Consider the following 53,345-nt stretch of genomic DNA (forward strand, 5'->3'; position numbering starts at 1 on the left):
CGAGTGACCGGCCAGCGAAACGGCTCCGGGTCAGCCCAGTCTCCGCCGTAGGGCCGTTCGTCGTAGCTTCCCTCGAAGGTCGTTTCGACCCACTCGACGACATCCCGGGTCACGTCGTCGGGTTCGAACTGCGGGGGGGCCGTCGGGGTCCACTCGTCGGGCGGCGTCTCACGGTTCTGGTCGTCGTAGTTCCACTCGCCGCCGACGGGGTCACCGTTCGCCATCAGGTAGCCCGTCTCACGGCGCATGAACCGATAGAAGTCCTCGTGACGGTAGCGACCGTCACTGCACCAGCCGTCGAACTGCGACGGTGAGCAGAGGAAGCGTTCGTCGGCGACAAACTCGACGGTTCCGCCGGCATCGGCCACCAGCGATTCGAGACGCGACTGTGCAGCCCCAGTCTGTGGTCGGTGGGTGACGAGCGTGTCGTCAGGGGTGGCTTCGAAATGTGCTGCCAGTCCGTCCTCGAAGGTCTCTGCTTGCTGGTAGCGGACCGGTCGGCCGTCGGCCCGCAGTTCGTCGCGGAAGTGCCGCATCGCGCTGAACAGCAGAATCAGCTTGTGTGGGTGGTACGGTAGCTTGCGAGCGAACGCCTCCGATTCTATCAGAAGCACTGGTTCGTCAGGCCGTCGAGCGACGGGACCGGACCGCCGGACGAGGTGGTCACCGCGAAGCCAGACAGTCATCGACAAACAGACACTCCCATTGGTTCCAATACGGGCCTGTAGCAGCATCAATCCCCGTCCGAACTGTGTTGGTATTCCGGGACAGCGGAGCGGTCAAAACCTCAATTATTGTTTCTTGATAAGCGACAGAAACGACTCGCTTATACGTACACAGTCATAACTTTAAATGCATGACAGACGACCTCGACAGACGGACGTTCATCCGCACGACGGCAGCCGTATCAGGCGCTGGACTCCTCGCTGGCTGTGGCGGGTCCGGCGGCGATGGCAGCAGTGGCGGTGATGGTGGCAGCGGCGAGACTGAGGCCGCCGAAACCGAGGAGACCACTGAAGCCGAGGCAATGGACACCGAGAGCAGCGGTGGGATGGAGACCGCCGAAGCGCCGGACGAGGTCGCGGACTACGTCGGTGACTCATCGAACTTCGATGGCTCCATGGTCGTGATGACCGACCAGGACGAGGTCACAGTCGCCGTCGGGGCTGAGGGCAACGGCGGCGCATTCGCCTTCGACCCGCCAGCGGTCAACGTCTCGACCGGAACGACGGTCGTCTGGGAGTGGACCGGTGAAGGTGCGGGCCACAACGTCAAATCCGAGGGCGACGGCCCGCTCGACTCGGGCTCGGCTGTCGCAGAGGAAGGGACCACCTACGAGTACACGTTCGAAGAAACCGGTACCTACCTCTACAACTGCGTCCCGCACAAGGCGCTCGGGATGGTCGGCGCAGTCGTCGTCGAATAACGGATCGCTCTCTGGCAGATTTTTTATCGTGTTACCAGCGCGGAGCGGCTGGTGACGTACAGCGAGTACGCGATGATCGCGAAGCCGACCGCGGTGAGCGCGTTCTCGACTATCAGCGCGACATCGGTCGGTAAGCCGAACAACTGGTCTGCGACGCCGGCGAGCAACGAGCCGACAGTAATCGTCGCGAATCCGACGGCGAGATACGTGAGGCCAGTGGCCCTCGTTTTCACTGCTGCGCGAACAGCGAAGTAGGTGATGAGCCCACCGAGTAACACTGTCACAGTCTTGAATCCGATGACGATGAGTGGGATATCTGCGTTCATAGTTCCTCGCTAACACGAGACCACAGGAGGGCGAGCCGATCACTCGGCCGCTCCTCGGCCGGCAGAACGTCGACCTCGAACGCGCCGTCGGCGTCGATGCCGACAAACACCCCGTCACAGTCCCGGACGTACGCCGTCGCGTGATGGCCGTCGGCACGCACCTCTGTTTCCTCGGCGACCAGCTCGGCCTCGCTCAACTGTTCGAGCTTCCGATAGGTGCTTGTCTGGGGAAGATCACAGACCGAGGCGACGTCCTTCGCTGGCAACGGCTCGTCGAGTACCCTGAGTATGTCGCGACAGTCAGGGTCGGCGAGGGCGTCGAACAGCGCCTGTGTCTCGCTCGCGTCGTTGTGTGCCACGGAGGGACCCTCTCAGAGGACGGGTGGAGGCGGTTCTGCGGCGGTTCGATTTCGATATGACGGGGCAGCGACGTGAATCCTGTGGGATACTTCGACGCCGGTGTCCTGCAGTACCCCGGTAGCAGTTGTCTGCCAGTGTCGAAAATATAAAACACCCTCAGATAAAGGGTGACCGTTTGTTTCCAGAATCTGGAAAGGGCACACTCCCTTTTCTATCATCGGATGACAACAGCTAGCTTGCTATGCAACGGCCCTCCACTCGCAGACAGTTTCTCGCAGGCACAGGGTTGACAGCGCTCGCCGTTACCGCCGGGTGCGTGTCATCGGGAAGTAGTTCGAAACCAGCAGCCGAAACCGGAACCGAGACCACTACCGAAACCGAAACTGCGACGCCTGAACAGACACCCGAGTCTCTTGATGACTGGCTTGATGATGCCAACGGCTACGACGGCGAACCCCACAGGTACGGCCCCGAGTCCCGGCCGACAATCATGGTTGGGCAGGAGACGGATGACGGACTGGCATTCAGCCCACCGGCGATAGAGGTTCCGCCAGGGACCATAGTCCAATGGGACTGGACCGGGCACGGCGGTCAGCAGAACGTCGTCGCCGTAGACGGTACCTTTGACAGTGGCCGGACAAACGCCCAGCCCGGGACGGGGTATCACTACTTCTTCGAGGAGACCGGCGAGTACCGCTACGTCTCCGAACCGCATCGCGATGATGGCATGAAGGGTGCAATTATTGTGAAAGAGCCGCCGTCTTCAGGCAACACAAAAGTCGACGAGTGGCTCGTAGAGTCCAGTAACTTCGACGGCACCATTGTCGACCGGACCGGCACTGACACAGCAACTGTCACAACCGGCGCGAAAGGCAACGGTGGGGAGTTCGCGTTCGACCCCCCAGCGCTGAAGGTGTCGACTGAGACGACCGTCCGCTGGGAGTGGACCGGCGAGGGGGGGCCTCACAACATCGTCTCGAAAGGCGATGGCCCGCTCGATTCGGAACTCGTCGCCGAAAGCGGAAGCGATTACCAGCACACCTTCGAGGAGCCCGGGACCTACCTGTACTCGTGTAAACCGCACAAGGGCCTGGGGATGAGAGGCGCAATCGTCGTCGAATAACACTCGTCGTTGGACCGCGTCGGAACTGACGTGCTGGCCGCCTACGGAATCTTGACGCTGTGTTTGAGCGTCCCGATACCTTCGATTTCGACTTCGACCTCGTCACCGTCTTCCATCGGTCCGACGCCCTCGGGTGTCCCCGTGGCGATGACATCACCGGGTTCCAGCGTCATGTATGACGTTATTTCGGCGATCAGTTCGGGGACGGAGAAGATGAGATGCTCGCGCGAGGAGGACTGCTTCGTCTCGCCGTTGAGTCGGAGTTCGATGCTGGCGTCTTCGGGGACGTGTTCCGGTGTGGCGACGAGCGGGCCGATGGGACAGGCGTTGTCGAAGGCCTTCCCGCGGACCCAGTTCTGTTCCTGCCGCTGGTCGTCGCGGTTGGAGATGTCGTTGACGCAGGTGTACCCCGCGACGACGTCCATCGCGCCCGATTCGCTGACGTTCCGGCACTGCTCGCCGATGACGACGCCGAGTTCCGCCTCGTAGTCGATGCGCTCTTTCCCTGAGGGCATCGTGAGGTGCTTGCCGTGGGACGCAACAGCGTTCGGAGCCTTGAGAAACAGCATCGGCCGGTCCGGGAGGTCCGAGTCCATCTCCTCGGCGTGGTCGGCGTAGTTGCGCCCGATACAGACGACTTTCGTCGGCTCGCAGGGCGGGAGGATATCCACCTCGTCGGGGTCGTAGGACTCGTCGCCGAAGGCGATGCGGCCGTACGGGCCGGCGGCGGCGGTGACGACGGGCTCGCCGTCCTCGACGGTCCAGCGACCCCCCCGGACGTTCCCCGCGGTATCACGGAATCGAACGCGCTTCATGTCACCGTTCTCTCAGGGCCGACAGATAAGCGTTTAGGAGGGGGAAACCGGACCACAGCGGGCTGTTCGACGCCTGTCTACCTATCCATCGTCACCTGCGGTGTCGCGGCGAGCAGAAGCGTGACCGAACGGCTTTTGAGACGGGACGGGCTACGCTGGGCCGATGAACGTCCTCGTCGTTGGTGCCGGCGCGATGGGGCGGTGGTTCGCACGCACGGTCCGAACCCACGCCGACGCGACCGTCGCCTTCACCGACCTCGACCAGTCGGCCGCTGAAGCCGCGGCAACCGCGGTCGGCGGGCGCGCTGTCGCCAGCGACGCCAGGGAGACTTTCGACGTGGTCTGTGTCGCGGTGCCGATGCCCGTCGCCGGGACGGCCATCGACGAATTCGCGCCGTGCGCCACGGATGCACTCGTCGACGTGACAGGGAGCATGGCCGGTCCCGTCGCGGCGATGCAAGACGCGATGCCCGATGGCCAGCGACTCAGCCTGCACCCGCTGTTCGCCCCCGAGAACGCACCCGGAAACGTTGCCGTCGTCGCCGACGCACCGGGACCCGAGACCGGGGCTGTCGTCGACGCCCTCGCCGCGGCCGGGAACAACTGCTTCGAGACGACGGCGGCGGAACACGACGAGGCCATGGAGACGGTCCAGGCCAGCGCTCACGCGGCCGTGCTCGCGTTCGCGATGGTCGCCGACGACGTACCAGACCGGTTCCAGACGCCGATTTCGGCCGGCCTGTTCGACCTCGTCGAGCAGGTCACCGGCGGCGACCCGCGGGTGTACGCCGATATTCAGCGAACATTCGACGGCGCAGACGCGGTCGCCGACGCAGCTAAGGAACTCGCCGATGCCGACGCAGATACTTTCGAACGGCTCTACGAGCAACTCTCATGAATCAGGACACACGCCAGCAGATACGCGACAACGCCCAGTACCTCCGCAACGTTCGACCGCTGGATCCCGAGGAGCTACACGAGTACGTCGAGGGCCAGCCCCACCCCGCCGTCGTGAGACGGGTACTCCGCGAGGAGGCGTTCGATCTGGGCATCATCGAACAGGACGACGGGACCTTCGTTCCGGCACCGGAGGGCCGGCTTTCGGTAACTTTCGACGGCGTCGACCGGTTCCCCGACCGCTACGAACAGGAGGTCATGGACTTGCTGACGGAGTGGGGCGGGCTGGAGTGGTACGACGGCGAGAGCGGCGACGAACTCCGCGAGCGCATCCGCGACATCAAGGAGCGGTACCTCCAGGGTCAGGCCGTCGAGTACGACGAACTGACGGCGCTTGGCTACGCGGTCTACCACCTCCCCGACTACTACGCCGTGGCGAAGTACGTCCTTGCGGACCTCGCCGCGGACGGTCTGCTCCCGACACAGCTTCGGGTCTTGGACGTGGGGGCCGGCGTCGGCGGCCCGGCGCTCGCCCTGCGTGACCTGCTCCCCGACGACGCTCTGCTTGACTACCACGCGGTCGAACCGAGCGCCGCCGCGGATGTCCTCGAACACCTTCTACAGGATAGCGGCCAGAACGTCCGCTGGGAGATTCACCGGACACTCGCCGAGGAGTTCGAGCCGACGGGAGCGGATGCAGCGGAGTACGACCTCATTGTCTTCGGCAACGTCCTCAGCGAACTCGACGACGCGGCGGCGACCCTCTATCGGTACGTCGAGGCGCTTGCCGACGACGGAACGTTGCTGGCGCTGGCTCCGGCCGACCGGAACACGGCGATACAGCTCCGGACGGTCGAACGGGAGGTGGCCGACGGCGGCCCCGCGACGGTGTACGGGCCGACGGTGCGGCTCTGGCCCCACCAGTCGCCCGACAGTGAGTCGTGGTCGTTCGACCGGAAACCGGACATCGAGGTGCCGACGATGCAGCGGCGGCTCGATGACGCCGGCGGCGGCACAGGCGAGTTCGTCAACACGGACGTGCAGTTCGCATACAGCGTGTTGCGGACGGACGGTCGGCGAACGCACGACGTGACGCCGGACCGGGGCATCCACGCGCCGATGGCCGACGCCGAGAACTACGTCACCGACCGGGTGAACTTCCTCGGGGTCAAACTCAGCCACGACCTCGCCGAGCGGGAGGGGGCGAACCCGCTGTACCTGCTTGGCGACGGCAGCCAGCAGGTCGACCACTTCGCCGTCCTCACCGAGGCGTCGATCCTGAACGAAGACCTCCGGAAAGCCGACTACGGCGACCTGCTGTCCTTCGAGAACGCCCTGGTGCTGTGGAACGACGACGAGGAGGCATACAACGTCGTCGTCGACGGTGAGACGGTCGTCGACCGGGCCCGCTAGCGGTGGGCTTTTCTCGCAGACGGCCCCACGGAACGTATGGACGAGCCGACGATTCTGCTGACAAACGACGACGGCATCGAGAGCGCCGGCCTCCGGGCGGTGTACGACGGTCTCTCGACAGTCGGCGACGTAACCGCTGTCGCCCCGGCGGAAGACCAGAGCGCGGTCGGTCGGGCTATTTCACACGAAGTGACCGTCCACGAGCACGAACTCGGCTACGCCGTCGAGGGGACGCCCTCGGACTGCGTCGTGGCGGGACTGGAAGCGCTCGTCACCGACACTGACCTCGTCGTCGCGGGCTGTAACCGCGGGGCAAACCTCGGCGCGTACGTTCTCGGCCGCTCGGGGACCGTCAGCGCCGCCGTCGAGGCCACCTTCTTCGACGTGCCGGCGATGGCCGTCTCGATGTACATCCCGGTCCGCGAGGACGCTGCGTTTGCCGATATCGAAGCCAACGGCGACAGCTACCGCGAGGCAGCGAAGGCGACGACCTACCTTGCCGACCACGCCGTCGATGCCGGCGTGTTCGAACAGTGTGACTACCTGAACATCAACGCCCCCGTCGCGGAGTGGGGCGACGCACAGATGACGGTCACGCGACCGTCTCACCTCTACGAGATGGACGCTGTGCAGGACGGCGACGCCGTGACGCTCCACGACCGCATCTGGGAACACATGGCCGAGGGCGACATCCCCGACCCCGAGGGGACCGACCGCCGCGCCGTCGTCGACGGCAAGGTCAGCGTCTCACCGCTGACTGCGCCACACACGACGGAACATCACGAGGCGCTCGACGCTATCGCGGAGACGTACGAGCCGGGCGACGACGAGGCGGCCGACTGAGCTGACGATGCGGTTCCGTAATGCTATCCTCTTCGTCGCGCTCGCGGTCGCCTGGGGCAGCGCTTTTACCGCCATCAAAGCCGGGCTGGAGTACTTCCCGCCAATCCTGTTTGCCGCGTTCCGGTACGACCTCGCCGGGGTGTTGATGCTTGGCTACGCGGTGTACGCTACCGACCAGTGGGTTCCAAAGGGTCGGACCGACTGGATCGTTGTGGGGATCGGCGGCACACTCATGATCGCCGCGTACCATATCTTTCTGTTCGTCGGCGAGCAGGGGACCACGAGCGCCGCCGCCGCTATCGTCGTCAGTCTCTCGCCGATTCTCACGACCGGGTTCGCGCGTGCGTTTCTCCCGGAGGAACGGCTCACGACGCTGGGCATCGTCGGTCTCCTCGTCGGATTCGTCGGCGTCGGCGTCCTCAGCAACCCCGACCCGGGGAACCTCCTCAACCCCCGAACCGTCTCGCTGGTTCTGGTGTTCCTCGCGGCCACGGCCTTCGCTCTCGGGAGCGTGCTGACACGTCGGTTCGACGACGAGCTAGAGATCGAGACGATGGAAGCGTGGTCGATGCTGCTCGGTGCGGTGCTCATGCACGGTGTCAGCATCGGGGCCTCCGAGTCGATAGCCGACGTTCAGTGGACTGCTGAAGCCGTGCTGGCCCTGCTGTATCTGGTCGTCGTCGCCAGCGCGCTGGGATTTCTCATCTACTTCGACCTGCTGGAGCGGCTGGGACCCATCGAGATCAATCTCGTCTCCTACGCTGCGCCGGTCGTCGCCGCCGCCACCGGACTGCTGTTCCTCGGCGAGACGCCGACGGTCTACACTGGTGTCGGGTTCGTCTGTATTCTCATCGGGTTCGGGCTGTTGAAACGGGACGCACTGCGAAACGAGGTTGCACGCTTTAACGGGACGCCGAGACGGGGGGACTGAGGTCAGTCGCCGCCGTCGGCCGTCGTGTCACGAATGAACGCGACGACGTCGTCCCCATTGGCGTCGAGCCCGCCGCCCTGTGCGACTGTCGGTCGCCCGCCGCCGCCGCCACCGAACTCCGTCGTCACCCGGTCGACTACGTCGCCGGCATCGACGCCGCCGGTCGTCGCGACGCCGAGATACTGGCCATCAGTATCCACCAGCGCAGCCACGTCGATTTCGTCATTGACCGCAGACTCCGCCCGGTCAGCGAGCGCGTTCGCGTCAAGTCCTGCCACTGTGCCGACGAGCCACCGCTGCCCGTCCACTTCGATGGCGTCGTCACGCAGATCCGCAAGACGGGAATCGACGAGGCGTTCTCGGAGGGCCGACACCGTGTCCCGGAGGTCGTCGCGCTCCGCCCGGAGTCCGTCGACAGCATCCGGGAGTTCGGCAACGTTTGTATCCAGCGACTGCGCGGCAGCCATCGCCCGCTCGTGCTCGGTCGCGCGCTGCCGGATCGCTCGCGGGCCGACAGCGAACTCGACACGAGTCAAGCCCTCGCCGGGGTTGGACCGACCGAGTACTGTCACCGGCCCGATTTCACGCGTGTTTCCGACGTGTGTCCCACCGCAGGCTGCCACGTCCCAGTCCTCGATGGTGACGACACGAACCGTCTCGCCCTCGATTCCTTCTTCGGTCTTCGTGTTGAACGCGATGTCGTCGCGGCCCAGCGCCTCGTCACGCGGGATCTCTTCCCAGGTCACGTCGTATGATTCCCAGACAGCACGGTTGGTCAGCCGCTCAAGTTCGGTGAGTATCTCGTCGTCGATTTCGGTTGTCGTTTCGAAGTCCACCCGAACCTTCCCGCTGACAGCCGGCCCAAAGTCGTCGTCACCGACATCGTCCGGGACCGTCGCGCTGATGTCGAACCCGCCGTAGCCGAGGTCCGACAGCAGCCGGCGACCAGCGCCATAGAGGACGTGACTGGCCGTGTGGGCACGCATGCAGTACGTCCGAAACGCCGTGTCAATCCGGCCCTCGACTGTCTCGCCCGGGTCGAAAGACGGCGGTTCGGCCAGTTCGTGGACGATATCGCCGTTCCGGTGCTGGACGTCGACGACCTCGACACCGCTGAGAGTACCCCGGTCCGCCGGCTGGCCACCGCCTTCGGCGTAGAAGTACGTCTCCGTTAGCACGACGGCGGTCGAATCGATACGGTCGACGGTCGAGGTAAACGTCGTCACAGTGGGCTCGGCTGCGGCTGTTCCCGTCATCGGACGTGGCTACGTTGGCGTGTACAAAAACGTCTGGGCGTACCCTTGACGGGCGGGCGTCTGGGACCGCCCAGTCGACAGGAGCCAGTGCGTATCGCACCGAGTCGGTTAGGCTGTAGAGCGACCGACACCAGTTTCACCGTTATCGACGGCATAATCCGCTGTGTGGCACTGTCTCCGTTCGCGATACAGAGCTCCTAATTAAGTACCGACAGTGACGCGTACCGTTCATGCTCTGGACTGGGGTCCAGTCGATAGTACTCTTGCTGGTGGTGGTCTGGCTATTTGCAGTCGGACTGGTTCTGGCGCTTCTGTATGCGTCCGGCAAGCGGAACCGACATGAGCAGGTCCGCGCGTAACAGAGGTGGCTGTACAGGCTGGCCGGTCTGACAGCGGCGTCTGACGCTTGGCTGACGACTAGCAGAATCGACGCTATGTCTTGCGGTTTTCACTTTCGCCGTGGATTGACTGATTATATCAGTCTTGGTGTCCTGCCTGGCAATATGATGGAGCGATTACGCCGGGTCGTAGGGACTCGACAGCAGTCACATCTGGAGTGTCGACGCTGTGGAACGACCCTCGAAACGGACGCGACGACCTGCCCGGTCTGTGGCTCCGGCGATATCGCGCGGTACGATCTGTAGCCGTCGGCTCCCGGTTAGTCCGTCGTCACTTCCGCACTCACAGTCCCTGACCGGGCCTGTTGTTCCTGAACGTCAACTTGGGCGATGAGGGGGAGGAGTCGGTCCGCACTGTCCGACAGCGAGTCAGTGCCGGCTGCTGGTCGTTCCATCGCCTGACCGTCGGATGTGGCGGTTGATTCCAGATCCGCCGTCAACTGCTCAGGCTCCGTCTCGCGCTGTGCAATTTCTGCGCGCGCCTCCTCAGATTCACTATCCGAAGCGATCTGAAACCATTCCAGTAAGCGGGGAGTGGCAATGCCGGGTTAGAAAGAAGGAGGTGTTCTGTGATTACTGTTCGACATCCATCCACATATCAGATGTTATTTTCGCGTCCGAATTGTCCGGGTGCGTCATCGTAAGCCGGTCTCCGCCCTCAACTGCGATGAGGTCGACAGTGTTGCGCTCCGCGTGATTCCGCGTCGGGTATGTAAACGGTCGTGACCGCGTCGGCAAGTCGCTGATCGACGGACACTCCGGCGGGGCAACGACATCGTCAGCGAACCCATCGGTGTGAATCTTTGATTGTGGTTTATCTCGACCACGTCTATCAAGCCACGCAGAGCATCGCTCCCCAACCGAAATGGTCTCAATGGCTGAGCGCACGCGGTACCTGACCCGGTCCAGAAGCGAGGGCGACGGCACGTCGCCGCCATCCGTCTTGCCCCGGGCACCCCGTGGCTCATCCATGGGTGTGAGACTCATGCGCATAGCTAGGGAACCACGGTACAAAACCGTTGTGTCGATCCGGGCTAGAGTTCGATTCGCTCGACGATCTGATTGCCGTCTTCTCGGGTGTTGAGCGCTACGATGCGGACGTGTTCCTCCAGACCAGAGTCTTTCAGTTTGGCTTTTAGCAGATTATCGACCTGATAGACGCCGGCCGCGTTGTTCATCGTGATTTCGACGAGGACGGGATAGTCGTCGCCCGTGGTCAGCGTCACCGTCTCGATAGCCTGGCTGGAAACGGTGTCGATGCCACGGCCGCCGCGCTTGTACGGAATCCGTGACCGGCCACGCTCCATGTCCAGCGCGTCGGCGACGCGAACGACGCCGGCTTCCAGCGTCAGCGGGTTTTCCTCGGTGTGGTGGCAGAGAATCGCGTGGAGTACCTCACCCTTTATCTGTACCGCCTGACGGATATCGTAGAACTCCGGGAGGATGTCATCGAGGATGTCGGCCGCAAGCGGGATCGAATAATACGGGTGTGAGTCGCGGTGGACGACGTGGCCGATGTCGTGCAGCGTCGTCGCCAGTGCGATGATGACGGCCTCGTCCGCCTCGTCGAGGCCGTGGTCGGCCGCGCCGTTGAACTCGACGCCGCCCTGCTTGAGGAGGTCGTACAGGCACAGCGCTCGGTTTCGGACGATGCCGATGTGTTTCGCGCCGTGGTCGTTGTACCGCTTGCGCGCGACGGGGTTGATGTTCTGGGCTTCGAGATACGCCTGAATCTCCTCGTCAGTCGTGATCGTGTCGAGAACCGCGTTCAGCCGCCCGTCCGGGAACGCATGGTCCGCCTCGGGGTCGTAGATACGGCCGCCGGTATCGTCTCTGTCGACGCTCATACGACAACCCAGACGGCCCACCGCGAAAAATCCCCCTCCGCTCAGGTGGCGGCGTCGATAACTTCGTCGTAGTCCGGTTCAACGCCAGGGTCGTCGCTGACCCAGGCGTACGTGACTTCCTGGTTCTCGTCGATAACGAAGACGGCTCGCTTGGCGACGTTCGGAACGCCGAGCGCCTCGAAGTCCATCGAAATGTCGTAGGCATCGACGATCTCCCGCCCGGAGTCACTTACGAGGTCGAATTCGAGTCCCAGTTCGTCCCGGAACGCGTTCTGTGAGAACGGCGTGTCGATGCTGACGCCGTACAGCGTCGCCCCCGCCTCGGTGAGTTCGTCCAGTCGGTCCTGGAACGTGTTCATCTCGTGGCTGCAGACGCTGGTGAACGCCCCCGGGAAGAACGCGAGGACGACGGGGCCGTCCGCGACCGCCTCGGACAGCGTTACCTCGTCGATGTCGCCGTTTGCTATCGGTGCCGTGAAATCGGGCGCAGCGTCGCCGACTGATACCATAGTGGCGACCTGGGTCGTGGCAGGTAAAACCCTTTCCGACCCGGACGAGTGCGGCGGCTGTCAGAACTGTGCGAACTTCGCAGTGACCTCGTCGATCCACGCCGGGAGCTCGCGGTCCGCGAGTGTCCCGTCTGCGTCCCGGGTCGTGACGACATCCGCGATCTCGCCCTCGCGCGTGATGTCGAGTCGCCACACCCCATCGGCCTCGATGTCGACCCGAACGACATCCTCCCCGACGGGTTTGATCGGTCGAATCGTTACCTCCTGTCCGCTCCTTACTTCCATCGTGTGGCTATCGGCCGGCATCTGGTATCTCTGAGCGCCCGACAGTAGTTATATCCCCGGGCGGCGGAGTCATCTGACTGGACTGTGTCCGGTGGGCGTAAATTAACAGGCAGATAATGAATTGCCAGGATAGCATAGTCAGTGATGCGGGTGCGAACTCGCAGACGGATAGCCCACGAACGCAGAAGACGGCCACACAGTGTGTGTCATCTAGACACCCCAGCGATCGATCTGGTCCGCTGCTCATGGTGTCGACTTCCCAGCCCAGCGAGATGGAACAGTCGGAAACCTGGTGCCTCGTGGTGCTCCGTCCGACTCACGACCCCCGGCGTCGAGCCTCGTCGGCAGTCCCCGGCGAGGCTACTGCCACAGGCTGACCAAGTCTGTCTCAGTCGTGGTCTCATTTTGTTGCTGGGATACCAATACAGCGCCCCAGCACAGTCCCGACGGCAGTAGATCGCCCAGCAGGCCATCCTGAGCAAAAAGGTTATAATAGCAACCACGTAACCTTCGGATACAATGTTAGGGACATCCGGAGTACTGTTCCCGGGGATGCCCGGGACGACGGAGATGATGGTCATCCTCCTCATCGCCGTCCTGCTGTTCGGGGCGAACAAGATTCCAAAACTGGCGCGGTCGACCGGCGAAGCTATGGGCGAGTTCCAGAAGGGGCGAGAGGAAGTCGAACAGGAACTCGAAGAAATGCGTGAGGGCGGCGCTGCAGAAGGGACCGACGCGTCCACCGTGGACTCGACCGAGTCGACCGAGACGGCGACGGAAACCGAGACGTAATCTCGACCACTTCTCCGTTTTCAACGCGCTCTAGTGATAACGAAAGGATTTTTCACCGCTCAATCGACCATCCGATGGGGCGTGTGGCCTAGTGGACCAGGGCGAGGGGTTCCTAACCCCTAGAACGCGGGTTCGAATCCCGTCACGCCCGTTCTGCGAGGAGTGGACGCGACGAGCGAACGGGCACGGAGTTCGAACCCTGCAAGTCGCAGCGGCGAACGAAGTGAGGCGACCGTCTTGCTCCGGTTCGAATCCCGCCACGCCCGTGCAGGGAACCGACGAGCGAAGCGAGTCTGTGACCGAACTGGCATGGCGGGATTCTAATCAGGGAGGTCGCGCGCAGTGGAGCGAGCACGTCCGACCGTGGTTCGAATCCCGCCACGCTCGCTTCGTGGTTACTCGCATTCGCTCGAAACACACTCGCGGTCGTGGCGACCCTCGCGAAACCTGCGGTTTCGCTCAGTCCCGCCACGCCCGCCTCTTTTCTCCGGCCGCTCGAACCACATTCGCGACCGAAGGGAGGACACAACCCACACGACGCCTGAGATGCCAACGTATAAGTTTAGGCTTGCCTAACTCCTGCTGAAATGGACCGGGAGCCGTCCGAGCGGGCGGATGTCTGTGTCGTCGGAGCCGGGCCGGCAGGGGCACTCATCGCAAGCCAGCTCGCTAGCGAGGGCCAGAAAGTCGTGGTGCTAGAGGCCGGGCCGCGGTTCGACAGGTCGAAGCGAGAGCAGCAGATGGAAGAGACGATTCGGCCCGGTGACCACGGCTCCGTCTGGGAGATGGGTGGCGACCGCGACGCGTTCAGTGCGAGCGGCGATCGGTACTACCCGCTGAACATCTCACGGGTCAAAGGCGTCGGCGGGTCGACGCTGCACTGGCAGGGGATGGTGATGCGGCTGCACCCCTCGGATTTCGACGGGAGCCACGACACCGACGATCCGGCGTGGCCGATCAGCTACGACGACCTGCGGCCGTACTACGCCGACGCCGAGCGGGCGCTTGGGGTCGCCGGTGACGCAGACAACCCGTTCGCGCCGCCGCGCGAGGAGCCGACCTATCCGCTGCCCGGATTCCCGCCGTCGTACAGCGACTCGCTGTTCGCGGAGGCCTGCGAGCAGTTGGGCATAACGATGCACTCCGTGCCCAACGCCCGGAACTCGGAACCGTACGACGGCCGCGGGCCGTGTGTGGGGTACGGGACCTGCCAGCCGGTCTGTCCCTCCGGAGCGAAATACGACGCCAGCGTCCACATCGAAGACGCCGAAGCCGAAGGGACCAAAGTTATCGACCGCGCGCCGGTCCAGCGCCTCGTCACCGACGCCGACGGACGCATCGAGGCGGCCGTCTACGCGACGCCGGACGGGACTGAGCACCGACAGTCGGCCCGCGAATTCGTCATTGCGGCGGGCGGCGTCGAGACGCCGCGGCTCCTGCTTCTATCAGCGAATGATGACCACCCTGACGGGCTGGCAAACAGTTCGGGACTGGTCGGGCACTACTTCATGGATCACCTGTTTGCCGGTGCCGGCGGCACGCTCGACCGTGAAACGCGCCAGAACCACGTCGGCTTTCTCACAAGCGAGTGCCACCAGTTCTACGACGACCCCGGGCAGGCAGTTGCGCGGGTCGCGGACGGCGAGACGGTCGTTGAATCCTCCGACGAGGCGCTGTCGCCGCTGAAACTGGAGTTCCTGAACTACGCCGGCCCGTCGCCGGTCGAGCTCGCACTCTCCGGCGAAGAGTGGGGCGATACGTTGCTGTCGAGCCTCCGCGATAGTTACGGCAACAGCATCGCGATGGGTGGACTGGTCGGCCAACCGCCGCGGAAGGAAAACCGCGTCACGCTGGACACAGCAACGACAGATGACCACGGCAATCCAGTTCCAGATATTCAGTGGTCGTGGGGCGACCGGCTGGAACGGTCGCTCTCGCGGGCGAACGAGATACAACACGCCGTGTTGTCGGAACTGGGCGTCGACATCTCGTGGACGGTCGGCCCGGCTGACACCGGGCCGGCGTACCACCACATGGGAACGACGCGAATGGGAACCGACCCACAGAAGAGCGTCGTCAACCCACAGTTGCAGACCCACGACGTGCCGAACCTCTCGATTGCGTCCTCGTCGGTGTTCGTCACCGCCGGGTCAATGAACCCGACGCTGACCATCGCCGCGCTGGCGTTGAAATGTGCCGACCATATCTCCGAGCGGCTTTAATCGGCGAAATCAGTGAACACAGCCTTGCTTCGGCGAGTGACTGACCGAAGCCCGGGCGCGCCATGGACGAGCCACACGGCGACGGCAAGGCCGAACAGCCCGAACTGAAACAGGACGTACGGCTCGAACGAGAGCGACGCGAACTGCTCGACGAATGAGGTGTCGTTGGCGTACGGCGGCGGTGGCCGGAGCGGCCAGACCAGAAAGCGCAGCCACTGGAGCTGTGTCAGGTCACCGCCGAGTAGCCCGGCCACCGCCGTCGGGCTCATGTCAGTCAGCGTGTGGACGAACGCACCGAGCGTGAACGCTGTCGAAAGCTCTGTTCTGCGATACAGCGCGGCGAGTCGGTGCAAGACTACGGCAATGAGGAGAAGTGTGAGCAGTGAATGAGCCAGTGACCGACCGGACGGCAAGACGCCGAACGTCCAGGCGAAGGGCTTGTCGATCAGGTCCGGGAACTGCGACCCCACCGCCAGCGCGGTCAGCGTGGCCGCTGTCTGGCGGCGGGTCGGGTCGAACCGAGTGTACATAGCATAGACGAGGTAGGCGGCGGCGAGATGTCCCCACGGCCACATTGTGTCCTGATATGCCGGATTGTGATTTGTATCTGCTGATACAGGTTTGCGTGAGTTGTAACCGGAAACCGAGACGGCGGCTATTCAGTACAGTCCGAGAATAGCACCGGCGTCAAGCAGGAGTAAAATCGACACAAGAGACGCCCCCAGCAGGAACGGGCGAGCGTTCCGGGCCGGTTCGCGTACCTTCTGCTGGTCGAAGCCGTCGCTGAGCTTCGATGCGCCGACCTCCACAAGACCGGCCAGAATGAACCACAGGACGATCATCGTGAGAACGAGGTGGCCGCGACCGGTTCCTGTCAGCGACTCGGCGGTGTAGCGGGTCGCTGCCAGATGTCCGCCTGTCAGAAACAGGAGCGTCGCACTCGCACGCGACACCGTCCGGAGCTTCCCGGTAATCGCCGACAGCGGTCCCGGCGACGAGTCGCCGTTCAGCGCCGTCGGAAGGACGGCGTAGGTCATGAACAACACGGTTCCAGCCCACAGCGCGGCGAATATCAGGTGCACCCCGAAGATGGCCGCGTTTACGACACTCATATCCGGCGGTTGGACGCGATCCTCTTCAACGTCGTGGGTTTGGTCCGCTACTCCGAGGAATCGAAAGCATCGAGGGCGTCCGCATCACCCGACATATCGAGTTCTTTGACCGCGTCAGTGTCGGCGGAGATGTGGGTCTCGCGGTCGGTGTCGTAGTCCAGTTGGTCGATGAGATGGACGAACGAGCCGGGGTCGGGGATGAGGAAGATGCGAAGCGAGAACGCGACGTCGCTCTCCTTGATGTCGACGAGCGAGTCGAGCACGATAGTCAGCGAGTCCCGGCGGACGTGCGAGAGGGCCTTGTCTGCGATCTCGGTCGCGTCGTCCTGTACGACTGTCGGCGTCCCCATGTTGATAGTCGCGTTCAGCGTGTTCGCGATGCCGTCGATGAAGCCCGAAGTGAGGATGTTACACATCTCCTGGAGCGCGGACTCGTGGAGCTGTGTGAATCCATCATCGACACTAGAGCCGGTCATTAACTCCGCGATCTCAGCGGCTGTCTCCGTCTCGAACGTCATCAGGAAGACGCCGTAGGGCGGCTCTGTCAACCGGACGCGAGCGCTGTAAATATTCCCGCCGCCCATCTCGGTGGCGATGTCCTCCGGCTGGACGAACGAGAGGCTCTTGATCTCGACGGCGGCGTCGACGCCGGCCAGCGTCGCCAGCGAATCAGCGACCTGCTCGGCCCCATCCTGAATGAGTCTGGTGATGAGCGTGAGTTTCCGAATATCGATGAGAAGCGGCATTGCAGGCTAACAGGACCTATGGTGTGTTACCGTTTTCGGTGGGGACAGCTGTCAGCGACTGAACGGTGGTTCACCGTAACGCTCATTACCACTGACTGACAGGGACTCGGTGGGGAGCGTGCTATTCCGTGCCGTGCCCGTCATCGACGGGCTTCTCACGGGAAGCCGCCGTCGAATTTCTGTGCGACACTCGCTGGGGAGCCACGGCCACGCCCGATGTGAGCACGCTTAAGCCGCCCCGTCCGTTTTGCACAGCCATGGAACCACGGGACCTCTCCGCTCACACTGTCTATCGGGCAGGTCGCGGTATCGAGGAAGTCGCCCGGGAACTCGGTCTCGACCCGGACGACATGGTGAAGCTGGCGTCAAACGAGAACATGTTCGGACCGAGTCCGGACGCCGTCGAGGCGATTCGCGGGTCCGCTGAGCGAATGCACTCCTATCCGAAGGCCTCCCACGCCGACCTCGTCGAGGAACTGGCGGAGCTGTGGGATGTAACGCCAGCACAGGTGTGGCTGAGCAACGGCGGCGACGGCGCGCTCGATTGCCTCGCTCGGGCGATGCTCGACCCCGGGCAGGAGGTGCTCGTCCCGTCGCCGGGCTTCGCGTATTATGCGATGAGCGCCCGCTATCACCACGGCGAGGTCAACGAGTACACGCTCTCGAAGGCTGACGACTTCGCTCAGACCGCCGACACCGTCCTGAAAGATTACGATGGTGAACGCATCGTCTACCTCACCAGCCCGCACAACCCGACCGGCGCGGAGTTTTCGACCGACGCGGTCCGAACAATCGCCGAGGAGACCGACGAACAGACGCTGGTCGTCGTCGACGAGGCCTACGGTGAGTTCTCCGAAGAGCCGAGCAAGCGGCCGTTGCTGGACGACCGCGACGACGTTGCGCTCCTGCGAACGTTCTCGAAGGCCTACGGCCTCGCGGGGATTCGCCTCGGCTACGCGGTGGTCCCCGAGGACTGGGCAGACGCCTACGCCCGTATCAACACGCCGTTCTCGGCCAGCGAACTCGCCTGCCGGGCCGGGCTGGCGGCGCTCGATGACGACGAACACGTCGAGCGCTCCGTCGAAACCGCTACGTGGGCACGGCAGTACCTCTCCGAGGAACTCAACGCGCCGACCTGGGACAGCGCGGGGAACTTCGTCCTCGCGGAGGTCGGCGACGCGTCGGCCGTCGCGGACGCCGCCCAGGAGCGCGGCGTCATCATCCGAGACTGCTCCTCGTTCGGCCTGCCCGAGTGTATCCGCATCACCTGTGGCACGCGCGAGGACACGGAACGCGCCGTCTCGGTGTTGAACGAGGTCATCGAGGTGGTCGAGCCGTGAGGGTCGCCGTTACTGGGACGCCGGGAACGGGCAAGACCACGGCAACGGAACACCTCGACACAGACTTCGATGTCCTCCATCTCAACGACATCATCAAAGACGAGGGATTCTCGACGGGCATCGACGAAGACCGCGGGAGCCTCGTCGCCGACCTCGACAGACTGTCCGAGTGGCTCGACGGCCGCGACGACGTGCTGTTCGAATCCCACCTCGCGCATCACTTCGACGCAGATCGCGTGATCGTGCTCCGAGCGCACCCCGAAACCATCGTCGAACGGCTTCGAGAGCGCGGTGACGATGATTCGAAGGCCTACGAGAACGCGGAGTCGGAAGCGCTCGATGTCATCCTCGGGGAAGCCGTCGAGGAGCGTGGCATGGACTCCGTCTACGAAATCGAGACGACGGACCGGGACCCCGACGAGGTGGCACAGGAGATTCAGGCCGTCGTGGCCGGCGAGCGCGAGCCCAGCGCGGGGACTGTCTCCTACATCGACTGGCTATGACGCTCGACAAGTTCCGCCCGCTGGCCGACCGCGCGCTCGGGCCGTTTGTCAGCGCCGCCAAGGTGGCCGGCCTCTCACCCAACGGCGTCAGCGTCATCGCGTTTCTGCTGGCCCTCGGTGCGGGCGGGGTGTACGCCGTCGCTATGCGGGAACCCCTGCTGTATCTCGGCGGTGCCGTCCTCGTCTTTCTGAACGGCTGGCTCGACCTCGTCGACGGCGCGCTCGCGCGGGAACTGAACGTCGCGTCCTCGGGCGGTGACTTACTGGACCATGTGCTGGACCGCTACGCCGACATCGGCATCATCGTCGGCCTCGCTGCCGGCGTCGGTCAGTGGGCGCTCGGCATCGCCGCCGTCACCGGCGTCCTGATGACCTCCTACCTCGGGACGCAGGCCCAGGCGGTCGGCCTCGACCGCGTCTACGGCGGCCTGCTCGGGCGGGCCGACCGGCTCGCGCTGGTCGGCGTCGTCACGGGCGTCGCGGCGTTCGTCCCAACCGCGCTTGGCGGCCTGACGCTGGTCGGCTGGCTGCTGGTCGTGTTCGCCGTCGTCGGCCACGTCACCGCTGCACAGCGGTTCTATCACGCGATGGCCGCGCTGGAGTAGCCAGCGCACCATTTATACCGCGCCCCGTCCAAGCCGTCGGTATGGTTCAGTGCGAGATGTGCGGGACGGAGGTTTCGTCTCCGAACCGCGTCAAAATCGAGGGGGCCGAACTCGACGTCTGCGACGAGTGTACCGACTTCGGCACGGAGGTCAAGACGGAGGAGACGTCGTCCACGTCGACGAAGTACTCGACGTCGTCCTCATCGTCATCGTCGTCGAGTTCGTCCTCATCGTCGAGTTCCTCGGGTGGTGGCGGGTCCGGTGGCCGCCGCCGGGATATGTTCGACGAGATGGACGAGATCGCACAGGATTACGACGACCGGATCCGTAAAGGCCGAGAGTCACAGGGCCTCAGCCAAGAAGAACTCGCCAAGCAGCTCAACGAGAAGGCGAGCCTCATCCGGAAGCTCGAACAGGGCAACTCGCTGCCAAGCGACGATGTCCAGAAGAAACTCGAAAACGCGCTCGAAATTTCCCTGAGTGCCGGCGGTAGCGCTGACGAAACAGAGTGGTCCGGCGGCAGCAGCGACGGCGAGTACACGCTCGGCGACGTCGTGAAGCGAAAGGACTAGATCACAGCCGGAGGTCGTCTTTTTCGACATCGAGTTCGTTCGCGAGGGACTCGACGTTCGACGAGATCCGCTCGATCTCGTCCTGGAGTGCCTGATACCGTTCGCTGTCCTGTAGTTCACGGTCGGTCTTCTCGACGCGGAGAACGTTGCGTTTGAGCTTTTTCGACGTGAGTGTCCGGAGTCGGTTGTTGTACTCCCGGATTTTGTACAGTCGGTCGACGACTTCCTGCAGGTCGTCCCGGGTGACGGGCTTGACGAGGTAGTCGTCGACGCGCATCTCGATGATGTCGAAGTCGGGGTCGATGGCAGTCACCATCGCGACGCGGCATCGAAGTCCCTTCTCCTCGATCTGTGCAAGCACTTCGTTGCCGGAGACGACCGGCATCCGGCGGTCGAGCAGCACGACGTCGATCTCGGACGAGAGAAGTTCCAGGCCTTCTTCGCCGCTGTAGGCCGTCTGCACGTGATACTGGTCGGACAGATAGTCGGTGTACAGGTCAGCCAGATGTTGTTCGTCCTCGACTATCAGAACGGTCGGTGTGTCGTCATCCCCTGCTGTCACGGCTTGTCTCGTTTCTTGTCTCGGCTGAACCGTAATAACTGTCATCCCCGAGCGGTGGTTCGGGAGAACCGAAGGCGCAGTGGTAGGGACGCCAAACGGCGGCTTCGCAACCTATTTCCCCACAGCAACCGGTGCGTTTCGTATGTTCGTCCTTGTCAATCTGAAGGCGTACCCGTGTGATCCAGTCGAAGTAGCGACCGCCGCTGCTGACGTCAGCGACGATTCCGGCGTTCGTGTCGCCGTCGCGCCACAGGCCGCACAGATCAGCGCTGTCGCGGAAACCGGTGTCGAGACGTGGGCCCAGCACGTCAGCGCCGTCGAACACGGCAGCCACACCGGCAGCACCCTCGCCGAGGCTGCCGCGGACGCCGGTGCTGTCGGGACGCTGCTGAACCACTCCGAAAACCGCCTCAAGCTCGCGGACATCGACGGTGCGCTCGACGCCGCCGACCGCGCGGACCTCGAAACCATCGTCTGTGCGAACAACCCCGCACAGATCGGCGCGGCCGCCGCGCTCGACCCCGACGGCGTCGCCGTCGAGCCGCCGGAACTTATCGGGACCGGCACGCCCGTCAGCAAGGCCGACCCGGACATCGTGACCGGCGCAGTCGACGCCGCCGCCCGCGTCAACGGTGACGTGGACGTGCTCTGTGGCGCTGGCATATCGACCGGTGAGGACCTCGTCTCGGCGAGCGATCTCGGCGCAAGCGGCGTCCTGCTGGCAAGCGGCGTTGCGAAAGCTGACGACCCGCGCGCGGCGCTCGAAGACCTCGTCGAACCGTTGCTGTAAAATCGCCGGTATCGCGGTACTGACTTTTCAGTCGCTGTCGCCGTCTAAAAACGCCGATTCGAGTCGGGACACAACTGACTCGACTTCTTCGTCGTCGAGCCCGCGGTCGCTCTCCTCACGTACCAGTGCGGCCAGCCGGGCGTCGTACTTCCCGCGGCCGACGTGTTCGACCAGCCCGCGAAGCCGGAGTTCCCTGTTTCGCGCGTAGGCGGCCGTCCGGTCGCCGGAGCCGCCGGCCGAGAAGTGGGCGTTCAGCGGCGTCCCGGGTCCCTGCTCCCGGTAGTACGCGAGCATCCGGCAGGTCTTTCGGTCCAATTCCTCGATATCGGCTCGAAGGTCGGCGTAGACGGCAGGACCGTCGACATCTGACGGCGTCTCGTCTTCGACGGCCTCAGTTGCCTCCGCCGACTGCTCAGCTTCGACGGCCTCGGCGATAGCCGCTCTCAGCGCATCGTCGTCAGCCTCAGCAGTGTCCGTCTCAGTCCGGCCGTTGACTGGCACGGCCGCCGCACTGCTGTCTGGGCTGTCCCCGTTCGTCGCCACAGCAGCGTTCTCAGCGTGGCCATTTGACGCCGGTTCTGCGTCCGCGCTGCTGCCATTCGTCGCTGCTCCCTCGTCTGTGCTGCCGCCGTTCATCGCAGCCCCGTCCTCGGCGAAGGCGCTGAACGCGTCGCCGAACCCGCCGCCCGACGTTGCGTCGGCCGTCTCGTCCGGTTCGGGGGGCTGCTCGTCGCGGGGACCGTCGGCGTCCGCTTCGTCGTCGGTGTCTGCGTCGCCGTCCGCCTCGTCGCTGGTGTCTGCGTCGCCATCCGACGTGGATTGCTCGGCGAACCGCTCGCGCTGGCGGCGCATCTTCTCTTGTTCCGTCCGGCCGGGGTTGTAGTCCTCGGCCTGCTCAACCATCGCCTCGGTGAACTGCTCGGCCATCCGCGAGAGGTCCCGGGCGTCTTGCAGCTCGGCCTCCAGTTCAGCGATGCGGGAGTTCTTCTTGTCCAGTTCCTCGCGGAGTTCCTTGATGCGGTCCTCCGTCTCCTGCTGTTCGTCGCTGATGGTTTGCAGTTCGGAAACGAGGTCGTCGCTGACGGACTTGAGTTCCGGGCGCTCGAAATCGTCGAGGCCCGGCGTCGCGCCGGCGTCGAAGGTCTGCTTGCGGTGGAACTGGACCCGGCTGACCTGCTCGGCCCAGTCGTTCATCATGAACGCCTCACCGTCGTCCAAGTCCTCGACGGCGTCGGCGTACTTGTTGTCGAGGATGCGCCCGACCACCTTCGTGTCGTTGTTCCAGGTCAGGCGATGCCAGACGAGCCAGTCGCACTGGGTGATGTAGTCTTTTTTCACGTCGGCGGGGCGCTGGCTGATGCCGACGATGCCGAGCCCGTGTTTCCGGCCGCGCTTCCCGATTTTGATGAGCATCTTCCCGACCTCGCCCATCGACCCCTTCTCGGGCATCCACTCGTGGCACTCCTCGACGAGCATCAGGAACGGCTGTTTCTGCTTTTTGGCCTTCGCGAACAGTTGCTTGGCGACCTCCGTCAGCAGCGTCTCGGCCTCCTCCTCGTCGAGAAACGATGAGATATCGAGGATGATGGGGACGTTCTGCTCCAGCGCCAGCGATGCGATCTTGCCGGCGTGGTCCTCCGTGACCTGAATGTCACACTCCTCGTCGCCGCCGACGTGGAGGATCTCGTACTCCTCTTTCAGACCGTAGTACTCGCCGTCGATATCGACGATAAGCAGTCCAAACCCGTTGTCCAGCAGTTTCTCAGCGATGACGCTCGCCGTGTTCGATTTGCCGGACCCGCTCTTGCCGGTAATAAACCCCCGGCCGGTCAGCAGTTCCACCACCGGGAGATTGACAGTTTCCCCCGGTTCTCCGGTCCCACCCGGCCCCGCGCTCGTCGTCGCGACAGTTATCTGTTCGGTCTCTGCCATGCGTTTCTGTCAGGACAGAGACGCGCAGGCCCCATAACTCTCCGTCAGACGACCGTCAACTGTGGCACAGGTCTGGAACGGGGGTGAAACCGCTCGGCATTACGTAGCGATTTCGCCTGTTCGGCTTCGAGATTTCGTGTCCTATCAGCGAGAATTCACTCACCAAATCCGTTATGACTGCGTTTCAGGTGTCCGACTGGGGTCCCACTCACCGTGGTGGACCAGTTCCGATCTGTCGATGCGACTACGCCAGCCTTCCTGTTGCAGTACCGGTTCGGAAGGGAAGCCGTCCTCTGGATATCCGACACAGAGGTAGGCCACGGGTTGAATGTGGTGTGGAATGTTCAACACATCACGGAGTTCGTGGGGATACAGAAACGAGACCCAGCCGACACCGATACCCTCGGCACGGGCAGCCAGCCAGAGGTTCTGCACGGCAAGGCACGTCGAATAAACGTCCATTCGCTGCATCGTGTTCCGGCCGAGAACGTGTGGCGCATCGCGTGTGGGGTCACAGGTAACACAGATATTCACCGGCGCGTCGGTTATCCCCTCCAGTTTCAACTGGCCGAACTCTGATTTGCGCGGTTCGTTGTAGCCTTCGCGTGCGGCGGCTATCGCCCGTTCGGCAATCGCTGCGACCGCTGATTTCGTCTGTTTGTCCTCTATCACGATGAAATCCCACGGTTGCGAGAACCCGACGCTTGGCGCGTTGTGGGCGGCGTCTAAAATCCGTCCGAGAACTTCCTCGGGAACTGGGTCGCCGGCAAATCGTCTGATGTCTCGTCGCGAATAAATCGACTTGTAGACTGCCTCGCGCTCTCGGGGGCCGAACTCAGCCATATGTTCCGTGACAGACGGCAGTTGTATACCGATTATGCTGGCCAGTGAATGTCCCGGATACAGCGATATCCGAATGCAAGGCAGACCGTGTTGGTACCGGTCAGTTCAGGACGGGGTAACGGCTATTGCGATGGGACGCTTTGACACAGCCGTTCAGTGGGCTGTCCATGGACAGATACGAGACGTTCGTCGAGGACGGAACCGTGTACGTTGGGAGTGACAACGGACCCCTGAAAGTGGCCCCGCTCGACGATATCGTCGCAGCCGCAGGTGGCCCGGCGTGGACAATCACCTACACAGAGGCGGAGAAAGAGCGGTACACCGGCATGGACACTAGCGACGAGGGGCTGGTGGTCGACGTGGTCGATATGTTGCACGCGATGACTCACAGCCAGCGGTTCGTCGACACGCTGGCCGCACATCCGACAGCTGTTCCGGCTGATGACACTATCTCCCCACGGGCCGGCCTGTTCGTCGGGAAACTGCTTGAGAATCTGGAACACGGTGTCGCCTGAGAGTCCCTAGAAATCCGCGAGCGTCGTCTGACCGGGCGGGAGCGAAACATGAGTATCGCTGGCGGCTGTTCCATCGTCTACCGTGTCATCGGCAGCCTCGCTGCCGCCGTCGTTCCCGACGAACGTCCCGAGTCCAGCCTGTCCGTCCTCGGTCTGTTCTTTGGCCCTCGCTGAGCTGTTGTCGGCGACAGAGCTATCGCTCGTCGCCTCGGGTTCAGCGTCACCGCCGAATCCGTCCAGATTGGCCTGCTCGCCGGCAGAGAAATCCAGGTTCGAAACGCGAACACCGACCTTCCGAACCGGGTCGTCGTCGAACTCGCCCAGCAACTCCAGCGCGACACGACGGACCAGGTCGGGTTCCTCGACCGGGCCGGGGAGCGACCGGGCGCGCGTGTTCACGTCGAACGGCGGCGTCACGACCTTGATGCCGATAGTCTGGTATCGCGCGCCCTTTCGCTGTGCGCGGTCAGCGACAGCGTCGGCGAGCGTGCGAACCTGGCGACACTTGGCCTCCGAATCGGTCGTAGCCTCGGTGAACGCGGACTCCCGTGAGAGGCTCTTGGGGTCGCCTTTCGGGGTCACCGACCGCTCGTCCTCGCCACGGGCGTAACGACGTATCTCACGACCGCGCTCGCCGAAGCGTCCGGCCAATAGTTCTGGATCGGCGGCCGCAAGGTCCCCCGCAGTTTCGATATCGAGTGTAGCGAGTTCTCTAGCGGTGACCGGACCGACGCCGTGGACATCCTCGACCGGGAGGTCGGCGAAGAACTCTCGGACAGTTCCCGGTTCGACGACGACTAGGCCGTCCGGCTTGTCGCGGTCGCTGGCCACCTTCGCGGCGCTCATCGTCGGCGCGATGCCGACACTCGCCACCACGCCGACCGCTGACTCGATTGTATCTTTCAGGTCCTGTGCCCACGACTCGACAGTCTCCCATGCGACCTGCTCGGTCACGTCCAGATACGCTTCGTCGATGCTCACCTCGCGGACGACTTCCGCCTCCGCGTGGAGGATTTCTCGGACATCTGCGGCGACGGACTCGTAGAAGTCCATATCGACCGGACGGTAGAAGCCGGCGTCTTCGACATCGAGGTCCGGGTCCGCAACAGCCTCGACCTTCCGCGGGAGCCGTTCCAGTGCCTCGGAGATGGCCATCGCCGATTCGACACCGTACTCTCGGGCCTCGTAGCTCGCTGTCGCGACGGCCCCGTGTGTCGTGCCGTTCTCGTAGCCCATCCCCACGACGAGCGGTTCCCCGCGGAGCGCCGGCTCCCGACGCTGTTCGCAGGCGGCGTAGAAACAGTCCATGTCGACGTGCGCGACGATCTGCTCGGGTCCGCTGGTCCCGGGGAGCCGCGCAGCGTCCATACTCGACGCTACGTGTACTGGCAGAAAACCCCACCGGCCCTCGCCGAACCCATCTGGTCAGGGCAATGTCAGATGTATCGAAAACACCTCGAAAGGCGGGAGCAGGAAAAGTGGTGAGGGTGGGGTGGGGGTTGGGTGTCAGGTGCTCCGTACGCCGTTGGTTTCAAAGCGATACGTAGCCGGTGGAGTGGCCATCGCTCCACCGGTGAGTGGTCGTCCGCCGATGCCAATCCCGGATGGTACGACGGTCGTTCCCGCCGGGAGCGTCGGAAGCTCCATGTTAACAAAACGCACGGAAACACTTCAATGTTGGCTGAAGTACTATCTAGCACATACTTTGCGTTCGTTCCGCTCGAAACGTTTTCAGCCCTCTCCACATGACTACGACGTAATGACGGAACTGACGAAGTCGCTGCCGGACAGGCCGCTCTCGACGAGCGAAATCTCCGCCCTCGAAGCCCAGTACGACGACTACGGATTTGCCCCGGTCGGGTTCTTCCCTGACCTCGACGTGGTGGCCGCATTCGTCGTCATCATCGACGGCGACCGGGGCTATAGCCTCGGCTACGACCGCGATGGCGACGGCTGGGTCGTCGTTGAGTCCTTCGAGGACGGCGAGGACTTCGCGGGCGTTACTGATCGCCTGCAAGAGTGGATGGGCGACGACTGGGAGGAGTTCGACCAGACCGCCGTCGAACCCGAGTGAGGTGTCGATTGGTCACGGCGGCTAAAAGACCCTCTCGAAGGCAAGAACGCCTGCTACGCTTCAGTTGTCGCTGTGTCACGACAGAATGAGGCACCCGGGATGTGAACTCGACTGCAAGTCCCTGCTGTCGCTCGGATGTCTGTCGTTCAGATCCTCAATGATGCATTTGCTGCTCGTAGATGGATGCACAGCAAAATGCGGCGGCCGGGATTTGAACCCGGGCCATGAGCTTGGAAGGCTCAGGTCCTACCACTAGACCACCGCCGCACGCTCACTTCGTTCGCGCGCGGCGTGCCTCGCAAATCCGTCGGATTTGCTCACCACCGCCGCTCGTTCCGCGGCATCAACCAACGGAGCGCGAACGTACACGTCCATAGATGGAAGGCAATTAAGTGCGTTTCCCTTCTGGCTCGACAACCCCGTAACAGTTGCCGCTTGAGAGTTCCATCGAGACGAGCCGGAGGTCGCTGTCGGCGACATCGCGCTCGAATTCGGCCGGCGTGTAGATGTGATAGAACCGCGGCACTGTCTCGCCGCCGGGGAGCGTCCAGTCGACGGTCGTGTCAAAGCCCGCGTCCGCGTCGGGGTCGGCGTCGAAGCGGTCGTGGGCCGTACTCCACGCGCTGACGAGCGCGCGAGCGCCCGGCGCGAGAACGCGAGCCAGTTCGTCTAGGCTGGCGCGGCGGGCGGCCTGCGACGGCAGGTGATGCAGCGTCGCCACGTACACCGCGAGACCGACAGACTCGGAAGCAAGCGGAAGCCGCGTCGCGTCGCCCTGCAAGAGCGTGACGCTGTCGCCGACCCGGTCGGTCGCGGCTTGCAGGAGCGCGCGGCTGGCGTCGAGACCGACGACGCGGTCAGCGACCTCAGCGAGCAGTTCTGCGTGACGGCCGTTGCCACAGCCGACATCGAGCGCCGTTCCGGCACTGCTGGACTCGTCGACGAACGCCTCGACCTCCGGCCAGGCGTACTCGCGGGTCTTCGAGAAGTGATCGCCGATGTCCTCGTACGTCCGGCGGACGGCGGCCCGCGATGGCTCGCCGTCAGTGTCACTGCCGGCGTTCGGGTCGGAGGCTGGCATCGGTCGACCGCGTCACTCCGCGCCGTACGTTTCGGGGTAGGCCTCGGCGAGTAGCTCGTCCTCGTCGGCCAGTCGCTCTCGAACCGGGTCGATAACGTCCGAGATAGCGCTGGCGGCGGACGGCTTCAGGTCGGCCGGGTGGAGTTCGCCGCTGACGAAGTCCGCCTCGACCTCGTCGTAGCTGTCGTAGGTGAGGTCGCCGCCGTACTCCTCGGGTCGCTCGACGACGAACGACTCGCCGCGGACGTCAAGCACCGGGAAGACGAGGTGTTCGAGGTACTCCAGCACGCCGTTCTCCTCGACCTCGCCGGCCGGACAGTACGCCTGTCCGATCTTCTCGTCGACCTCGTCGGGGCTGTCGGTGAGGTTGACCTTCGAGGCCTCGTCGGAGGCGCTCATCTTGCCACCGGAGAGGCCCGACAGGAGCGGCGCGAACAGGCAGATCGGCGACTCGCCGCCGTGGTCCGGCAGAATCTCGCGCGAGAGCATGTAGATGCCGCGCTGGTCGACGCCGCCGTAGGCGATGTCGGCGTCCAGCGCCTTCACGTCAAGCGTCTGCATCAGCGGATAGATGAGTCCGCCGAGGTTCGGGCTCTCTGACTCGCGGACGACCTCGCTGGCCGCGCGCTGCGTGCGAGAGATGGTCGTCTCGGCGGCCATCCGGTACATCTCCAGCGTGTACTCCTCGTCGAGCTGGAAGTCGGTCCCGCGGACGAACTCCACGTCCTCGGGGTCCGCGCCGGCCGCCTCGATCATGCCCTCGATGGCCGTTTCGTAGTAGGCCGAGCGGGCATCCAGCAGGTCGAAGGGCGATTTGTTGTCGTCGAGGTGGGCGTGCAGGTCCGCGATGAGGACCGTCACGTCGACGCCGGCCCGCAGGAAGTCCGCGAGCTTTCGCATCGTCGTGAAGTGACCGATGTGCATCTCGCCGGTCGGCGCGTAGCCGATGTACGCCGACGGGTCGCTCTCTTCGAACAGCGTCCGCAGTTCGTCCTCGGTGACGACTTCTGTGGTGTGTCGTGTCACCAGATCGAGTCGCTCGGCGGTATCCATACCGCAGTGTGGCCGGTCCGGCGATTAAAACGTTCCTGTCCGGTGTGACGCGCTGTCGAGGTGGGGCGTACTGTTTTACCACAGCGGGGCACAATCGGCGATAGATGTCCCTCCTGTTCGACCACGTCATCGGGTCGTTCGACCTCGACGACGCGTCGTTGTGTGCCGTCACCGACGCCACTCTCGACGACAGCGGCGATGTCGTCCCCGCGCGGCCCGTCGCCGAGTTTGCGGCCCACCACGACAAACTCGCCCATCCCGCGGAAGACTGGGTCTGTATCCCATTGCACGAACCAGACTCGGCGCGACCAACGGGAGAGTACGTCGCCGTCACTGACCATTCGCTACACGGAGAGATTTTCATCTTCGAGCGCGACGGCGAGCGGGATTTCATCGACGCGGACGCATTCGGAGCCACGGGACTGGCCGACCGGATCCGCTTCTGGCACTCCGACTACGTCCCGGAAACGTACCCACCCTCCTACGACTCACCGATAGACGACAGCGAACCGCCCCGAAATCCGATCCCGTCGGCAGAACTGATTGACGGCTTGCGGTCTCACGTCGAGCGCGAACGTGAGGCGACTCGCCAGCAAAACCGAGAGCGCGCACAGCGGCGCTCACCTGACGAGGTGTACAGGGTCGGTGGCGATGCAGTGCCCGAACTGCATGCGCGCGGTCGAGATGACGGAGCGTATCGGTTTCGCGTCGACCCACCCGCTGACATCGCCGCCGAGCGGGACGGTGACTGGGCGTTTGTCGTCGAATCCGTGTTCGGCATCCACGAGGGGAACGAGGTGCTGATACACGCCGATAGGGAGGGCGGACGCGGCGACGGCCCGTTCCCGGCCCCGGCGACAGTCGAGCGCATCCGCGGGCGTTCGGTGTGGCTCGCGGTGGACTGGGGCGAGGTCGACGGGGCGACAACACTCGAAAGCGCACTCACCGACGGTGACGCCACCTACGGGCTCACGGCGCTGCTCAATCCCGTTCCGTTCGACCGCGAACGGGAGGCGATTGCGGCGCTGGCCGACCACCGCTTCCGAGACGTACTCGCCGGCGACCGGCCGATAACCTTCTCGAACGGGGCGGCCGCCCGGAGCGACCAGTTCGACGGGGAACTGAATCAGGAGCAGCAACTGGCCGTCGAGCATGCGCTGTTGGCCGACGACCTGTTCTGTATTCACGGCCCACCGGGGACAGGGAAGACGCGAACGCTCGTCGAAATCGTCCGACGGGCCGCACAGGCCGGTGAGGATGTGCTGGTGTGTGCGGACTCGAATCAGGCCGTCGACAACCTCGTGGCGGGGTCGTCGACGGGGGACGCGGCAGACCCGCAGTCACTGCACGCCTACGGCCAGCACGGCGACGGTGACTACACGCTCAACCGCGTGAACGCGAGCCAGTCGGCAAACGAGGTCGTACGGCGGGCCTACGGGGATGTGGCCGAGCGGGCCGATGTGGTGGCGGTGACGAACAACAGCGCCGCCACGCTCGCCCGGGAGTTCGACCTGGTGGTCCTCGACGAAGCGACGCAGTCCACCTGCGCAGCGTCGTGTATCCCGCTGGTCAGGGCCGACCGCGCCGTCCTCGCCGGCGACCACCGACAGCTCCCGCCCTACAGCGCCAGCGACGAACCGCCGGCGTCGAGTTACGGCCACTCGCTGTTCGAGCATCTCTACGCCGACGGCGGCGTCTACGAGGGTGTCGGCCTCCAGCTCCAGACCCAGTACCGGATGCACCGGGACATCGCGTACTTCCCGAACCGTCGGTTCTACGACCGGACGCTACGGAACGGGCGCGCCGTCGACCCACTTCCCGACCGCCCAGCGATAGAGGGGTACAACGTCGGCGGGCGCGTCGAGACGGTCGGTCATTCCAAGGCGAACCCCACCGAAGCCCGCCTCGTCGCGCATCTCGTTCAGGACCTGCTGTCGGACGTGCCCGCCGAGGAAATCGGTGTCATCACGCCGTACAGCGCGCAGGTGTCACGCGTCCGGGAGATGCTCGCAGAGCGAACCGACGCCGGAGACAGGGTGACTGTCGACACCATCGACTCGTTTCAGGGCGGCGAACGGACGGCCATCGTCCTCTCGCTCGTCCGGAGTAACGCCGACGGAACCGTCGGGTTCCTCGGGCGGCCGGTCGATGGCCCCCGACGCCTGAACGTCGCGCTCACGCGAGCGAAGCGGTACTGCGCTGTCGTCGCCGACTGGCACACACTCCGGTACGACGCCGACGGGAAGTGTGGGGACCTCTACAGCGACTTCTACCAGTTCGTCTCGAACACCGACCGCCTGAACGACGTGGACCCCGAGTTCATTCCAGTGTAGCCGGCCAGCGACCGCCCGACTGCGATGGGTCCAAATACGTCCGACACAACTGTCTCATATGTACACGGGGAAGACGGAGAAGGCCTGCTGTCTGTGCGGGAATCCCGACACTGAGACCCGTCTCGATCTGCCGCCGCGGGCGGTCCCGTTGCTCAAGCACGCCGACCCAATCGCCTGGCAGGACATCGTCGGCGAGGTGTCTATCTACTTCTGTGGCTCCGACTGGGAAACGGTGCGGGACCTCGTGTTAGAGACCGGAATGAGCCCGCTGTCCCGGTGTAACGCCGCCCGCGCTTCCTTCGACCTCCGTGAGGATTTCGAGGCACTGCTGAATGACATCCGAGACGAACCGGACCACACGGAGATCGAAGCCGAAATGCGCGCTGAGGCCGCGGAGACGCTGGCGAACCGCGACGACCCGTACGTCGAGGAGCGGGATCTCGTGGAGGCCCGTGTTATCGAATGGGTGTTCGAAGACACCGAGCGCGAGTAACCCGGCGAAGGCAGCGGCATGGCCCCGTATCCAAACTGTTTTGACCACCCGTAGCCGTGTGTCAACCGATGACTGTACGCGTAGGTGTGCTCGGTGCGACTGGCGCGGTCGGGCAGCGACTTATCCAACTGCTTGACCCCCACCCCGAGTTCGAGATTGCAGCACTGACCGCCAGCGACGCGAGCGCTGGCGAGACATACAAAGACGCCGCCAAGTGGCGCGTCAACTCCCCGATTCCAGAGGACGTGGCCGGGTTAGAAGTCCGCGCTACCGATCCGGATTCGGTGCCCGACGACGTTGATCTCATCTTCTCCTCGCTCCCGTCGAGCGTCGGCGCGGAGGTCGAACCGGAGTTCTGTGAGGCCGGCTACACAGTCTCGTCGAACTCTTCGAACGCCCGAATGGACGAGGATGTGCCGCTCATCATCCCCGAGGTTAACGCCGACCACGTCGACCTGCTTGAAGTCCAGCGCGACGAGCGCGGCTGGGACGGCGCACTCCTGAAGAACCCGAACTGCTCGACAATTACGATGGTGCCGCCGCTCGCTGGCCTCGACCGCGAGTTCGACCTGACCGACGTGCGCGTCTCGACCCTGCAGGCCGTCTCCGGGGCGGGCTACTCTGGCGTCACATCGATGGAGATTATCGACAACGCCATCCCGCACATCGGCGGCGAAGAGCAGAAGATGGAGACCGAATCGCGCAAGCTGCTTGGCTCGTTCGACGGCGCGGAGGTCCACCTCAACGAGATGGACGTGGCCGCCTCCTGCAACCGCATCCCGACGCTCGACGGCCACCTCGAAAACGTCTGGGCCGACACCGCTGAAGACATCTCCGCGGCCGACGCCGAGGCCGCGATGGAGGCAGTGACTGGTATCGACCTCCCGTCTTCGCCAGAAAAGCTCATCACAGTGTTCGAAGAACCAGACCGCCCACAGCCCCGCCTCGACCGCAACGTCGAGGACGGCATGGGCGTCGCAGTCGGCGGGTTCCGCGAGACGACCGACGGCGTCCAGTTCAACTGCCTCGCGCACAACACCATGCGCGGTGCTGCCGGCGCAAGTGTGCTGAACGGCGAGTTGCTGAACAAACGCGGGTATCTGTAAGGCTGCGGCGTTTCGGCTCCGGATAGCGCTCAGAGCGCGATCTGGTTTCTGAGCCCGTCCCACTCGCCGGTCCGCTCGGCCTGCCGAACGTTTTCCGCCACGATATCGGCCAGTCGCTCGTAGTAGCTCGGCGTGTGGCCGGCGTTGTGTGGCGTGATAAGGACGTTCTCGAAGTCCCATAGCGGGTGGTCGCTGGGCAGCGGTTCGGGGTCGGTCACGTCCAGTGCCGCGCCGCCGATGTGGTTGCGCTGGAGCGCACTGACCAGTGCGTCGGTATCGACAACGGGGCCGCGGGCCACGTTAGTGAGTACCGCATCGGGGTGCATCGTCCGGAGTACCTCCTCGTCGATGAGGTGGCGGGTCGCGTCGGTGAGCGGGCAGGCGAGCCCGACGTACTTTGTGTCGGCGACCGCCTCGTGGATCTCGTCGAAGCCGTACACCTCGTCGGTCGGGCCGCCTTTCTCCGGCGAGTAGCGGACGCCGACGGTCTCCACGTCAAACCCGGCGAGCCGGTCGACGATGGCCTGCCCGATTTCACCGAGGCCGACAACGCAGACGCGGCTGCCAGCGAAGTCGTCGGTGTGGAACGACTGCCAGACGCCCTCGCGCTGGTGGCGACGAGCGGTGAAGAAGCCGCGGGCGAAGGCGAGCCACGAGCCGACAACGTTCTCGGCGACGTTCGGGCCGTGGACCCCGGACGCCGTCGTCAGGGCGATGTCGCGGTCTGCCAGTTCCGACAGCGGAAGGTGGTCGTATCCAGCGTATGTCCCTGCAAACAGTTCCAGGGCGTCGGCCGCATCGACCAGTTCCGGCGAGACATCATTGCCGGTCAGGACTGTCGCCTCCGTAATCAGACCGCGCTCGGCTGCTGGTGTCTCCGCGACGGCGATGTCCCACTCGGGCAGTCGGTCGCGGAGCGCTGTCGCGTACTGGTCGACCGGCATCCCGTGAACGTCGTACTGCATCACGACGATGTCTGCCATCGAACCCCTCCTGTGACGTACGGACCCATACCGTCTGTTCCACCCGCGCCCCTCAAAACGATGCCGGCAGACCGCTGGTCGCACGCCGAAACTAGTGTTGGTATTTCTATATCTAGAGAATAGGAGAAATACCAGCCTGAATTAGTAAAATTTGTAGTAATAGTACGCCGATATCTTAGCATATTTGTAGGATGACCGGCGTATGAGTTGCAAGAGATGAGGAGACCGACGAGCGTCGTGGTGGTCGATGACGACGAGGATTACAGACAGCTCTACAAGCTCTGGCTTCCGGACAAATACGAGGTTATAGAGGCCGCAGACGGCCGTACAGGGCTACAGTGCATCGACGACACGACCGATGCGGTACTGCTGGATCGCCAGATGCCGGACCTGAGCGGCGAAACGGTCGCCGAAAAACTCCGACAGCGGACAGTCACCCCTGCAGTCGTCATGATCAGTAGCGTCAAGCCGGACGTGGATATTCTGGATATCCCCGTAGATTCGTATCTCAGAAAGCCCGCTGACCGGGACACCCTGCTGTCGGTTCTTTCGACCGTCCGTACCCGGTGTGAGTACGAGGCGAAACGCCGGGAGCTCCTGGGCCTCGCCGACCGCCGAGCAACAGTTGCCGACGCTGTCCGGGCCACAGCGCTCGCGGAGAGTGACACGTACCAGCGGGTCGTTGAGCGACTGGAACGACACGACGTATCACTCGGTGGCGCAGTGTCCGGACCGTAGCGCAGAGGGCGTTCCAGTTCAGTCCGGTGAGCGTGTCATACCGTAGTTTCGATGCAAGACAATAGGTTTTAGCGGGCGCGGGACACCGTAGCGGGTATGGAACACGTAGACGTCGCCATTGTGGGTGGTGGCCCGGCCGGCTCGTCGGCGGCCGAGGCCGCAGCCGACCACGGGGCCGACGCCGTCCTCCTCGAAAAGGGGGTCCCCAGAGCCGACCGCGAGGGGACGGGACCGGACTCGACAGATGCCGCCGGATTGCTCGATTACTGGTTCGACATCATGGGCATTCCCCGGTCCGAGTTCCCCGAAGACGTGGTGTTGAGCGAACTCGACGGAGCGAAGTTCTATGGCCCCTCGACGGAGATGACGCTCACGGAGACCGGTATCAGTTCTAGTGCCGACAGCTTTGGCATCACGTTCCACCGCGCACGGTTCGATGACTGGCTCCGCGAACGGGCGACGGAAGCGGGCGCGGACTACCGCGTCGGCGTCAGCGTCACCGGCGTCGAGACCGACCTGCGGAGTTCGCCGCGACACACCGTCCGGCTGGCCAACGGTGAGGATATCGCCGCCGAGTACGTAATTCTCGCCGACGGCCCCCAGCGAACCGTCACCGGCGGGACGCTCGACCAGTTCCTCCCGGACGAGCAGACGATGGCCGACATCATGCCGTCGAATAAGGTCAATCACATCGCCTATCAAGAGCACCGCCGGATGCCCGAGGAACTGTTCACACCGGAGTTCATCGAGTTCTGGTGGGGAATCATGCCCGGCCACACCGCCTACCCCTGGATTTTCCCGAACGACCCGCCGGTCGCCCGCATCGGGCTGACGATGCCTATCGGGCTGGACATCGACGCGTACGACCGCAGCGAGTGGGACCTGCTCAACGCGAGCGACGACAGCATCCCACAGGGACGGCAGTACATCGAACGACTGCTCGAACGGGAGTTCCAGGCGTACGACCTCGACGACTTCCCGCTCGTCGAAGACCGCGGAAAGTCGAAGGGCACAGAGACGTACCCTATCTCCTCGACCCGGCCGATAGAATCTCCGGTGGGTGCCGGTATCGCCGTGGCCGGCGGGGCAATGGGGACCACCTCGGCGTTCCACGAGGGCGGAGACCACGTCGCTGTTCGCACTGGGACGATCGCCGGCCGCCTCGCCGCGAACGACCGCCTCGAACGCTACAACGACGCCTGGCACGACGCCATCGGCGACGAAATCCTCCGGAACGCCACCTTCGCGGACATGGTGCGAGACTGGCGACCCGACGACTGGGACCGCGCTTTTCGAACCGCCAACGACCTGATGGACGCCCGCGGCATCAAGGCCGACGCAGCGCTCCGTGGCGGTTTCAACGGCATCAAGATGGTTCTGGCTTACAAATGGGGGAAGTTCTCCTACCGTAACGGCAAGTACGTCCAGTTGCGCGAGGACGACTACGCCGTCTGAACGTCACCCTTAGGTGTCCCAGCGGCGAAGCGCATATGCGTGCCTTCAATCCCCGGCTGAGACCCGTCACCGGGACAATGACGATCCGGAGAACCCGGGCACGCGACATGACCGCGGTTCACACCGCATCTGGTCGTTGTTCAACGACCCGCCAGACGGTTGCACCGTCTGGGCGTTCGGTGATTACGCCGTAATCACCCGCGCTCGCGGCTACCGCCGCTCGCGCAATCGGTCGCCGTATCCGGCGACCCGCCCGGCACGAGGGTTTGCCGGCTGACATGGCACACCGCCGAGGATGATGCCGGACGTTAGTGTTCCGGGCGATATTCTACTGAACAGGAGCCGTGTCTGAGACGACCCGTAGTGAGCCGAACGTGGCCGGGTAGGCGTCGTTCAGATAGGTGAGCCGCCCCGCGTCGTCTAGTGTGTTGCTGCCGTCCCGGGCCGCGTTCATTGCGCGGTGACCACGCGTGGCCTGTAGTTCGTCTCTGCGGGTCTCGACGGCGTTTTGCACCCTGTTCGCTGGCACCGTGTACTGGGACCCCGGTTCCTTCCGAATATAGTCCGTGACACCTGGGAGATTGCTTCGGCCGCAATCTCTTCGCTGCCCTTCCCGGTGTAGAGGATGAACGGAAGCTTCAGTGCGTCTTCGCGACCCCGTTGGCGGAACTCCAGCCCGTTCATTTCGGGCGTCTCGTAGTCGCTGATACTACAGTCATACGTGTCCTGCGGGTGATCTGTGATGACCGCTGTGAGAACCCAGTCCCGCTTGTGTGTACAGGCCAGGCGACTAGTCACATGATTCACAAACGTGCTATACTACGGGCCTGCTGGAACAGGGGCCAGTCAGAACCCGCTGCCACTGAGGACGCCCGCGGCGGACGAGAGCTCACCACTGAACTTCACGGTGACGTACAGGCCAGTAAACAGCGTCGCGTTGTATGCGCCGTGGATGAGTGACGGGACGACGATGTTGTCCGTGTACTCGTAGGTTGCACCGAGGATGAGTGACGGAATGAGGAGGGCGCTCACCGCGACAAGTTTCCCCGTGGCCGACCCGCCACTGAGGGCGGGATAGTGAATGCCGGCAAAGATGACGCTCGCGATAGTGACGCCCGAGATCGGGCCGAAGTAGTCCCGGATACGGCCCTGAACGACGCCGCGGAACAGCAGTTCCTCGCCCGGGCCGATGAGGAGGAAGGAGGCGGGAATCAACAGGAGGAGGACATCGGGGTTTTCCATCCCAATCTCAGCCGCTTGATTGGTTGCCGTTTCGATCCCGAACAGCGAGACGAGTGTCGTGATGATGGTGGCCACTACCACGAGTCCGCCCATCGCGCTGACGTAGCCCAGCACGATGATGCCGGCCTCACGGAGACTCGGCACAGCAATGCCGATACTGAATGCATCAGTGTCTGGTGCATAAGAGAACACCTCGCGGAGCTTCGCTCTGATTACCGGTCTGAGTTTGATGTACGTGTACGCGATGACCGGACAGCCGATTCCCTGAACCGTTATCAACCCAAGGACCAGCGTCTGTACTTGCGTTATCTGTACTCCGGCGCCGAGTGAGAGCGAAAAAGCGATGATGAGAAGCAGGATCGAGCCGAACCCGAGTCCTATCACACCCAGCGAGAGCGCCGAGAAAAGCGTAAACCCGTACTGGAAGGCCTGCAGAACCGGACGGTCGCGGGTCGCCGTTGCCATACACTGCCTTGGTCGTGGCGATGTGTAAACAATTCGTTTGGTATCGGTGTCCCGACCCGTGTTCAGTCGATTCGTTCCCCGGCCGTCACTGCGGCGTCAAGCCAGTTCGACTCCGGCGGCAACGGGCAGGAAAAGGTGTCGCTGTAGGCACAGAACGGCGAGTACGCGAGGTTGAAATCCAGCGTAATCTCGTCGCCGTCGGTCAGGTCGCGGTCGGGTTCCAGTTCCATGTACCGGCCGCCGTCGTAGCTCTGTTGCCCGGTCGTCTTGTCCCGGAACGGAACAAAGAGCGTCCGTGACTCGTCGGCGGCCTGCCGAAACGCCTGTAGTTCGCGGGACTCGCCGTCGAGATCGAACGACAGCGTTGCGACGTGGAGATAGCGCACCGTCCGGTCGTCGCTCGTCTCCAGATCGACCGACTCCGGCGTCTCGTGAACGGTAACCGTCGCTTCGACCCGATAGTCGAGGTCCGGGTCGAAGTAATTGAGGCCGTCGAAGTCGTCGCGTTCCTCGGGTGGAATCGGGGATTGCCGGTGCTCTGCGAAGAAGCGGTCTTTTTCCGCCCGGTTGGCCTCCAACTGCGCTGCCCAGTCTTCGGTGTCTTCGTCCATACAGAGACAGTGGTGGCCACGCAGTTTCAGTCCGGCGACTCAGCGACAGATAGGCAATATCGTGTCGTGAGGGAGTGAGTACCTTATTATACATCTAGTTCAACTCGATAAATACATAGGGGTGTGTATGGAAGCGACGTTCTACGGTATTCTGGGGGTAGACCCAGATGCCACCGAAGAGACGATAGTCCGCGCCTACCGGGAGCAGACGAAAGCGCATCACCCGGACGTGAGTGACGACCCTGCCGCTGGAGAACGGTTTAAGCGGCTCACGCAGGCGAAGAATGTACTCACGGACACGGCCGAGCGAGAACGATACGACCGGCTTGGCCACGACGCATACGTCAGCAGATACGTCGACAGCGGCGCGGACGGAGGCACAGCCACGGGCGGTGTCAGTGACATCGCACAGCAGTACGTCGACCACCGAGTCGACGCAGAGACGGGAGGCGAGGCAACGGCGAAAGCGACACAGCGGCCCACCCAGACCCGCGGCGGAAGCACGGGCTACGGGACTGCCGCGGAGTACTACCGGCCCGGCGAGCGAGTTCGGCCGGCACAGCCCTCGGGAGTCGCGACACTGCTCAAGTCACTGCGACGTGTCGGCCCGTGGCTGTTCATCCATCTGGCACTGCTGGTCTGTACGGTCGTTGCCGCTGTACTGCTCGCAGTCGGTGGCCTCACCGGAGACCTCTCACCGGTGGTCGCCGGTGTCATGGCAGTCTCGATGGTGACCATCTCGCTCGTCGTCTCAGCGACCCATGTCCTCACACATATCTCGGGCTGACTGACACGGAGCGGTTCGCACAGCGGCGGTTTCGAGAGCCAGCAGACGAGCAACCGGCAGCACAACCACAGTCACGATAGCGGCCGGAACCAAACAGCGGTAACGAGGACGGCCAGCAGAAGATACGAGCCGCGAATCAGCAGCATCGTCGCAGTTTCAGGGTCGCCTCGCTGGGCGATAGCCGCGACCGTCCCGAAGACGACCGCAGCCGCCGCGGCACTCGGCGGGATCCCGGGTAACGCCACAGACAGCCCAACGATTCCGAGAAGGCCCGCTCCAAACAGGCCGAGCGCGAGCCGCCGAGCGCCCTGGTGGCCCAGTACGACGGCGACGGTGCGTTTCTGTATCGACCGGTCGTAGTCGTAGTCCTGTTCGTCGTCGATTATCTTGATGCCGGTCAGCAACAGGAGGAACACGGCCGCGAGCCCGACAGCACGCGGCGTCAGCGTCGTCACTTGTGCGTAGTAGCCGCCCAGCAGCGACAGCGCGATACCCATTGGGTAGCCCATCGTCGCACCGATAGGGTTCATATCCAGCTGTGGCGCGTGGGTGTAGCCGATACCCCAGGTCGGCAGCGTCAACAGCGCCGCGCCGGGACCGACCAGCAGCCAGATGGCTGCCGTACAGAGCGCAAAGCCGACGGCAGCACCGACCAGCGCCATGCGACACCCGGAGCCAGTGAGGGGATGGTCGTCGTCCTCGCCACGGACGTGGAAATCGATGTAGCCGTCCTTGACGTGGGCCGTGTAGACGGCGAAGAACATCGCACCCGCGTGGAGCGCGGCCACCGGCGGCCAGAACCCACCGGAGAGCAACCCCCCGAACAGCGAGGTCGCGAGCGGCGGCAGCATGAATACCGGGTGCACCTGCGAGGCCAGGGCACGCGCGGTCGCGAACAGACCGGTCTCGTGTCGGGCGACTGCCATACGAACCCAAGGGACGGCTGTGGCAAAAATCCCCAGCCGCGTTGTTTCGGTACTACCGCCAGTTCGACCGGTCGAGCACGAATCCCGAGATGTGTGAGGCCAGTTCTCTGGCGGCCTGTTCTGTGTCCGCGTGGAGTTCGCCGGACACCGGGCCGGCTTCGCCGCCGACACCCTCTGTCTCCGATATCGGGTCCGTCGTCGTCGGATACGGTCGCCGGGACCGGACGCGGTCCCGGAGTTCCTGAACGGTAGCGTCCGAGAGTTCGTAGGACAGATGCTGGAGGTCGTATCGAACGATGAACCCCCGCGTCGCGTCTCTGACGGCGAGGACCGGGTGGCCCCGGTCCCGACAGCGCTCCCAGATCTCGCGCTGGTGGTCCCGCGTAGCATACACCGGCACGTTCGACGGTGCGAGGTGTTCCATTGGTCGTCTGTAGGGACTGGAAGTGTATTATCCTTCGCCAGTGGCCCGCAGGCAGAAATGCCATGCAGGAAACGTTTAGGGGGAGGGCTGTGTTCACAGAAGTGCTATGGCAGATATCGAAGTCGAGAGTACCTGTGAGGAAGGATATACGGTCGAAAGTATCATCAACGGCGAGTGGGAGCTCATCGTCGACGCGCTGAGCGAGAACGGTCCGTCGCCGAACGAGGTTCTGGCCGCCGATTACGCCTCCTGTTACATCCCGGCGCTGCGCGTCGCCGCCGACAAGTACGGCCACGAAGACATCGGCAGTATCGACGTCGAAGTCGCCGCGGAACTCGACGAGGACGACGACCTGGAGTCCATCGACTTCCACGTCGAGGTCGAGGAGTCACTCGCGGACGAAGAACAGGACATCGTTGAACTCGCCGAGGACATCTGCCACGTCCACTCAGCGCTGCAGGACGAGCTACACGCGGACATCACTATCGAGTCCGGCGTCTGAGCGGACAGGAGCCGGGGTCATTCTTCACTGGTAGCAGTCCTGTCGTTACTCCGGGAACAGCAGGATGACCGAGGACGTGTTGTGATAGCCGGTGTAATCCTCGTCGGCTGAGCAGACTTCACCGTAGGTTTCGAAGCCGGCGAAGGGCGCGTCGATAGCGCTGTGAATCGTCTCGACGGCGTCGTCAAAGTCGTCGCCGAGAATCATCGCCCGACAGGCGCAATCGTAGACGAATCCACCTGCGACGTTTCCGCCGCGGAGTTCATTGGCGGCGTTGGTGGCGGCGTTCCGGACTGCGTACACTTGGTCGGATTTGTTGCTATGTGTCACCCGCACTTCCGTCCCCTCAGAGACAGCGACGGCGAAGTCAAGCGGCCCATCGGTGTCGGTTGTATGTCCCGGCCATCGGATGTTGTATCCCGTCGTCGAGATGAGTTTGCTCTCGATGAACGTCTTGATTCGTGAGGCGAGTCCGTCCGCGTCGGCATCCGGTTCCGATTCGATACCGAGTTCGTAGCGGCCGAGCAACATGACGAGGTCCTCGGATCCTGCTTCCAACTCGTCGACATCAATATCGTACGTCTCCATCGCATCCTCTCGAATCGCGTCCCGCCAGGCCTCGAACGCGGGTCTGCCGTCGAGTTCGTACACGGTGCTGCCCTCTGCTCGGGTTACCGTCATCGCCTCGGAGATCGGTTCGTGGCCGTGGTTGACGGTCACGGGAAGCGGGTCCTCTGAGGCAATGAGCGCGAGGACGACGGCGTCCGTCTCGACGCGGTCGTTCCGGAAGACGTGGGTCTGCTGTAACTGGAGGTCGTCACCTGCAGACCCGCCGACGACCGGCGTCTCCTCGTCGTCAAGGTACTGCTCGGTGAGTCGAGTGACTTTGTTTCCGATTCCGGCCATGCCGTCGTGGAGGTTGATGACCGTCCGATGCGGGTACCCCTCGACGGCGGGGTCCTCGCTGGCGGGGAGGTCGTGGACGGCTTCGAACAGACAGCGCTCGGGATCAGCGCTAAGTTCGGTCGACAGGCTGGAAAAGAACCGCATCGAGTCCGACGAGACGACACCGACTGTGACAGTTCCGTTCCCCGAACCGGATTCAGTGAACTCTCCGGAGGACGAACAGCCCACGATTTCGGTATCCGAACCGACAACACTCCGAGCACCCCACAGCACCGCCTCGTAATCGTACGTTGGAGAGCAGAAAATCTGACAGAAGTCCGGTTCGCTGGCCGAGATATCGGCCATAGCGTCCCGTATGGCGTCCATCGCTGCGGCATCGCCCGAGTCTCCCGTCGCCTGCCCTGTGCCAAACTCAGTAGTCATTGAGATGCAAGTATATCGTGGGCTAACTTAACATATTGGAACCGTTTTGAAAATAACAGGGCTGGGTAGGGCGTCACTCAAAGGCCCGGCAGTCGCTCCAGAAGCGGTACGCTTTATCGTAGATCACCACACGGAGCGGGAAACGCTCATACCGTCGGCCCGCAAACACCAGTCCATGAGTGACTCAGACTGGACCGACCGCATCGCCGGCGAGCGGATGTCGGTCGACCAGCAGTTCAACGAACAGGTCAAAGCGTCGTCGTTCTCCAGCCAGCAGTGGGGACTGGTAATGACTGCCGTCGAGTTCGAGATCGAGAACCCCGAGAACCCGGACGCCGCTCGAATCGTCGCCGATACGTCGAAACTCTCCAGTGTCATGCCGGAGATGGAACGGGTTGCCAACCAAGGGCCGATGGCCGGTCCCGGGGGCGACCAGTCCGGGAATTCGGGCGGCGGCCTCCTCTCGGGCGTCAAGGACGCGCTTGGACTGGGCGGGTCCGGTGGCGGGGACAAGCAACAGGAGGAAGAGGCAGCACGGCTCGCACAGGCGTACGCTGAGAAACTACAGGAGAAACTGGAGTCGAACGGGCGCTGGAAGTCCGTCTGCGAGCAGGCACAGGGTTAGTCGCCGCTGTGAAACAGTGTTAGCTCCTCGGCCTCGTAGATGTTGATAAGTTCCGTCACGATGTCGTCGTACGACTCGTCCTCGACGCGAAGGTCATCGAGGCGCTCTACTGTTTCGGCATCCAGTTCCACGGATGGCATATCTGAACCTTTCATTGGAACACACTTAATTCCCGCCCACAATCAAAAACAAACGCGAACAGTAGTAACAAATCAGAACCGAAAACGGTTAATGGCCGTTCTCGGTAGAAACACGACACATGCGACCACTGGGTGACTCACCGCTTGTACGGAACGACAAGACGCTCGTGCTGGCCCACGACCACGGGCTGGAACACGGCCCCAAGCAGTTCAGCGGCGTGGAGGAGCGCCTCGACCCGCGTGAGGTGTTCGAGATGGCGACCCACGACGCCGTGACGGCGCTGGCCGTCGGCAAGGGTCTCGCCGAGACGTACTACCCCAGCTACGAGGACGACGTGAACCTGCTGGCGAAGCTCAACGGCGGCTCCGACCTCTGGATGGGTGACCCGTACTCGCCACAGAACTGGTCGGTCGACTACGCCGCCGAACTGGGTGCCGACGCCATCGGGTACACTATCTACCCCGGTGTCAACCGCGAGACCGACATGTTCGAGGACTTCCGCCCGGTCCAGGAGAACGCCCGCGACCACGACCTGCCCATCGCGATGTGGTCGTACCCGCGCGGCCAGGCCATCAAGGAGCATCGGAGTCCCTCGACCATCGCCTACGCAGCCCGTATCGGCCTCGAACTCGGCGCGGACTTCACGAAGGTGAAGTACCCCCGCGACAAGGAAGCGATGGCCCACGCTGTCCGCTCGGCGGCAGACAACCGCGTCCTGCTCTCGGGCGGGTCGAAGACCTCTGACCGCGACTTCCTCGAACTCGTCGAAGACTGCATGGACGTTGGCGTCGCTGGCCTCGCGGTCGGCCGCAACGTCTGGCAGCGTGACGACCCCTACGACATTCTCGACAAGCTCGAAGGCGTCATCTTCGAGGACGCGACAGCTGACGACGTCCTGTAGGCCATGGACGAGGAGACGCGCCGAGCCGTCGCCGCGGCGGACGAGGCGTTGCCCGCCAGCGACGCGCTTCCCGACGCTATCGACACCGGCCGGGTCGTCTTTGGCTTCGACGGCTACCTCGACCGCGTCCGGGAGGTCGTCGCCGACCGCATCGACCCGGAGAGCCACGAGCGCCTCGCCACACTCGAGGGGTTTGGCGACCGTATCAACGGCTCCGTGGCCGCCGACAGCTCCCTCTCTTTCGAGTGGCTCCAGCAGGGCAGCCGGACCGGCGGCCACACCAGCCACCTCGCCCGGGCCTTCGGCGGCTGGTCGTTCGACCCCGTTATGGTCGGGATGTACGGGGAGCCGGTCCACGACGCCTTCGAGTCCGAGTTCGGCGACTACGAACTCCACTCGCTGGGCGAACCCGGCGTCACCGACGCCATCGAGTTCGACGACGGGAAGCTCATGCTGACCGAAATCGGCGACACGATGACGCTCGACTGGGCCGAACTCGACGCGGCCTTCGGCCACGACCGACTGGCCGGGGCGCTCGACGGTGCGGACCTGTTAGGGACCGGCTACTGGTCGGAGACGCCCGACCTGCCGTCGGTCTTCGACGGTCTGTGTGACCTGTGGGGCGACATCGGCGATCCGCCGGAGACGGTGCTGGTCGACCCCGGCGACGTGCGCAAACTCGACGCCGACCGCCTGCGAGCCGGGCGGGAAGCCATCGGTCGGCTGGACGAGGTGACGGACGTGGTAGTCACCTCGAACCGGGCCGAGACGGGCGTCCTCGCGGACGCCTACGCCGGCGACGCCGAGCGCTCGTTCGCCGAGGACGCCGAGGCGGTGTACGAGGCGCTCTCGCCGACCTGGTTCGTCGGCCACGGCGTCGAGCGGTCGGTCGTCGTCACTGCGGACAGCACCGACAGCGTGGCTGTTCCCGCGGTTTCGGACCCAGAGCTGACGACCAGTTCCGGCGACCACTTCAACGCCGGACTGGGGCTTGCCCGCATTGCCGGCCTCCCGCCCGCTGCCGCAGTCGTCGTCGGCAACGCCGTCGCCGGCTACTTCGTCCGGACCGCCGACCAGCCGTCGCTGGCCGAGGTACGGGCGTTCGTCGACGACTATCTGGAGAAGTTCTGAGCGGTCTGCTACTCTTTCGCGGAAAACAGTCGCTACAGCCGCCGCACCGTCACGCCGTCCCGGAGCGAGTCGACGTCGTCCAGGTCGGGGACGGCCGTGCCGGCCCGCTGGACGACCTGCGCGGAGACGGCGACGCCGGTCCGGAGCGCCGTCTCGTCGTCAGCGCCGGCCTCCCAGGCGCTCAGGACCCCCGAGAGGAGCGCGTCGCCGGCCCCGACGGTGTCGACGACATCGACGTCCAGCGCCTCGGCGTACAGCCGGCCGGCGTCGCCGACCAGAACCGCGCCGTCCCCACCGAGTGAGGCCAGCACGCGGTCGAAGCCACGCTCCCGGAACGCCCCCGCCGCGTCCGCACACCCCTCGACGGTGGAGACGTCGGCCCCGGTCGCGTCGCCGAGTTCGGCGCGGTTCGGCTTGCAGAGGCCGTACTGGGCCTCCAGTTCCCGGAGGACATCGCCACCGGTGTCAACGATGGTCTCCCAGTCACCGCCGGCCGCGATGCGGTCGATGGCTTTGGGGGACAGCCCCGGCGGCAGGCTCCCACCGACGAGCACGCGGTCGGGGGCTTGCGCTCGCACCTGTTCGAGCAGCGAGTCGACGACCGACGCCTCGACGGCTGGTCCGGCCTGGTTCAGTTTGTATTCTTCAGCGGCCGCGATGGCGGTGGTGTTGAGCCGGGTCGTCCCGTCCACGTCGACGAAGGCTGTCTCGACGCCGTCCTCCCGTAGCGTCTCCCGGATGAACGAGCCGGTGAACCCGCCCAGCAGTCCCGTCGCGACACAGGGTCTGTCCATCGCGGTGAGCAGTTGGGCGGCGTTGATGCCCTTCCCGCCGGCGTCGAACTGTGCGCTGTCGGCCCGCATAACCCGATCTGGAGCCATCTGTTCCTCGAACTGGACCGTCTGGTCGACTGCGGGGTTGTAGGTGACGGTGACAATCATGTGCTGACCTCCTCAACGGCCACGTCGGCGTCCGCGAGTGCGGTAGCGAGCGCTCCCGACGGGCTGGCGTCGGTGACCAGCAGGTCGACCTGGTCCAGATCGGCGAAGCTGACGAAACTCCGGTCGCCGAACTTCGACGCGTCGGCGACCAGCACGACCCTGCGGGCGCGCTCGACCATCAGTTCCTTGACGGCCGCTTCGTCCTCGTTGGGCGTCGACAGCCCGGCGGCGCTGTCGAGGGCGTTCGTCCCCAGGAACAGTATGTCGAAGTTCATCCGCGCTATGGCGCGTTCGGCCATCGGGCCGACGAGCGCGCGGGTCCGCGGTCGGAGGCTCCCCCCGGTGAGTTTGGCGTCGACGTCTCGTTCGGCCACTTCGGTTGCGAGCTGGGGCATATTGGTCGCCGCGACGTAGTCAGTGTCCGGAATCGCGCGAGCGACCTCCATCGTCGTCGAGCCCGCATCGAAACAGACCACCTGCCCTTCGCGGACCTCCTGTGCGGCTCGCTCGCCGATGGCCTGTTTCTCGGCGTAGTGGTCGACCTCACGCTGGCCATACGGTCGCTCAGTCCCAGCGGAGGACGCCGGCACCGCGCCGCCGTGGGACCGCTCGATTCGGCCTTGTGACTCCAAATCCCGGAGGTCCCGACGGATAGTGGCCTTCGAGAACTCCAGTTCCGCGGCCAGCTCCGACACTGAACAGCCGTCTCGCTCTGTCACCAACTGGACGATAGTGCGCTTTCGCTCGGCCGGGAGCATTCTTTCGGCCGTGATTGTTTCGCTTCGGTTTTACCTCTTTCTATCGGGCCGTGCTTGTTTCTGCCCAGATAGAACGCGAGAAAACTGCTTACAGTTCGTCGATAACCGCGGCGGTCACGTCCTCAGTGGACGCGTCACCGCCCAGATCCGGCGTTCGAGGGCCCGAGTCGAGCACGGACTCGACAGCCGTTCGAACTGCATCGCCCTGCTCGTCGTAGCCGAGGTGGTCGAGCAACATCGCGGCGGAGAGAATCATCGCTGACGGGTTGGCAATGCCCTCGCCAGCGATGTCCGGCGCGGAGCCGTGAACCGGCTCGAACAGCGCGTTGTCCTCGCCGACATTGGCCGACGGCAGCAGACCGAGGCCGCCAACGAGGCCCGCCGCGAGGTCCGACAGCATGTCCCCGGCGAGGTTCGGACAGATGACGACGCCGTAGTCCTGTGGGTTCATCACCAGATGCATCGCAAGCGCGTCCATGAGCGCGGTGTCGTAGGACGCCCCTCGGTCGTCGCCGACCGCCGACGCCGAATCGAGGAACAGCCCGTCAGTGGTGCGCATGACGTTGGCCTTGTGGGCAATCGTCACGTCGTCGTAGCCGTTCTGCTTCGCGTAACTGAACCCGTATTCGGCGATTTTCTCGGATGCGTCCTCAGTGATGACTCGCGTGCAGGTGGTGACGCCTTCGGAGATCTCGCTCTCGATGCCCTTGTAGACGCCCTCGGTGTTCTCCCGGATGAACACGATGTCGGTGTCAGGCTGGACGGCGTCGAGGCCGGGGTATGAGCGGGCTGGGCGGACGTTGGCGAACGAGCCAACGACCTGCCGGAGGGGCAGAATGACATCGGCCGCCGTCTCGCCGGCCGCGCCGAACAGCGTCGCGTCGGCGTCAGCCGCCAGGTCTCGCGTCTCTTGCGGCAGCGCCTCGCCGGTTGCTTCCTTCACTGCGTCGCCGGCCTCGCCCTCGACAAAGTCGAAGTCGACGGCATCGATGGCCTCCAGCACTTCGACCGCGGCGGGTGTGACCTCCTGTCCGATTCCGTCGCCGGGAATAACGGCTATCTCGTGTGTCATGGCGGGAGGGACGTAGCCGGCCGGTGAAAGTGATTCGGTTCCGACCGTCTCCCGCGAACTGCCGGTGCATCACATGCGAGTGACCGGGTTCGCGGTATCGGCGCGGCAGCGAAGAAAACGGCGGACAGTGGACACGCTCAGGGGAGTGGCACGGGTAACCAGCGGACGACGTGAGCGTGTGGAGGGCCGAAGCGAATCAGAGGTGATCGCTGGCGACCCGTGCGCAACTGTTCGTAGCAATGGTAACTATGTATGTTCTATCTCAATACTACGAAAACAGTTGATACTATCTATACTATCAATACAATTGGTGCTACTGGTGTACTCCATGGACTGAGACAGACGAACGGAGCCGGCTACGAATACGATCTGCGTAATTGTCTCCCGGCTATCGGTACAGCATCGCCTGCGCGACCTTCTCGCCGCGGTAGTAGCCGGGTGCGGTGGCAACCGTCGCTGTCTTCATCTCGCCTTCGGCGGTCACCACGCGGTACTCCTTTTCCGGAACCGAGATGTCCTCACGCATCAGCCGCTGGAACCGCTTTCTAGCCGCGTCCCGCTCGTCGGGGTGGAGAAAGTCACTCGCCTTCTTCCCGGCAATCTCTGTGAAGGAATCCGCATCGAGAAATGCGACGGCCGCCTCGTTAGCGTACAGAGCTTCCCAGTTATCACCAAAGAGAAGAATCGGGATCGGCGCAGTGTCGACGAGGTTGTGGTACCTGTCCTCCGTTCGCTGGACTACAGCCTCAGCCCGTGCGCTCCGAACCGCGTTCCTGATCCGGTTTGCCAGCACGGTGTACTGCTCCGTCCCGGCCTCTTTCTGGAGGTAGTCAGTGACGCCGGCGGAAATCGCCTGGCTCGCGATTTCCTCCGATCCCTTGCCGGTGAACAGGAGAAACGGGAGTCCGGGGTAGTCGTCTCTGACCAGTTCTAAGAAGTCCAGTCCGTTCTTTCGCGGCATATCGTAGTCACTGACGACGCAATCGACTCGGGCGTCCTGAAGCACTGTCAGCGCGTCGTCGACGCTCGTCGCGGTCTCAACAGAGAACGCGTCGTCTTCCCGTTCGAGGAACTCCGAGACAATCTTGGCGAAGCCGGGGTCGTCGTCAACGTGGAGTACTCTGATGTTATCTATCGAAAAGTGATTCATGTGGGCATCGCCCAACTGTATTTTGGTATCGTGTGAAACCACGAAAGCGTTGGGTTGTATTTTAGATGTTAGGACAATCGAGACAGCATAAGCTCAGAGTTTGTGTCGGAACGCGTGGAGGACGTTTTCCCCGGTCTCGGTCAGTTCCACCTGCTTCGTCCGGCCGACATCGTTGACCTCAATGTAGCCGTCTTCGACAAGCGGGTCGACGACGTTGGCGTTCAACAGCGCGAACTTCGCCTTCTCGTTTGCCGGGTCCGCGTCGTCGATGAACGACAGCCGGGCGTCCTCGGCGAATCCGATAAGGTCCGATTTCTTTGCCGTGTACTTGTCTGTATTTGTCCGCTTGAGATAGTCCAGCACCGCGACCTGGTCACGGGAAATGGCTTCGATGGGGTACGAGGGGAGGACCTCCGCGCGCTCCATGCCACGAGTAAGTGGCTCCGCTGAAATCGGTGGGATGTGTTCTTCTGGGTGAACGTAGTAGGCCGTCGCTGCTGTGGCCATACATGCGATTGCGCTCCCGATGGCTGCCACCTTGGGCCCTGTAGAGACGTTGACGCGCACGATGTCCTCGGGATGGTCGGCGGTCAGCGTCGTGACCTCGGCCAGCACATCATAGAGATCGTGTAACTCTGTTCGGCGCAGTTCAACGCTGACACCGTCGGCGTCCAGCTCTTCGACAAGTGCTTGCTGATACGGCGTCAACCGTGACAGCTCCGGCGTCGCCGTGAGGAGGTATACGTCGTCGGCGTTGTGCTGGTGAATCGGCTCGGTAACCCGGTCGCGTTCGTGCCCCAGTGGTGCGATGTGTATCTCCCGAATCTGGTCCATGCGGGAAGAACGCGCCCCGCACAGCTATTGGTCTTCCCATCTCCGAGACAGAAAACCCGTTCCCCGAACCGAGGTCGCAGAGCGACCTCGCGTTAATCGTCCGCTTCTGCGAACCGGACGCCTACGCCTTGGACACACGAAGCGGTCCTCTGGCGCTCACGGCGTCGCCGTTCGCGCAAACCGAGGTCGCAGAGCGACCTCACGTTAATCGTCCGCTTCGAGACCCGACCGCGTCTGGTCGAGGTACGGCAACTGCGAGGCGGTCTCTTCGATAGCGTTCCTGTTGGCCTTCATCAGCGCCGTCGTGTCCCAGTTGCCCTCGACGAGAGCCTCACGCTGGGCACGGTCGACACTGACGTTGATCTCGTTGTCGCCGTAGGTGACTGTCTCCGCCCGCACGTCGACCTCGATCTTGCCGTCGGGGTTGTCATCAACCCACTGCTGGAGCGCATTGATCGTCTCGTGGTCGGCCGTCACCGTCGGGATACCGAGCGCAAGACAGTTCCCAGCGAAAATCTCGGCGAAGCCCTCGCCGATGATCGCGTCGATCCCCCAGCGCATCAGCGCCTGTGGCGCGTGTTCGCGTGAGGAACCACAGCCGAAGTTGTTGTTGACGACCATCACGTTCGAGTCCTGGAACTGCTCCTCGTTGAACGGGTGGTCCTTCTCGTTGTCCTCGTCGTCGAACCGCAGGTCGAAGAAGGCAAACTCGCCCAGTCCGTCGAAGGTGACGACCTTCATGAACCGCGCGGGGATGATCTGGTCCGTGTCGATATCGTTCCCGCGGATGGGGATGCCAGTCCCCTCGACGTAGTCGACCTCGGGGATGTCCTCGGTCGCGTCGCTCATACGAGGCTCACCTCCTTCAGGTCGCGCACGTCAGACACTTGGCCGGTGATGGCTGCAGCAGCCACCATCCGGGGGTTCATTAGGACGGTCCGACCGTCCTTGCTCCCCTGCCGGCCGACGAAGTTCCGGTTCGAGGAGGAGGCACACGCCTCGTCGCCTTCCAGTTGGTCCTCGTTCATGCCGAGACACATCGAACAGCCGGCGTTGCGCCACTCGAAGCCGGCTTCCTCGAAGATGTCCTTGAGCCCTTCTTCCTCGGCGGCGCGCTGAACGCGCTGGCTGCCGGGGACGACGAACGCGCGCACATCGTCGTCGACCTGTCGGCCCTTGACGATGCGGGCCGCACGTCGGAGGTCCGGCATCCGAGCGTTCGTACACGAACCCAGGAAGGCCACGTCAATGTCGTAGCCCTCCATCGTCTCGCCGGGCTCGACGCGCATGTGCTCCTGAGCGCGGCGGGCGGTGTCGACCTTGTCGTCGGCCAGGTCCTCGGGGGCCGGAATCGGGTCGTCGATGCCGATGCCCTGTCCGGGCGTGGTCCCCCACGTCACGACGGGGTCCAGTTCGCTGGCGTCGATTTCGACGACATCGTCGTACTCGGCGTCCTCGTCCGAGCGGATGGACTCCCAGTAGGGCTTGAGTTCCTCGAACTTCTCGGGGTTCTCCTGGAAGTAGTCCGTCTCTTCGAGCCACTCGTAGGTGGTCTCGTCGGGGTTGACATAGCCCGCGCGAGCGCCGCCCTCGATGGACATGTTACAGATGGACATCCGGCCCTCCATGTCGAGGTTCTCGATGGTCTCGCCGGCGTACTCGTAGACGTAGCCGACGCCGCCTTCAGTCCCGAGCCGGCGGATGATTTCGAGGATGATGTCCTTGGCCTCGACACCCTCGTCGAGTTCACCGGTAACCTCGATCTTGCGGACCTTCTGTTTCTCCATCGCGATGGTCTGGGTGGCCAGCACGTCCCGGATCTGGCTGGTCCCGATACCGAACGCGAGCGCGCCAAAGGCGCCGTGGGTGGAGGTGTGGCTGTCGCCACAGACGATGGTCTTGCCGGGCTGGGTGATGCCCTGCTCCGGGCCGATGACGTGGACGATGCCCTGATCGCCCGTCGTCGGGTCGGAGAACTGGATGCCGGCGTCACGGACGTTCTCTTCGAGTTCCGACATCATCGTCTCGGCCGCATCGTCGGCGTAGGGCCGGTCCTGATTGGCAGTCGGCACAATGTGGTCGACCGTCGCGTGGGTCAGGTCCGGGCGTGCGACTTCGAGGCCGCGCTCTTTGAGCATCCCGAAGGCCTGCGGGCTAGTGACCTCATGAATGAGGTGCAGCCCGACGAACAACTGGTCCTGGCCGTTCGGCAGGGTCGTGACTTTGTGCTGGTCCCACACCTTGTCGTACAGTGTGTTCTCACTCATACTGTCTCGTCCCGCCCTTCAGTTCCCCGCTCGTACGCCCGGGTGACACCCTCGTCAGGTGCTTCGTGGTCGATGTCCTCCATCGTCTCGTCAGTCTCCTCCTCGGCGTCGCGTTCGCCGCCGTCGGCGGCCACGACCGGGCCGCGGCGGAACACCGCGCCGAAGGTTCCGTTCGTCTGGGGGTGCGTGTGCTCAATGTTCCCCATGGTCGTGCGCGATTCGTTCTGTTCGCCGTCCGTCTGATCTGTGCGTTCGTTAGTCATCTGCTGGAGCTTCTGTCTTCTCTGCGTCGGCGTCCTCACCCCACGCGAACAGGTCGCGCAGGTTCTCGCCGACGGCTTCGATCTGGTGGTTCTGTTCGGCGTCGCGATACTGCTTGTAGGCGGGTCGGTTGGCCTGGTTCTCGTTGATCCACTCGCGAGCGAACTCGCCGTTCTGGACCTCTTCGAGAATTTTCTCCATGCCCTCGCGGTCGATGACTTCCTCGCCGCGAGTCAGGCCGCCGTACTCGGCGGTGTCGGAGACGGAGTTCCACATGCCCATGTGGCCGCCCTCGTACATGAGGTCGACAATGAGCTTGAGTTCGTTCAGGCACTCGAAGTAGGCCATCTCCGGCGCGTAGCCGGCGTCGACCAGCGTCTCGAAGCCGGCCTTGACCATCTCGGTGACGCCGCCACAGAGGACGGCCTGCTCGCCGAAGAGGTCCGTTTCGACCTCCTCCTGGAAGGTCGTCTCGATGACGCCAGCGCGGGTACAGCCGATGCCCTTTGCGTAGGCCAGCGACTCCTGCTTGGCGTTGCCGGTCGCGTCCTGATACACCGCGATGAGACCCGGCGTCCCCTCGCCACGCTCGTAGGTCCGGCGCACGAGGTGGCCGGGGGACTTCGGCGCGACCATCGTCACGTCCACGTCCTCGGGCGGCTCTATCTGGCCGTAGTGGATGTTGAAGCCGTGGGCGAA

62 protein-coding genes, 2 tRNA genes and 1 pseudogene (1 of these 65 running past the window's edge) are annotated in these 53,345 nt (G+C 63.8%); 28 read left to right on the forward strand and 37 right to left on the reverse strand.

The window, feature by feature from the left end; translation table 11 throughout:
• On the reverse strand, nt 1–686 hold a 686-nt coding region (locus AMS69_RS12300), incomplete at its 3' end, for a cryptochrome/photolyase family protein (protein ID WP_202904547.1).
• A 170-nt stretch (nt 687–856) separates the two neighbouring features.
• Here AMS69_RS12300 and AMS69_RS12305 point away from each other — a divergent pair.
• Nucleotides 857–1,426 carry a halocyanin domain-containing protein gene (locus AMS69_RS12305; RefSeq protein ID WP_053968377.1) on the forward strand — a complete coding sequence of 190 codons (570 nt, stop codon included), beginning with the start codon at nt 857–859 and terminating at the stop codon, nt 1,424–1,426.
• A gap of 23 nt (nt 1,427–1,449) precedes the next feature.
• Here the strand turns inward: AMS69_RS12305 and AMS69_RS12310 are convergent, their stop codons facing one another.
• Both AMS69_RS12310 and AMS69_RS12315 read right to left on the reverse strand, forming a co-directional pair.
• Nucleotides 1,450–1,752 carry a DUF7521 family protein gene (locus AMS69_RS12310; protein ID WP_053968378.1) on the reverse strand — a complete coding sequence of 101 codons (303 nt, stop codon included), beginning with the start codon at nt 1,750–1,752 and terminating at the stop codon, nt 1,450–1,452.
• Nucleotides 1,749–2,111, reverse strand: a complete 363-nt coding sequence (locus AMS69_RS12315) for a winged helix-turn-helix domain-containing protein (protein WP_053968379.1) — start codon at nt 2,109–2,111, stop codon at nt 1,749–1,751. The genes AMS69_RS12310 and AMS69_RS12315 overlap by 4 nt, the downstream gene beginning before the upstream one ends.
• A 317-nt stretch (nt 2,112–2,428) precedes the next feature.
• Between AMS69_RS12315 and AMS69_RS12320 the strand changes: the two genes are divergently transcribed.
• Nucleotides 2,429–3,235 (forward strand): halocyanin domain-containing protein, encoded by an 807-nt coding sequence (locus AMS69_RS12320; protein ID WP_053968380.1) that lies wholly within the window; start codon nt 2,429–2,431, stop codon nt 3,233–3,235.
• Between the two features lie 41 nt (nt 3,236–3,276).
• Here AMS69_RS12320 and AMS69_RS12325 read toward each other — a convergent pair whose 3' ends face one another.
• Nucleotides 3,277–4,050, reverse strand: a complete 774-nt coding sequence (locus tag AMS69_RS12325; RefSeq protein ID WP_053968381.1) for a fumarylacetoacetate hydrolase family protein — start codon at nt 4,048–4,050, stop codon at nt 3,277–3,279.
• 163 nt (nt 4,051–4,213) lie between these two features.
• Here AMS69_RS12325 and AMS69_RS12330 point away from each other — a divergent pair, with 163 nt between their 5' ends.
• Genes AMS69_RS12330 through AMS69_RS12345 form a run of 4 tightly spaced genes read left to right on the forward strand, consistent with a single transcriptional unit; the run spans nt 4,214 to nt 8,134 of the window.
• A complete protein-coding gene (locus AMS69_RS12330) occupies nt 4,214–4,948 on the forward strand; it encodes a prephenate dehydrogenase (protein ID WP_053968382.1) in 735 nt (244 codons plus the stop codon).
• On the forward strand, nt 4,945–6,360 hold the full coding sequence (locus tag AMS69_RS12335) for a small ribosomal subunit Rsm22 family protein (RefSeq protein ID WP_053968383.1): 1,416 nt from the start codon (nt 4,945–4,947) through the stop codon (nt 6,358–6,360). The genes AMS69_RS12330 and AMS69_RS12335 overlap by 4 nt, the downstream gene beginning before the upstream one ends.
• 36 nt (nt 6,361–6,396) lie before the next feature.
• A complete protein-coding gene (gene surE, locus AMS69_RS12340) occupies nt 6,397–7,203 on the forward strand; it encodes a 5'/3'-nucleotidase SurE (protein ID WP_053968384.1) in 807 nt (268 codons plus the stop codon).
• 7 nt (nt 7,204–7,210) lie between these two features.
• Entirely contained in the window at nt 7,211–8,134 is a 924-nt protein-coding gene (locus tag AMS69_RS12345) for a DMT family transporter (RefSeq protein WP_053968385.1), read from the forward strand.
• A 2-nt stretch (nt 8,135–8,136) separates the two neighbouring features.
• Here the strand turns inward: AMS69_RS12345 and AMS69_RS12350 are convergent, their stop codons facing one another.
• The gene (locus AMS69_RS12350) at nt 8,137–9,390 is read right to left on the reverse strand and encodes a serine-tRNA(Ala) deacylase AlaX (protein ID WP_053968386.1); all 1,254 of its coding nucleotides are present in this window, start codon (nt 9,388–9,390) and stop codon (nt 8,137–8,139) included.
• A gap of 506 nt (nt 9,391–9,896) precedes the next feature.
• On the opposite strand from AMS69_RS12350, the gene AMS69_RS19745 reads away from it, so the two are divergent.
• Nucleotides 9,897–10,034: a zinc-ribbon domain-containing protein gene (locus tag AMS69_RS19745; RefSeq protein ID WP_238378396.1), complete on the forward strand. Its 138-nt coding sequence runs from the start codon at nt 9,897–9,899 to the stop codon at nt 10,032–10,034.
• Between the two features lie 14 nt (nt 10,035–10,048).
• On the opposite strand, the gene AMS69_RS21115 is transcribed toward AMS69_RS19745, so the two are convergent.
• The 5 genes from AMS69_RS21115 to AMS69_RS12370 all read right to left on the reverse strand — a co-directional run bounded on the left by AMS69_RS21115 (nt 10,049) and on the right by AMS69_RS12370 (nt 12,450).
• On the reverse strand, nt 10,049–10,183 hold the full coding sequence (locus AMS69_RS21115; RefSeq protein WP_274378009.1) for a hypothetical protein: 135 nt from the start codon (nt 10,181–10,183) through the stop codon (nt 10,049–10,051).
• Nucleotides 10,184–10,361: 178 nt separating this feature from the next.
• A complete protein-coding gene (locus tag AMS69_RS12355) occupies nt 10,362–10,760 on the reverse strand; it encodes a hypothetical protein (protein WP_053968867.1) in 399 nt (132 codons plus the stop codon).
• A gap of 62 nt (nt 10,761–10,822) precedes the next feature.
• Nucleotides 10,823–11,635, reverse strand: a complete 813-nt coding sequence (locus AMS69_RS12360) for an HD domain-containing protein (protein WP_053968387.1) — start codon at nt 11,633–11,635, stop codon at nt 10,823–10,825.
• 41 nt (nt 11,636–11,676) lie between these two features.
• Nucleotides 11,677–12,144 (reverse strand): peroxiredoxin, encoded by a 468-nt coding sequence (locus AMS69_RS12365; RefSeq protein ID WP_053968388.1) that lies wholly within the window; start codon nt 12,142–12,144, stop codon nt 11,677–11,679.
• 60 nt (nt 12,145–12,204) lie between these two features.
• Nucleotides 12,205–12,450: a hypothetical protein gene (locus tag AMS69_RS12370; protein WP_053968389.1), complete on the reverse strand. Its 246-nt coding sequence runs from the start codon at nt 12,448–12,450 to the stop codon at nt 12,205–12,207.
• A gap of 531 nt (nt 12,451–12,981) precedes the next feature.
• Between AMS69_RS12370 and AMS69_RS12375 the strand changes: the two genes are divergently transcribed.
• The 4 genes from AMS69_RS12375 to AMS69_RS12385 all read left to right on the forward strand — a co-directional run bounded on the left by AMS69_RS12375 (nt 12,982) and on the right by AMS69_RS12385 (nt 15,443).
• Nucleotides 12,982–13,221, forward strand: coding sequence for a twin-arginine translocase TatA/TatE family subunit (locus AMS69_RS12375; protein WP_053968390.1), 240 nt, complete (start codon nt 12,982–12,984; stop codon nt 13,219–13,221).
• A gap of 77 nt (nt 13,222–13,298) precedes the next feature.
• Nucleotides 13,299–13,372, forward strand: a tRNA-Arg gene (locus AMS69_RS12380).
• A gap of 11 nt (nt 13,373–13,383) precedes the next feature.
• The gene (locus AMS69_RS20205) at nt 13,384–13,545 is read left to right on the forward strand and encodes a hypothetical protein (RefSeq protein WP_155119963.1); all 162 of its coding nucleotides are present in this window, start codon (nt 13,384–13,386) and stop codon (nt 13,543–13,545) included.
• Between the two features lie 263 nt (nt 13,546–13,808).
• A complete protein-coding gene (locus tag AMS69_RS12385; RefSeq protein ID WP_053968391.1) occupies nt 13,809–15,443 on the forward strand; it encodes a GMC family oxidoreductase in 1,635 nt (544 codons plus the stop codon).
• Here the strand turns inward: AMS69_RS12385 and AMS69_RS12390 are convergent.
• The 3 genes from AMS69_RS12390 to AMS69_RS12400 all read right to left on the reverse strand — a co-directional run bounded on the left by AMS69_RS12390 (nt 15,440) and on the right by AMS69_RS12400 (nt 17,301).
• Nucleotides 15,440–16,018: a metal-dependent hydrolase gene (locus AMS69_RS12390; RefSeq protein WP_053968392.1), complete on the reverse strand. Its 579-nt coding sequence runs from the start codon at nt 16,016–16,018 to the stop codon at nt 15,440–15,442. The two genes, AMS69_RS12385 and AMS69_RS12390, sit on opposite strands and share 4 nt — an antisense overlap.
• 84 nt (nt 16,019–16,102) lie before the next feature.
• Nucleotides 16,103–16,555 (reverse strand): hypothetical protein, encoded by a 453-nt coding sequence (locus AMS69_RS12395; protein WP_053968393.1) that lies wholly within the window; start codon nt 16,553–16,555, stop codon nt 16,103–16,105.
• Nucleotides 16,556–16,602: 47 nt separating this feature from the next.
• Entirely contained in the window at nt 16,603–17,301 is a 699-nt protein-coding gene (locus AMS69_RS12400) for a chemotaxis protein CheC (protein ID WP_004515646.1), read from the reverse strand.
• Between the two features lie 257 nt (nt 17,302–17,558).
• On the opposite strand from AMS69_RS12400, the gene hisC reads away from it, so the two are divergent.
• From hisC to AMS69_RS12420, 4 genes are read left to right on the forward strand one after another with little or no spacing between them, the layout of a single operon-like run.
• Nucleotides 17,559–18,641 carry a histidinol-phosphate transaminase gene (hisC, locus tag AMS69_RS12405; protein WP_053968394.1) on the forward strand — a complete coding sequence of 361 codons (1,083 nt, stop codon included), beginning with the start codon at nt 17,559–17,561 and terminating at the stop codon, nt 18,639–18,641.
• Nucleotides 18,638–19,144, forward strand: coding sequence for an adenylate kinase family protein (locus AMS69_RS12410; protein WP_053968395.1), 507 nt, complete (start codon nt 18,638–18,640; stop codon nt 19,142–19,144). The genes hisC and AMS69_RS12410 overlap by 4 nt, the downstream gene beginning before the upstream one ends.
• Nucleotides 19,141–19,749: a CDP-alcohol phosphatidyltransferase family protein gene (locus AMS69_RS12415; RefSeq protein WP_053968396.1), complete on the forward strand. Its 609-nt coding sequence runs from the start codon at nt 19,141–19,143 to the stop codon at nt 19,747–19,749. The genes AMS69_RS12410 and AMS69_RS12415 overlap by 4 nt, the downstream gene beginning before the upstream one ends.
• 41 nt (nt 19,750–19,790) lie before the next feature.
• The gene (locus tag AMS69_RS12420; RefSeq protein WP_053968397.1) at nt 19,791–20,321 is read left to right on the forward strand and encodes a multiprotein bridging factor aMBF1; all 531 of its coding nucleotides are present in this window, start codon (nt 19,791–19,793) and stop codon (nt 20,319–20,321) included.
• Between the two features lies 1 nt (nt 20,322).
• Here the strand turns inward: AMS69_RS12420 and AMS69_RS12425 are convergent, their stop codons facing one another.
• A complete protein-coding gene (locus tag AMS69_RS12425) occupies nt 20,323–20,928 on the reverse strand; it encodes a response regulator (RefSeq protein ID WP_053968398.1) in 606 nt (201 codons plus the stop codon).
• A 97-nt stretch (nt 20,929–21,025) separates the two neighbouring features.
• Between AMS69_RS12425 and tpiA the strand changes: the two genes are divergently transcribed.
• Nucleotides 21,026–21,673, forward strand: coding sequence for a triose-phosphate isomerase (gene tpiA, locus AMS69_RS12430; protein ID WP_005535122.1), 648 nt, complete (start codon nt 21,026–21,028; stop codon nt 21,671–21,673).
• Between the two features lie 27 nt (nt 21,674–21,700).
• Here tpiA and AMS69_RS12435 read toward each other — a convergent pair whose 3' ends face one another.
• A complete protein-coding gene (locus tag AMS69_RS12435; protein ID WP_053968399.1) occupies nt 21,701–23,605 on the reverse strand; it encodes a helicase HerA domain-containing protein in 1,905 nt (634 codons plus the stop codon).
• Between the two features lie 171 nt (nt 23,606–23,776).
• The gene (bluB, locus tag AMS69_RS12440; protein WP_053968400.1) at nt 23,777–24,448 is read right to left on the reverse strand and encodes a 5,6-dimethylbenzimidazole synthase; all 672 of its coding nucleotides are present in this window, start codon (nt 24,446–24,448) and stop codon (nt 23,777–23,779) included.
• Nucleotides 24,449–24,615: 167 nt separating this feature from the next.
• Here bluB and AMS69_RS12445 point away from each other — a divergent pair, with 167 nt between their 5' ends.
• Complete coding sequence (locus AMS69_RS12445) at nt 24,616–24,963, forward strand: hypothetical protein (RefSeq protein ID WP_053968401.1); 348 nt, start codon at nt 24,616–24,618, stop codon at nt 24,961–24,963.
• A 6-nt stretch (nt 24,964–24,969) separates the two neighbouring features.
• Here AMS69_RS12445 and dinB read toward each other — a convergent pair whose 3' ends face one another.
• Entirely contained in the window at nt 24,970–26,331 is a 1,362-nt protein-coding gene (gene dinB / locus AMS69_RS12450) for a DNA polymerase IV (RefSeq protein WP_053968402.1), read from the reverse strand.
• A gap of 391 nt (nt 26,332–26,722) precedes the next feature.
• Between dinB and AMS69_RS12455 the strand changes: the two genes are divergently transcribed.
• Entirely contained in the window at nt 26,723–27,037 is a 315-nt protein-coding gene (locus AMS69_RS12455; protein ID WP_053968403.1) for a hypothetical protein, read from the forward strand.
• Nucleotides 27,038–27,233: 196 nt separating this feature from the next.
• Here AMS69_RS12455 and AMS69_RS12460 read toward each other — a convergent pair.
• The 3 genes from AMS69_RS12460 to AMS69_RS12470 form a co-directional block, all read right to left on the reverse strand.
• Nucleotides 27,234–27,304: transfer RNA gene (locus AMS69_RS12460), tRNA-Gly, on the reverse strand.
• 121 nt (nt 27,305–27,425) lie between these two features.
• Nucleotides 27,426–28,118 (reverse strand): class I SAM-dependent methyltransferase, encoded by a 693-nt coding sequence (locus AMS69_RS12465; RefSeq protein WP_053968404.1) that lies wholly within the window; start codon nt 28,116–28,118, stop codon nt 27,426–27,428.
• A 12-nt stretch (nt 28,119–28,130) separates the two neighbouring features.
• Nucleotides 28,131–29,171 (reverse strand): tyrosine--tRNA ligase, encoded by a 1,041-nt coding sequence (locus AMS69_RS12470; RefSeq protein ID WP_053968405.1) that lies wholly within the window; start codon nt 29,169–29,171, stop codon nt 28,131–28,133.
• A gap of 104 nt (nt 29,172–29,275) precedes the next feature.
• On the opposite strand from AMS69_RS12470, the gene AMS69_RS12475 reads away from it, so the two are divergent.
• The 3 genes from AMS69_RS12475 (at nt 29,276) to asd (ending at nt 33,103) form a co-directional block, all read left to right on the forward strand.
• On the forward strand, nt 29,276–31,504 hold the full coding sequence (locus AMS69_RS12475) for an AAA domain-containing protein (protein ID WP_053968406.1): 2,229 nt from the start codon (nt 29,276–29,278) through the stop codon (nt 31,502–31,504).
• A 58-nt stretch (nt 31,505–31,562) separates the two neighbouring features.
• The gene (locus AMS69_RS12480) at nt 31,563–31,997 is read left to right on the forward strand and encodes a hypothetical protein (protein WP_053968407.1); all 435 of its coding nucleotides are present in this window, start codon (nt 31,563–31,565) and stop codon (nt 31,995–31,997) included.
• A gap of 68 nt (nt 31,998–32,065) precedes the next feature.
• Complete coding sequence (asd, locus tag AMS69_RS12485; RefSeq protein ID WP_053968408.1) at nt 32,066–33,103, forward strand: aspartate-semialdehyde dehydrogenase; 1,038 nt, start codon at nt 32,066–32,068, stop codon at nt 33,101–33,103.
• 29 nt (nt 33,104–33,132) lie between these two features.
• Here the strand turns inward: asd and AMS69_RS12490 are convergent, their stop codons facing one another.
• A complete protein-coding gene (locus tag AMS69_RS12490; RefSeq protein WP_053968409.1) occupies nt 33,133–34,086 on the reverse strand; it encodes a D-2-hydroxyacid dehydrogenase in 954 nt (317 codons plus the stop codon).
• A 216-nt stretch (nt 34,087–34,302) separates the two neighbouring features.
• Here AMS69_RS12490 and AMS69_RS12495 point away from each other — a divergent pair, with 216 nt between their 5' ends.
• Both AMS69_RS12495 and AMS69_RS12500 read left to right on the forward strand, forming a co-directional pair.
• Nucleotides 34,303–34,824 carry a response regulator transcription factor gene (locus tag AMS69_RS12495; RefSeq protein ID WP_053968410.1) on the forward strand — a complete coding sequence of 174 codons (522 nt, stop codon included), beginning with the start codon at nt 34,303–34,305 and terminating at the stop codon, nt 34,822–34,824.
• Nucleotides 34,825–34,920: 96 nt separating this feature from the next.
• Nucleotides 34,921–36,279 carry an NAD(P)/FAD-dependent oxidoreductase gene (locus AMS69_RS12500; protein ID WP_053968411.1) on the forward strand — a complete coding sequence of 453 codons (1,359 nt, stop codon included), beginning with the start codon at nt 34,921–34,923 and terminating at the stop codon, nt 36,277–36,279.
• 367 nt (nt 36,280–36,646) lie between these two features.
• Here AMS69_RS12500 and AMS69_RS21220 read toward each other — a convergent pair.
• From AMS69_RS21220 to AMS69_RS12515, 3 genes and pseudogenes are all read right to left on the reverse strand, one after another.
• Nucleotides 36,647–37,026, reverse strand: a pseudogene (locus tag AMS69_RS21220) (response regulator); the annotation flags it as partial.
• 99 nt (nt 37,027–37,125) lie between these two features.
• Nucleotides 37,126–37,986, reverse strand: coding sequence for a CPBP family intramembrane glutamic endopeptidase (locus AMS69_RS12510; protein ID WP_053968413.1), 861 nt, complete (start codon nt 37,984–37,986; stop codon nt 37,126–37,128).
• 62 nt (nt 37,987–38,048) lie between these two features.
• Nucleotides 38,049–38,597: a DUF1684 domain-containing protein gene (locus AMS69_RS12515; protein WP_053968414.1), complete on the reverse strand. Its 549-nt coding sequence runs from the start codon at nt 38,595–38,597 to the stop codon at nt 38,049–38,051.
• A 127-nt stretch (nt 38,598–38,724) separates the two neighbouring features.
• Between AMS69_RS12515 and AMS69_RS12520 the strand changes: the two genes are divergently transcribed.
• Nucleotides 38,725–39,384, forward strand: a complete 660-nt coding sequence (locus tag AMS69_RS12520) for a DnaJ domain-containing protein (protein ID WP_053968415.1) — start codon at nt 38,725–38,727, stop codon at nt 39,382–39,384.
• Between the two features lie 71 nt (nt 39,385–39,455).
• Here the strand turns inward: AMS69_RS12520 and AMS69_RS12525 are convergent, their stop codons facing one another.
• Together AMS69_RS12525 and AMS69_RS12530 are read right to left on the reverse strand one after the other, a co-directional pair.
• Entirely contained in the window at nt 39,456–40,310 is an 855-nt protein-coding gene (locus AMS69_RS12525; RefSeq protein ID WP_053968416.1) for a UbiA family prenyltransferase, read from the reverse strand.
• 52 nt (nt 40,311–40,362) lie between these two features.
• Nucleotides 40,363–40,734 carry a hypothetical protein gene (locus AMS69_RS12530; RefSeq protein ID WP_053968417.1) on the reverse strand — a complete coding sequence of 124 codons (372 nt, stop codon included), beginning with the start codon at nt 40,732–40,734 and terminating at the stop codon, nt 40,363–40,365.
• Between the two features lie 106 nt (nt 40,735–40,840).
• Between AMS69_RS12530 and AMS69_RS12535 the strand changes: the two genes are divergently transcribed.
• Nucleotides 40,841–41,236, forward strand: coding sequence for an OsmC family protein (locus AMS69_RS12535; RefSeq protein WP_053968418.1), 396 nt, complete (start codon nt 40,841–40,843; stop codon nt 41,234–41,236).
• A 45-nt stretch (nt 41,237–41,281) separates the two neighbouring features.
• On the opposite strand, the gene AMS69_RS12540 is transcribed toward AMS69_RS12535, so the two are convergent.
• On the reverse strand, nt 41,282–42,565 hold the full coding sequence (locus tag AMS69_RS12540; protein WP_053968419.1) for an FIST signal transduction protein: 1,284 nt from the start codon (nt 42,563–42,565) through the stop codon (nt 41,282–41,284).
• A gap of 175 nt (nt 42,566–42,740) precedes the next feature.
• On the opposite strand from AMS69_RS12540, the gene AMS69_RS12545 reads away from it, so the two are divergent.
• On the forward strand, nt 42,741–43,190 hold the full coding sequence (locus AMS69_RS12545; protein WP_053968420.1) for a DUF5799 family protein: 450 nt from the start codon (nt 42,741–42,743) through the stop codon (nt 43,188–43,190).
• On the opposite strand, the gene AMS69_RS20655 is transcribed toward AMS69_RS12545, so the two are convergent.
• Nucleotides 43,187–43,330, reverse strand: a complete 144-nt coding sequence (locus AMS69_RS20655) for a DUF7557 family protein (protein ID WP_170083691.1) — start codon at nt 43,328–43,330, stop codon at nt 43,187–43,189. The two genes, AMS69_RS12545 and AMS69_RS20655, sit on opposite strands and share 4 nt — an antisense overlap.
• 119 nt (nt 43,331–43,449) lie before the next feature.
• Here AMS69_RS20655 and AMS69_RS12550 point away from each other — a divergent pair, with 119 nt between their 5' ends.
• Together AMS69_RS12550 and AMS69_RS12555 are read left to right on the forward strand one after the other, a co-directional pair.
• Nucleotides 43,450–44,232: a class I fructose-bisphosphate aldolase gene (locus tag AMS69_RS12550; RefSeq protein WP_053968421.1), complete on the forward strand. Its 783-nt coding sequence runs from the start codon at nt 43,450–43,452 to the stop codon at nt 44,230–44,232.
• A 3-nt stretch (nt 44,233–44,235) separates the two neighbouring features.
• A complete protein-coding gene (locus AMS69_RS12555; RefSeq protein ID WP_053968422.1) occupies nt 44,236–45,363 on the forward strand; it encodes a hypothetical protein in 1,128 nt (375 codons plus the stop codon).
• A gap of 32 nt (nt 45,364–45,395) precedes the next feature.
• On the opposite strand, the gene pfkB is transcribed toward AMS69_RS12555, so the two are convergent.
• From pfkB to ilvC, 9 genes are all read right to left on the reverse strand, one after another.
• Entirely contained in the window at nt 45,396–46,304 is a 909-nt protein-coding gene (gene pfkB / locus AMS69_RS12560) for a 1-phosphofructokinase (RefSeq protein WP_053968423.1), read from the reverse strand.
• Nucleotides 46,301–47,062, reverse strand: coding sequence for an HTH-type transcriptional regulator GlpR (gene glpR, locus AMS69_RS12565; protein WP_053968424.1), 762 nt, complete (start codon nt 47,060–47,062; stop codon nt 46,301–46,303). The genes pfkB and glpR overlap by 4 nt, the downstream gene beginning before the upstream one ends.
• Before the next feature lie 88 nt (nt 47,063–47,150).
• On the reverse strand, nt 47,151–48,134 hold the full coding sequence (locus AMS69_RS12570) for an isocitrate/isopropylmalate dehydrogenase family protein (RefSeq protein WP_053968425.1): 984 nt from the start codon (nt 48,132–48,134) through the stop codon (nt 47,151–47,153).
• A 388-nt stretch (nt 48,135–48,522) separates the two neighbouring features.
• A complete protein-coding gene (locus AMS69_RS12575; protein ID WP_053968426.1) occupies nt 48,523–49,284 on the reverse strand; it encodes a response regulator in 762 nt (253 codons plus the stop codon).
• A 93-nt stretch (nt 49,285–49,377) separates the two neighbouring features.
• The gene (locus AMS69_RS12580; protein WP_053968427.1) at nt 49,378–50,118 is read right to left on the reverse strand and encodes an HFX_2341 family transcriptional regulator domain-containing protein; all 741 of its coding nucleotides are present in this window, start codon (nt 50,116–50,118) and stop codon (nt 49,378–49,380) included.
• A 204-nt stretch (nt 50,119–50,322) separates the two neighbouring features.
• Nucleotides 50,323–50,967, reverse strand: coding sequence for a 3-isopropylmalate dehydratase small subunit (gene leuD / locus AMS69_RS12585; RefSeq protein WP_053968428.1), 645 nt, complete (start codon nt 50,965–50,967; stop codon nt 50,323–50,325).
• Complete coding sequence (gene leuC / locus AMS69_RS12590; RefSeq protein ID WP_053968429.1) at nt 50,964–52,385, reverse strand: 3-isopropylmalate dehydratase large subunit; 1,422 nt, start codon at nt 52,383–52,385, stop codon at nt 50,964–50,966. Before leuC ends, leuD begins: the two co-directional genes overlap by 4 nt.
• Nucleotides 52,382–52,648: a hypothetical protein gene (locus AMS69_RS12595; protein ID WP_004515608.1), complete on the reverse strand. Its 267-nt coding sequence runs from the start codon at nt 52,646–52,648 to the stop codon at nt 52,382–52,384. Before AMS69_RS12595 ends, leuC begins: the two co-directional genes overlap by 4 nt.
• Nucleotides 52,641–53,345: the 3' portion of a ketol-acid reductoisomerase gene (gene ilvC, locus AMS69_RS12600; RefSeq protein WP_053968430.1), read on the reverse strand. 327 nt of this gene lie beyond the right edge of the window; the window shows 705 of its 1,032 coding nt (coding positions 328–1,032); its start codon lies off the right edge, out of view; the stop codon is at nt 52,641–52,643. Before ilvC ends, AMS69_RS12595 begins: the two co-directional genes overlap by 8 nt.

The sequence above is a fragment of the Haloarcula rubripromontorii genome (assembly GCF_001280425.1).
Taxonomy (GTDB): domain Archaea; phylum Halobacteriota; class Halobacteria; order Halobacteriales; family Haloarculaceae; genus Haloarcula; species Haloarcula rubripromontorii.

Excerpts from the sequence above, each read along its gene's own strand:
- AMS69_RS12305 (WP_053968377.1), top strand. The coding sequence starts at position 857 with ATGACAGACGACCTCGACAGACGGACGTTCATCCGCACGACGGCAGCC.
- AMS69_RS12310 (WP_053968378.1), bottom strand. The coding sequence starts at position 1,752 with ATGAACGCAGATATCCCACTCATCGTCATCGGATTCAAGACTGTGACA.
- AMS69_RS12325 (WP_053968381.1), bottom strand. The coding sequence starts at position 4,050 with ATGAAGCGCGTTCGATTCCGTGATACCGCGGGGAACGTCCGGGGGGGT.
- AMS69_RS12330 (WP_053968382.1), top strand. The coding sequence starts at position 4,214 with ATGAACGTCCTCGTCGTTGGTGCCGGCGCGATGGGGCGGTGGTTCGCA.
- AMS69_RS12335 (WP_053968383.1), top strand. The coding sequence starts at position 4,945 with ATGAATCAGGACACACGCCAGCAGATACGCGACAACGCCCAGTACCTC.
- surE (WP_053968384.1), top strand. The coding sequence starts at position 6,397 with ATGGACGAGCCGACGATTCTGCTGACAAACGACGACGGCATCGAGAGC.
- AMS69_RS12345 (WP_053968385.1), top strand. The coding sequence starts at position 7,211 with ATGCGGTTCCGTAATGCTATCCTCTTCGTCGCGCTCGCGGTCGCCTGG.
- AMS69_RS12350 (WP_053968386.1), bottom strand. The coding sequence starts at position 9,390 with ATGACGGGAACAGCCGCAGCCGAGCCCACTGTGACGACGTTTACCTCG.
- AMS69_RS19745 (WP_238378396.1), top strand. The coding sequence starts at position 9,897 with ATGGAGCGATTACGCCGGGTCGTAGGGACTCGACAGCAGTCACATCTG.
- AMS69_RS21115 (WP_274378009.1), bottom strand. The coding sequence starts at position 10,183 with ATGGAACGACCAGCAGCCGGCACTGACTCGCTGTCGGACAGTGCGGAC.
- AMS69_RS12355 (WP_053968867.1), bottom strand. The coding sequence starts at position 10,760 with ATGGATGAGCCACGGGGTGCCCGGGGCAAGACGGATGGCGGCGACGTG.
- AMS69_RS12360 (WP_053968387.1), bottom strand. The coding sequence starts at position 11,635 with ATGAGCGTCGACAGAGACGATACCGGCGGCCGTATCTACGACCCCGAG.
- AMS69_RS12365 (WP_053968388.1), bottom strand. The coding sequence starts at position 12,144 with ATGGTATCAGTCGGCGACGCTGCGCCCGATTTCACGGCACCGATAGCA.
- AMS69_RS12370 (WP_053968389.1), bottom strand. The coding sequence starts at position 12,450 with ATGCCGGCCGATAGCCACACGATGGAAGTAAGGAGCGGACAGGAGGTA.
- AMS69_RS12375 (WP_053968390.1), top strand. The coding sequence starts at position 12,982 with ATGCCCGGGACGACGGAGATGATGGTCATCCTCCTCATCGCCGTCCTG.
- AMS69_RS12385 (WP_053968391.1), top strand. The coding sequence starts at position 13,809 with ATGGACCGGGAGCCGTCCGAGCGGGCGGATGTCTGTGTCGTCGGAGCC.
- AMS69_RS12390 (WP_053968392.1), bottom strand. The coding sequence starts at position 16,018 with ATGTGGCCGTGGGGACATCTCGCCGCCGCCTACCTCGTCTATGCTATG.
- AMS69_RS12395 (WP_053968393.1), bottom strand. The coding sequence starts at position 16,555 with ATGAGTGTCGTAAACGCGGCCATCTTCGGGGTGCACCTGATATTCGCC.
- AMS69_RS12400 (WP_004515646.1), bottom strand. The coding sequence starts at position 17,301 with ATGCCGCTTCTCATCGATATTCGGAAACTCACGCTCATCACCAGACTC.
- hisC (WP_053968394.1), top strand. The coding sequence starts at position 17,559 with ATGGAACCACGGGACCTCTCCGCTCACACTGTCTATCGGGCAGGTCGC.
- AMS69_RS12415 (WP_053968396.1), top strand. The coding sequence starts at position 19,141 with ATGACGCTCGACAAGTTCCGCCCGCTGGCCGACCGCGCGCTCGGGCCG.
- AMS69_RS12420 (WP_053968397.1), top strand. The coding sequence starts at position 19,791 with ATGGTTCAGTGCGAGATGTGCGGGACGGAGGTTTCGTCTCCGAACCGC.
- AMS69_RS12425 (WP_053968398.1), bottom strand. The coding sequence starts at position 20,928 with ATGACAGTTATTACGGTTCAGCCGAGACAAGAAACGAGACAAGCCGTG.
- tpiA (WP_005535122.1), top strand. The coding sequence starts at position 21,026 with ATGTTCGTCCTTGTCAATCTGAAGGCGTACCCGTGTGATCCAGTCGAA.
- AMS69_RS12435 (WP_053968399.1), bottom strand. The coding sequence starts at position 23,605 with ATGGCAGAGACCGAACAGATAACTGTCGCGACGACGAGCGCGGGGCCG.
- bluB (WP_053968400.1), bottom strand. The coding sequence starts at position 24,448 with ATGGCTGAGTTCGGCCCCCGAGAGCGCGAGGCAGTCTACAAGTCGATT.
- AMS69_RS12445 (WP_053968401.1), top strand. The coding sequence starts at position 24,616 with ATGGACAGATACGAGACGTTCGTCGAGGACGGAACCGTGTACGTTGGG.
- dinB (WP_053968402.1), bottom strand. The coding sequence starts at position 26,331 with ATGGACGCTGCGCGGCTCCCCGGGACCAGCGGACCCGAGCAGATCGTC.
- AMS69_RS12455 (WP_053968403.1), top strand. The coding sequence starts at position 26,723 with ATGACGGAACTGACGAAGTCGCTGCCGGACAGGCCGCTCTCGACGAGC.
- AMS69_RS12465 (WP_053968404.1), bottom strand. The coding sequence starts at position 28,118 with ATGCCAGCCTCCGACCCGAACGCCGGCAGTGACACTGACGGCGAGCCA.
- AMS69_RS12470 (WP_053968405.1), bottom strand. The coding sequence starts at position 29,171 with ATGGATACCGCCGAGCGACTCGATCTGGTGACACGACACACCACAGAA.
- AMS69_RS12475 (WP_053968406.1), top strand. The coding sequence starts at position 29,276 with ATGTCCCTCCTGTTCGACCACGTCATCGGGTCGTTCGACCTCGACGAC.
- AMS69_RS12480 (WP_053968407.1), top strand. The coding sequence starts at position 31,563 with ATGTACACGGGGAAGACGGAGAAGGCCTGCTGTCTGTGCGGGAATCCC.
- asd (WP_053968408.1), top strand. The coding sequence starts at position 32,066 with ATGACTGTACGCGTAGGTGTGCTCGGTGCGACTGGCGCGGTCGGGCAG.
- AMS69_RS12490 (WP_053968409.1), bottom strand. The coding sequence starts at position 34,086 with ATGGCAGACATCGTCGTGATGCAGTACGACGTTCACGGGATGCCGGTC.
- AMS69_RS12495 (WP_053968410.1), top strand. The coding sequence starts at position 34,303 with ATGAGGAGACCGACGAGCGTCGTGGTGGTCGATGACGACGAGGATTAC.
- AMS69_RS12500 (WP_053968411.1), top strand. The coding sequence starts at position 34,921 with ATGGAACACGTAGACGTCGCCATTGTGGGTGGTGGCCCGGCCGGCTCG.
- AMS69_RS12510 (WP_053968413.1), bottom strand. The coding sequence starts at position 37,986 with ATGGCAACGGCGACCCGCGACCGTCCGGTTCTGCAGGCCTTCCAGTAC.
- AMS69_RS12515 (WP_053968414.1), bottom strand. The coding sequence starts at position 38,597 with ATGGACGAAGACACCGAAGACTGGGCAGCGCAGTTGGAGGCCAACCGG.
- AMS69_RS12520 (WP_053968415.1), top strand. The coding sequence starts at position 38,725 with ATGGAAGCGACGTTCTACGGTATTCTGGGGGTAGACCCAGATGCCACC.
- AMS69_RS12525 (WP_053968416.1), bottom strand. The coding sequence starts at position 40,310 with ATGGCAGTCGCCCGACACGAGACCGGTCTGTTCGCGACCGCGCGTGCC.
- AMS69_RS12530 (WP_053968417.1), bottom strand. The coding sequence starts at position 40,734 with ATGGAACACCTCGCACCGTCGAACGTGCCGGTGTATGCTACGCGGGAC.
- AMS69_RS12535 (WP_053968418.1), top strand. The coding sequence starts at position 40,841 with ATGGCAGATATCGAAGTCGAGAGTACCTGTGAGGAAGGATATACGGTC.
- AMS69_RS12540 (WP_053968419.1), bottom strand. The coding sequence starts at position 42,565 with ATGACTACTGAGTTTGGCACAGGGCAGGCGACGGGAGACTCGGGCGAT.
- AMS69_RS12545 (WP_053968420.1), top strand. The coding sequence starts at position 42,741 with ATGAGTGACTCAGACTGGACCGACCGCATCGCCGGCGAGCGGATGTCG.
- AMS69_RS20655 (WP_170083691.1), bottom strand. The coding sequence starts at position 43,330 with ATGCCATCCGTGGAACTGGATGCCGAAACAGTAGAGCGCCTCGATGAC.
- AMS69_RS12550 (WP_053968421.1), top strand. The coding sequence starts at position 43,450 with ATGCGACCACTGGGTGACTCACCGCTTGTACGGAACGACAAGACGCTC.
- AMS69_RS12555 (WP_053968422.1), top strand. The coding sequence starts at position 44,236 with ATGGACGAGGAGACGCGCCGAGCCGTCGCCGCGGCGGACGAGGCGTTG.
- pfkB (WP_053968423.1), bottom strand. The coding sequence starts at position 46,304 with ATGATTGTCACCGTCACCTACAACCCCGCAGTCGACCAGACGGTCCAG.
- glpR (WP_053968424.1), bottom strand. The coding sequence starts at position 47,062 with ATGCTCCCGGCCGAGCGAAAGCGCACTATCGTCCAGTTGGTGACAGAG.
- AMS69_RS12570 (WP_053968425.1), bottom strand. The coding sequence starts at position 48,134 with ATGACACACGAGATAGCCGTTATTCCCGGCGACGGAATCGGACAGGAG.
- AMS69_RS12575 (WP_053968426.1), bottom strand. The coding sequence starts at position 49,284 with ATGAATCACTTTTCGATAGATAACATCAGAGTACTCCACGTTGACGAC.
- AMS69_RS12580 (WP_053968427.1), bottom strand. The coding sequence starts at position 50,118 with ATGGACCAGATTCGGGAGATACACATCGCACCACTGGGGCACGAACGC.
- leuD (WP_053968428.1), bottom strand. The coding sequence starts at position 50,967 with ATGAGCGACGCGACCGAGGACATCCCCGAGGTCGACTACGTCGAGGGG.
- leuC (WP_053968429.1), bottom strand. The coding sequence starts at position 52,385 with ATGAGTGAGAACACACTGTACGACAAGGTGTGGGACCAGCACAAAGTC.
- AMS69_RS12595 (WP_004515608.1), bottom strand. The coding sequence starts at position 52,648 with ATGACTAACGAACGCACAGATCAGACGGACGGCGAACAGAACGAATCG.